This window comes from Bacteroides eggerthii, assembly GCF_025146565.1.
GTDB lineage: Bacteria > Bacteroidota > Bacteroidia > Bacteroidales > Bacteroidaceae > Bacteroides > Bacteroides eggerthii.
The window spans coordinates 980,414-1,038,084 of the sequence record NZ_CP102258.1 but is presented as its reverse complement, the minus strand read 5'-3'; the positions used below and the strand labels follow the sequence as shown (position 1 = coordinate 1,038,084).

Genomic DNA, 57,671 nt, shown 5'->3' with positions numbered 1-57,671 from the left:
TGAAACGAGCACCAATCGTAAAGTTCAAGTTTTCCTTACTGTTGCTAACATTAACAACCGGATTATTATCAAAGTCCTGAGCTTGGATTACCGATCCTGACAGTGACAATGCAGCCAATACCGGCATTAAAATATATTTTTTCATATAATATAATCTGTATTAGTGTTAATAAATTAATTAATAACCAAGTCTTTCAAGTGTCTCAACTGCATCCGGAACCGTTTGAGGAGCAGGCGCTTTGCGCAGACCATTGTCAATTAAATATTTCAGACTCATTTCCGAACGGTTAGTGAACAGACCGTCACCATAGATACCATGCAGAACATCGTCATATTGTACAGTATTTCCCCAGTTGTATTGTCCGAAATACTTACCCATTTGCGCATAAGAGTCGAATGAGTACGGATGATTCAACATGCCGGATTTCTTGATCAGATAGGCCTGCCATGGGGCGTTCATCTCCGGATAGTTATTAGGAGCTCCCGCAATGCAAGGGCCGATAATGTGAGCCTTATATTCCAAACCAAGATTGATGAAAGAGGCATATCCCTGAGGCGTGTCATACTTCAAGTCGGTGGCGCCGTTACCTTCCCACAACAAGAAACACATAGGTATTTTACCCTGGAATTCGTCTGCTGTGCGGCGAAGACTTTCAAGAGAGAATGTCTGAAGAATCACCTTACCATTGGTATTGCCTACATTTACTTTATTGTTCTTATAGAAAGGTTCTCCATCACAAGGTTTCGTAATAATGTTCCAACCAAGTTCGTCCAATTTATTGTAAACACGCTTTTCAAAGTCCGAAGGATTCAGCCAGGACTCCTTAAACTCGATATAAATACCCGGACGGTTACCTGTATCCTGCGGATCATCCACATATTCAAATTTATATGTCAAGCAATCCCGGGGTTTGTCCGGATCCCAAGTGCCGGTGACAGTGTATATGCGTTCACCATCAGAACCGCGTTTCAGCATTTTGCCTTCGGCGTAACGAATCTGGTCTTCAAGGGCGGAAACATATTGATGTTTTTCGGCAAATGACTTGCGGGCTTGCTCAATACTTGTCTCATTGAACCAACTGCCGGCATCCAGAGCCAGTAATTCTTCGTACATATAAGACATCGCATAATAGGGACGGAAACTTGCCTTATCAGCGGCAACCAATTTTTCTGCCTCTTCCTCGCTCATTCCATGACGCATGTAAAAGGCTTTACGCGTTGCCGGAACAAGTTCGCTATACACATTCTCAATGTTAGTGGTACGTTTCAAATTGTCATCATGGTTCGCAAGGATCACACCGTCCTTCGTGCACTGAAGATCGGATTCAAGATAATCCGCACCCATTTCGCGTGCCCAGCGCCATGCTGATTCCGTTTCTTCCGGCGCCCAGAATGTTGAACCGCGATGAGCCATTACAGCGTAATCGGGTACATAGTCGCGTACTTTTGCCATTTCGGCTGAGATTGTGTTTACTTCAACACGTGTTGCATCATTATTCACATCTGTAAAATCTTGGTCTTCACAGGAAGTGAAAGCTACTAAAGCCATACCTAATAAGGTTGCGCTCAATCTGATTGGATTCTTCAACATAGTTTAATTTTTAAGGTAAATACTGGTTTAAAATCATTCTATATTATCTTAAAAAGATTATTTCTTATTTCTTTCCGCAAGTAATGCTTTTTCGTCTTTATAAGTGAAAGACATCAATAGGATGGACAAAGCACAAGCGATGAGCAGCAAGATGAAAGTCCAGTCCCAACCGGCCATTTCAGCTACATAACCGAGGACTACATTGGCCAGAATAGCCGTTCCGAAGAAGTAGCCGAAGAACCCGGTAAGTCCGGCAGCCGTACCGGCAGCATTCTTAGGAGCAAGATCAAGCGCCTGAACTCCAATCAACATTACCGGCCCATAGATAAAGAAACCGATAGCAATCAGAGACAAAGTCACAATCATATAGTTGTCGGAACACTGCCAATAGAGGAAGATAAATACCGCTACAATAGCCATAAAGATGATAGTAGTCATAGCACGCCCACCCTTAAATACCTTATCACTCAGCCAACCGCAAACCAGTGTTCCGGGTATTGCCGCAAACTCATAGGCAAAATATGCCCACCCCGCTTGCTTGATATCATAGCCCTGGGCCTCTTTCAGGAACGTCGGAGCCCAGTCCAAGCAACCGTAACGCACCATATAGACAAAGGCATTGGCGATAGCAATGTACCAAAGCATTTTGTTGTTGAACACATGCTTAAAGAAGATTTCTTTAGCCGTCAGCACTTCTTCCTGTTTTTCGCTATAATTCTTAGGATAATCATTGCGGTATTTCTCAATGGAAGGAAGTCCGCAGGATTGAGGAGTATCACGTATCAGGCAATATGCCACTAACGCCACGAGGATAGCTACCGCTGCCGGGAAAACATACGTACCGATGAGAAAGTAACGGGATGAATCAACCCCATAGAACCAAGAGCCAAACCACAGTGCGCCATAAACAGCCATTGGGCCTACCAACGCACCGCCCACGTTATGGGCGCAGTTCCAAATGGACATCATTGTTCCCCGTTCGGTCACTGAAAACCAGTGTGTCATGACCCGTCCGCAAGGAGGCCATCCCATACCGTTGAACCAACCTACCAAAAAATTCAGGACAGCCATTACAATGATAGCCAATGATTTTTGTTCCGGACCGAAGAATTGTACCGGTACAATCATAAACATCATGGAAACAGCCGCCAAAACCAATCCTAATGGTAGGAATACACGCGCATTGCTACGATCGGACACGCTTCCCATTAAAAACTTGGACAAAGCATAAGCAACCGCATTCATAGAAAGCACGATGCTCAATTCTCCTTTTTCAAAACCAAACTGGCCAAGTTCCGGGATAGCCATTGAAAAGTTCTTACGCACAATATAAAAACCTGCGTAACCAATAAAAATGCCTAAGAAGACCTGCCAGCGATAACTCTTATATACAGAGTCAATCTTCTCTGCCGGTAACTCCTGCTTGTAAGCAGGTGGTGCCAAAAAATTCCACATAGTACAAAGATTTAATGATAATATTATTTATTACAATTCAATTTACTGGTTTCTTCTAAATCCAGAGCTTCCGCAAGTACCGAGATGGGGTGTTTTACTTTTGCCGAAGTAGACATTTCAATCTGCCATTTGCAGGTTTCACAATCGGTAGCCACAAAATCCGCTGCCACTTCTTCTATCTGGTTAAACAATGAAGCGCCTATTCCCTGTGATGTTTCGTAGTTTTCTTTTTTAAATCCATATGTGCCCGCAATTCCGCAACACTGAGAGTTCAGTACGGTAAGATCCACATTGGGAATACTGCGCAATAAAGCAATGGAATAATATGCCCAACCCAATTTTTCCATATGGCAAGGCGTATGATAGGCTATCTTCATCTTCACATCATTCCGGAATTTCAACTTTACGTTTCCTTCCTCAAGCAAACGGAAAATAAAACGGGTGGCCAGCTCTATGCTGTCGCGCACATCTGCATTGTCAATTCCAAGTAAATGAGGATATTCATCGCGCATCGTGAAAATACAGGTTGACGAGGCTCCGATAACAGGACGCTTGTCCTCCAGAACAGACTTACGAACGGAACGGAGATTGGACTCAGCCTGCTTACGCGCTTGATTTATCAAGCCGTTGGAAATCAAAGCCACCCCGCAACATTTCTCCTTTTCAAGCAAATGCACTCCATAGCCTATCGCATTGAACACACTCACCATGTCCTTACCCAGTTGGGGGAAATTATAATTGATGTAACAGCCATGGAAGAAAGTCACATGTTTCTTATAGTTCTCTTGCAAAGCCATTACATTCTTCTTGAACCAACTTTCGAATGTCTGGGAAGAATATTTCGGAAAGACACGACGATGATCTATCTTCAACGCTCCATCCATCACCATTTTCACCGGTTTCAAAGACAATGTGGCATTTACCACAGGAGCGAAAGCAGATGCCATAGTGCCCACGAAATCCGTATTGGCCAACATGATATCACGCAATGCCGGTTTTTTCTTGCTATATTTGATGCGTGCCAGCTGAATGATGTCTCCAATCTTCACATTCGACGGGCAAGCCACTTCACAACGTTTACAATTCAAACAATATTTCAGCGCCTCATCAAAATATTCACCTCTTTTCAAGCGAAGGCGCTCCTCGTCCGGACCGGCTTGCTTCGGACCGGGATACTTGGGGTTCACCGGAATAACCGGACAATACACTGTACAAACAGTACATTTTATGCATTGCTCAAAATTGTTCTCGCTTATATTGTTCTGCTGCATATTCATGATCTCATCCATTTATTAAGTTATCCGCTACATATAATGCCGTAAGCATAGAGACACCTGCACCGCAGCCCTCGTGTATTGTATTGGAGCCGCCTAAAACAGATCCGACCGCAAACAGATTCTGTTGTACATCGCCCTTGATCTTTATCCGCAACTTTTCATCGGTAGCTACGCCGAATGTCATATAATTCTGTTTATTGAAGAACGACTTGTCATACCAACTGTCACGTCCGGGAGTAAAATCGACATCACTGCCGAAGACCGGCTCGATAACTTTATCGGGTTGCGCAATCAATCCGTTGCTGAAATAACTTCCCGAAGCCAGAACAAAGTTTTCCGCCACAAATGAAATATCCCCATGATTGACGGAATATACCGATTGCACCTTGTTGCCCTTAAAATCTGCTTTCACCACTGTATCACCCAGCATATACACTCCCCCCAGTTCTTCAAAAGAACGACGGAGCTGTTGCTGTGCACGAATACCGGGAACAGACGGCGGCATTGTCGGTATCAGCCATACCGGAATATTCAACGCTTCTTTCAGTCTCCTTACCGGCGCCACAGACGAAAGTCCGAATACGGCAGGCAAAGCAACCACATCGAAACCGGAAACCGTTCCTGCCAATTCCATTATCAAGGCCTCAAGCGTTTTTTCATTCTCCAAAACTCTGGCAATATTAGTGGATCGCATTTCTGTCGGACTAATCCGCAGTCTTTCCAGTTCAGGAAGATTTATGGAAGAAATCTGGCACTTTGCCCCATACTTCTCAAAGCTGTCAGCGACAAACTTCGTATTGAAGTCAAGGAATCCGGCCATATTGACAACCCGAATCTTCTTGCCGGCCATGTCACTTACCGATGAGAAAGGCGTAAAATCGGAGAAAGTCAGCCAAGTCGGTTTCAATGTACCCATAGGGGTTATGCGCAAATGGTTCTGTTCAGCATCACCGGCCACCTCAATCCCCAAATCAAGGAACTGCTGCTTTGCCTCATGAACATAATATGCAAACTCGCTACCCAATTTGGCATAAGGATGATTCGCACTGACTTTCCCAACAGCAGCCATGGGATTATCCACCTTCGTACCGTCAGGAAGCTCATTAAGCAAATCAAACGAACCCGAAGAAAAGTGCAACGCACTTTGTCCGGTGGAAACAATAGCACATTTCACACCGTTCTTTTGCAAACGGATTCCACATGTCAAGCCGGCAAGTCCTCCGCCTATTATTAAAACATCAAATTTCATCTTTATTCATTTTATTCCATTCCACAAACTCCGCTATATATCCACTGGGTATATTCGCTTTCGCGCAACGCCTCGCCCCACGCCACAGGATACAATCCTTTCCAACGTTCATTCAGGAACGAAGCCAAATCATCTTTCGCCTTCTGCGAACAATTATGCGCCTCGCCCAACAAACCTGCCGCACGACAAGCACAAAGTTCTCCCTGACATGTCCCCATACCGACACGCGTGCGACGACGCAAGTCTATCAGGTTGTGCACATCAAGCTCGTTCACCGCATAGTTGACCTCGCCCACTGTAACATCTTCACACTCGCAAACCAGACTATTATCATACTTGCTTTCCGACGCAATCTTTGCAGCCATTTCACCATGACGCCCAACCGAAGAACGTTTAGGCTGATCAGCCACTACCTGCCTGCCATTGGACTCTCCTTCTTCCATTCGCGAACCGGGAAGAGGTTCATTCATGGTAGTACAAGGCTTATCAACACCAAGTTTCTTGCAGGCCAGATCCGTAGCCCACTCCGCCATCAAGCGGTAAGTCATCAACTTGCCGCCGGTAATAGTTACAAAACCCGCCACACCGTCACGTGTCTCATGATCCAGCAATACGATGCCGCGGCTGATGTTACGGCCGGAAGGATCATTGTCGGCAGCCACCAGCGGACGAACGCCGGCGTATGCACGCAGAATACGGGTTGTTGCCAATGCAGGAGCCAGCTTTTCACCTTCCGACAACAGCAGGTCAACTTCTTCCGACGTAACCCTCACATCATCCACCTCGTCAAAACCCACACGACTTGAAGTCGTTCCAATCAGGCAGATTGTATCCCCCGGAACGAGAATGTCCGCATTGGCGGGCTTGCGGCAGCGATTCAGCACAACATTATTGATTCGATGCCCAAAAATCAACAATGAGCCTTTCGCAGGGAACATGTCCACCCTTATGCCTGCTTTTGCAGCAATGCCATGTCCCCAGATACCTCCCGCATTGATAGTCAGAGGTGCATAATAATTATGTTCAGTCTTTGTTTTATGATTAAATACGGTGACTCCCACAATGGCCCCCTGTTCCCGAATCAAAGCTGTCACTTCATGGTATACCAATACTTTTGCACCATGAGCTTTAGCGTCGATGACGTTTGCCAAAGTCAGCCTGAAAGGATCTATCGAGCCGTCGGGAACTTTCACCGCACCGATTATTGAAGGATTCACAGAAGGCTCTATCAGTCTCGCCTCGGCCGGGTCAATCGTCTCGGCATTAATACCTGCCGCCCGGCAGGACTCCACAAACAGGTTCTGATAGGAAAGATCATCTTCCGGAAGAGAGATAAACAAACCGCCGTTTTCTTCCACGCAATGACGTGCTATCTTCCGAAGAATCATATTCTCTTTAATACATTCAGCGGCCGATTCTCTATCAGTCACCGCGTAACGGGCGCCACTATGAAGCAATCCATGATTGCGCCCGGTAGCACCGGCGGCAAAATCGAAGCGCTCCACAAGCAAGACACGCATTCCACGCAAGGAACAGTCTCTTGCCGTACCGGCTCCGGTTGCACCTCCACCAATAATAATGATATCAAATTCGTTAGTTCCGCTATTAAGTACCATGCCTCTTATAATATTAGTTAATATTGTTTGGGATTCAAGATCCATGCAACAGTCACTTTTCTTTCTTACCAAAACAACTCAGGTTTCATTTCGCAACAAATATAAATTCTATTTTTATAATAGCGAAACTTTTTCTTTATTTTTTTGCTAAAAACCAGAAAAAAACTCTTCAAACGAGAAGTTTCGTCCCAAAAAGCTCCGATTCAGCTTACATTTCAAAAGAAAGCACTACCAAACGGACGTTTTACCATTTCTTAGCATTGAGAGTTTCTTTATACTATTTTTTTCAAGTATATTAGCGCATAAAATACAATTTCCAGACCGATTATGACAAAAGAAGAAAGGCAGGCTCTCATATTAGAGCTATTAATGCAACACGATTCTATTTTAGTAACAGATTTAGCTACGCATCTCAACGTTTCGTCAGTTACGATACGAAAGGATTTGACCGATCTCGAAAGAGAAAAGAAACTGTATCGGAATCATGGAAAGGCAATCCTGATAGACCCTTATATCGACAATCGGAACGTCAGCGAGAAAGAAAAATTATATGTTGAGGAAAAGCGGCTGATAGGAATGAAAGCCGCCAACCTAATCGCCCCCAAGGATTCCATCCTGATAGCGTCGGGCACAACCATGCACGCGCTTGCACGCAGCATAGCTCCGGCAGACGAGCTGACCGTCATCACCGCTTCCATGGAGGTCTCAAACATCTTGGCAAGCGAGAAAAACATATGCATCATCCAGCTTGGCGGAATTCTACGGCACAGCAGCCTCTCCGTTGTGGGGAAATATGCGGAAAACATACTGGCAGACTTCTCGTGCAGCAAATTATTCATCGGTGTGGACGGCATTGACCTCGACTTCGGCATCACCACCACCAATATGATGGAAGCAAGCCTCAACCGCGTGATGATGCAAACCGCACAAAAAACAATTGTGCTGGCAGACTCCTCCAAGTTCGGACGGCGCGGCTTCAGCAAAATAGCCGATATGGAAGACATCGACCATATCATCACCGACTCCAAAATCCCCCCCTCCACCGCCCTACGCATAGAGGAGATGGGTATTGAGCTGACCATTGCCGATCCCTGCCACCACAACAACCTTTAAAAAAGAAAAGAGGATATGCCAAAACTCCGATGGCCTATCCTCTTATATATAATGTATAGAAATAGAATCACTCCTCCACATGGAGCCCTGTTTCATCCAAAATATAGGTTTTGAGGCGGCCGGAGTAAGTATAAACACTAAAAAAGACATCCACTCCCTGCACACCGTCAATCATATACTGCTTTAAGGGGACAGACAGATAAGCGCGTTTGCTATAATCTTGCGTGGCACTGGTCACATCATGGAACAAAGTCAGCCGCACTTTGGCACGCCCACTCGCTTCATCCACAGAAACCTCATCCTCCACAAAATGAAAAAGATGTTTCCCTTGCTGCTTTACTTTCAAGATTATATTCAGATAATCATGCCCCAACCAAATGCTCTGCACCTCCGAAGGCTCCGTCTTCACGCCCTCTTCAAACTCATCAGCCGCTAAAGGGACAGGAGAAATCGCCTGCAATAAAGCATACAGTTTAACGCCTGCAACTTTATCGTCAGTTGTCAATGTCTCATAATTGGCCACTATACGGATAGCGGCATCCACACCAACACGCATGCCGGACGCATCCTCAACAACCCGAAAGGTCTCGCCTTCATCGGTGAGCACCGTCTCCAGCCTTCCGTCCGCACCGGAAAATGCAGTCAGGAAATCCTGCCGCACAGAAGGATAATAATAGTCATCACCGCATGCCGCCAACAAGCAGGCCAATACGGCAACCAACAATCCACGACAGTATCTTTTCACATTCACTCGTTCCACGCGATTAAGACTCCCTCCTTCACTACTACCATAAAAACCGCCAATGACTTCTTATTTAGTCGCAACCAGATGGTTTGTCAACGGGTTGGCATACATCAGCAGCAACTTCTCACGCAGGAAGTCCACATCCTTATTGGGAATCGTGATACGTTCCAACTGGGTGTCAATATAACTTGTAAAGCGTTTCCTATCCTCCGCCGTATAATGGTCGGCAAATTCCTCCGCATTATACAACAGGTCGTGAGCCACATAATTATTGGCAAAAATACGATAGTTGGCATGAATACGCTTATCAATCAAGGCAGATATAGCCACAAACAGTTCCGGTTTAGGCAATGTCCTGTCCAGTTTGGCCAGATCCTCATTAATACAGGATGCCATGCGGAAACATACACGCCCTTTATATCCCAGAAGCCCGGTCTGCATATTCAGCAGGTCATCATCCGTAGTTTTCTTGAAATCAGGAATGTCGCGCTTCAACTGGAATTCCTGCGCCTTCAGGAAATCACAAGGATCGTATTCATACGAAATGGAAAGCGGAACGATGTTCAGTTCCTGAAGGTTGGTAATGATATCTCCGTCGCCGCCCATTGACAACATTTTCAGCACACTATCCTGTGTGACGTCATTGGAGTCCTTGGCACGCCCCTCACGTTGGGCGATCCAGATGGACTGTTTCTTCTCCGCAATGGTATAGTGCATATAGCGCGACATGCGAATGGACGATTCCAGCATCTGGCGCATGGTAAGCGCACGCTGTACGGTGAAGCATTTATTGATGCGGACCAGTTTCTTGATCCAAGGATAAATCAGCAGATTATCACCGATGGCGATTTCTACGGTATCCAGTCCCTGTTCCACCAGAAGAACAGACAAAAAGCCGGAATCAAGAATGATGTCTCTGTGATTGGAAACATAGGTATAGGCAGACTGTTTGTTCAGCACAGCCATGCTTTCCAATATCAGTCCGTCTGTGGTATCCTTGGCCAACTTATGCAGGATTCCATAGCAGAGGTTCTCCTGAAACTCCTGCTTGGTCTTGCTTGCGCGCATTTTTTGCGCGATAGCTTCAAAAGGGACACCCGGCATAACGGCGCAAGCCACTTGTTGGAACGCCGGGTCAGCAATTAATTCCTCAAAGATCTGAGGCAGTTCTTCGTCATGATAAGGGCGGATTTCTTCAAATTCCATGATATGCAATTTTAAATTTCAAACAATCAACATTCGGTTCCAAGACTAATAAACGGGCATCTAATAGCCGGTTGGCACCAAACTGTCAATATCTAAAATTGGTTTTCTATTATATCTGTCATTACATCTTTTATATCCAAGTTTGCCGCGCGCACCTGCTGCGGGATAAAACTGGTGGCAGTCATGCCCGGAGTGGTGTTCACCTCCAGCAGATTTATCTTCTCTCCTTCGGTGATGATATAATCCACACGGATAATTCCGGCAGCGCCGAGGATATCATAAATGGCGGAAGTGAGCTTCTGCACACGATCGCGCAATTCGTCGGGAATACGCGCCGGAGTTATCTCATCCGACTCACCGTTATATTTGGCTTTATAGTCAAAATACTCATTATGCGACACCACTTCCGTAATGGGAAATACCACAGACTTTTCTTTGGTTTTATAGCAGCCGCAGGTAATTTCCGTACCTTGCATGAAAGCCTCCACCAATACCTCCCTGGCTTCTTTGAAAGCCTTCTCAATGGCAGGCTGTATCTCTTCCCTTGTTTTGACCTTTGTCACGCCGAAACTGGAACCTCCCAGACTGGGTTTGATGAAGCAGGGCAGCCCTATCTTACCAATTACGTCTTCATCGGAAACCGACTGTCCCTGACGGAGCAGCAGAGAGTCGGCGATACGCACACCGAAAGCTTTCAGATATTGATTACAGGCAAACTTATCATAGGTCAGTGCAGCCGCAAGCACTCCACAGCAAGAATAGGGTATATGAAGCATATCTAAATACCCCTGCAAGCGTCCGTCCTCACCCGGAGTGCCATGAATGGTGATATATACAAAGTCGAATACCACCTTCTCCCCCCCCAGCCTGAAACTGAAGTCATTGCGGTCCACAGGAGTCTTTGTCCCGTCGGGAAGCTGCACATGCCAGTCCAGCCCATGCATCTCTACAATATATAATGTATATTTCTCCTTGTCGATGAAGGAGTAAATTCCTTGTGCGCTGCGCAGGGAAACCTCAAATTCGGAAGTATCCCCCCCACATGCAATAGCAATTGTGCGTTTCATTCTAATTCTCTATTACTAATGTAGCCTCTCCACTTATCAATCAGCCGGGTCATGTCATCCGGCAGTTCCGAGGTAAAGTACATTTCTTCTCCGGTAACGGGATGCACAAACCCCAGCGTCATGGCATGCAATGCCTGCCGCGGACAAGTATCGAAGCAATTGTTTACAAACTGTTTGTATTTGGCAAAATGCGTTCCTTTCAGAATCTCATGGCCGCCATAGCGTTCATCATTGAAAAGGACATGCCCGATGTGCTTCATGTGCACACGAATTTGATGGGTGCGCCCTGTTTCGAGGACACACTCCACAAGGGTCACATATCCCAAACGTTCCAACACCCGGTAGTGGGTAACGGCATGCTTACCCTGGTCGTCGGGAAGGACGGTCATCTGCATACGGTCTTTAGGATTACGCCCCACGTTGCCTACAATCGTACCTTCGTCCTGCTCCACATTCCCCCAGACGAGAGCACGATAACGGCGTTTAGTGGTTTTATTGAAAAATTGGAGGCCGAGATTGGTTTTTGCATCCGGTGTTTTGGCAATCACCAGCAAGCCGGATGTATCTTTATCGATACGGTGCACAAGCCCCACGTGCGGGTCATTGGCATCATAATCGGGAATATCTTTCATGTGCCAGGCAATGGCATTGACAAGCGTGCCATGATAGTTGCCATGTCCGGGATGCACCACCAGCCCGGCCGGTTTGTTAACCACCATAAGGAACTTGTCTTCATAGACTATATTAAGGGGAATGTCTTCGGGAATAACCTCGTTTTCATAGCGGGGACGATCCATCATAACCGTTATCACGTCCAGCGGTTTTACCTTGTAACTGCTCTTGACAGGTTTATCATTTGCCATTACAAACCCGGCATCGGCAGCCTTCTGTATACGGTTACGCGAAGCATTAGTCAGGCGGTCGAACAGATACTTGTCCACACGCATCATCTCCTGCCCTTTGTCCACAACAACGCGGAAGTGCTCGTAAAGCTGCGACTCATCACCGACAGGTTCTATATCGTCCAGTACATCGTTCTCTATGTCGTCCGGTAACTCTTCGATCATCATTTGTCCTTTTTAAGAATTAAAGACACCCTCATTCGCGCGCACTTACGTTTAACTTCAGAACCAAGACTCATCGGCTGCAGAACTTTCGGACGTAACAACCTCCCGCGGTTCTGCGCCTTCATCCGCAGACAGGGAATCACCTTCCTGCATTTCCTCTCCGCCATTGCCGACCATCAAAGTCAGCGTTGCGCCCATAGGCACTTTTTCGCCCATGGCAAGAACGCGGTCCTGATACTTCACACCATACACCCAGTCCTTCTCGCCTGCCATGTACTCAATGTCGTTCAACTTAAATCCGGAGGCCAGGATACGCGCTTCCGCCTGACGCAACGAACTGTTGTCCGCTACATCGGGAACCGCTTGCAAGGGTATATTGATGGCATTGATTGTCAGATAAATGATCCGGCCTTCTTTCACCTTTTGTCCGGCAGCCGGATTATAGTCCAAAATGCAGCCTGCGGGTTTGTCTTTCACATAGGTAGAATCGGAAATGACGCAAGCCAGTCCTTTGTTTTCAAACACCTTTCCGGCTTCTCCCACCGTCATGCCTTTTACGTCAGGCACCACCACAGCCTCACCATGATGAGTGTATATATCTATTCCTTTCAATGTCCCGAACAGCAACAATCCCACTACAACAATCATTGCCGCGATGTTTATCCAGAAGTACTTGTTCTGCCGGAAAGAAAAAAAATCCTTTATAGTCATAATCACTACAATTTGGTGCAAAGATAATGCAAACCGAGAGCAGAATAAAATGAACTTGTTCATTTTTTATGCCGGGATGCGGTTTATCTTCGCTTTTGGCACAAAGATAATGCAATTTGGGCGCATTGCAATGATGTTTTCTTGAAAGTTTCACAAAAGAAAAACCGCAAAACACTGTCACCAGTCCTTTGCGGCTTTCTTATTTTCTAATTAATAGGGAATGACTTATGCTTTCACTCCGTTGTATTCGTCAGAAACAGTCAGTTTCTTTCTGCCTTTAGCACGACGTGCGGCCAATACTCTGCGACCATTAGCTGTAGCCATTCTCTCACGGAACCCATGTTTGTTTTTTCTCTTTCTGTTAGAGGGTTGAAATGTTCTTTTCATTACTGTATCTTGTTTTATGTTATTATTCTACGTAATCGGGCTGCAAAAATAGAGACTTTTTCTAAAATAACCAAGAGATAACTCATTTTATCTCAAAACTTTTTGTGTTTTTTACCGATTTCCATTACTTTTGCACTCGCAAATCAAGGGAAACATCTTAATAACATAATAATAATAAAGACTATAAAGTATGATTAATGCCCAAGACATTAAAATCGGAACTTGCATCCGCATGGACGGCAAGCTCTATTTCTGCATTGACTTCCTGCATGTAAAGCCGGGAAAAGGTAATACTTTCATGCGTACCAAGCTGAAAGATGTAGTCAACGGCTACGTTCTGGAACGTCGTTTCAACATCGGTGAAAAGCTGGAAGACGTACGTGTAGAACGCCGTCCGCACCAATACCTCTATCATGACGGTGACAACTACCAGTTCATGAACCAGGAAACTTTCGACCAAATTCCTATCGCCCACGACTTGATCAACGGTGTGGACTTCCTGCTGGAAGGAATGATTGTGGATGTTGTATCCGACGCCTCTACCGAGACAGTTCTGTACGCTGACGTACCTGTGAAGGTTCAGATGAAGATTACTTACACCGAACCGGGCTTGAAAGGCGACACAGCTACCAACACCCTGAAACCTGCAACAGTAGAATCTGGTGCAACCGTACGTGTACCGTTGTTCATCAACGAAGGTGAAACCATCGAAATCGACACTCGCGACGGTTCATACGTAGGCCGCGTAAAAGCATAAGTCTATCCTTTAAATATTTGAAGGGGCTGTCTCAAAACGAGATTCAGCCCCTTTTCCGTTTAGACAAGCCTGCAGGACATTGACAGTTTCAGCGGCAGGAACTCCCAGTTTACCCTAATGAAACTCTTAGTTGCGTACGTTAGAACTCCCAGTTTACCCCGGAGAAACTGCCAGTATCTACCTGAGAAACAAATATTTTCCCTAAGCATGGCGGAATGCTGCATAATGAACCGCCGCTTCTTCCTATGCCGATATGAATACGCATCCAAGCCGTTTTAAGTAATGGACTAAGACAACCAAATACAGGATTAAGAAGTTAAACCGGTCAACCAAATCAGGACGACACACTGCGTGACAGATAACTGTAAACAATCTTATCCGTCACACTCATCCGTCACAACGCAACACACATACAATCAGCGTCATACCCCCGTAATGTGACAGCGTGACAGATAATTCTCATTTTTAAACTTTGCGAAGAAGGACGTGCACAAAAAATAACAATCTGAATGTGCGGCAAAACAACAACCTATCACCAAATAAAAACGTATCTTTGCAGCATCATCTCCCGTAACCCGATAAAAAGAGACAGAGACATGCGATATTCCGTTATCATTCCCGTATACAACCGCCCCGACGAGGTGGACGAGCTTTTGCAAAGCCTGACCCGGCAAAGTTTCAAGGATTTCGAAGTCATCATCGTAGAAGACGGCTCTTCCGTTCCCTGCAAAAATGTCGCAGACCGTTATCAGGACATTCTGAACATCCGCTACTACTCCAAGCCCAATTCCGGCCCGGGGCAAACACGCAATTATGGCGCAGAACGCAGCCGGGGAGAATACCTGATAATACTGGACTCCGACTGCATCCTTCCCGAAGATTACTTTCAGGAAGTGGAAAAAGAATTACAGGAAACTCCTGCCGACGCCTTTGGCGGACCCGACCGCGCACATGCCTCTTTTACCGATGTGCAAAAAGCCATCAACTACTCCATGACTTCATTCTTCACCACCGGCGGTATTCGCGGCGGGAAAAAGAAAATGGACAAGTTCTATCCGAGAAGCTTCAATATGGGAGTACGCCGCGAGGTCTACGAAGCACTCGGCGGCTTCTCCCGGATGCGTTTTGGAGAAGACATAGATTTCAGCATCCGCATCTTCAAAGGCGGATACAGGTGCAGGCTGTTTCCCGGAGCATGGGTATATCACAAACGACGGACGGACCTGAAGAAATTCTTCAAGCAAGTGCACAATTCCGGCATTGCCCGCATCAACCTCTACAAGAAACATCCCGACTCCTTGAAAATCGTGCATCTGCTGCCCGCCACATTCACTCTGGGAGTAGTGGTGCTACTGGCAAGCGCACCTTTTTGCCTATACAGCCTCCTACCGGTTGCGCTATATGCACTGCTCGTCTGCACAGACTCCGCCATTCAAAACAAGAGCCTGCGCATCGGCCTTTATTCCATTGCCGCATCCTTCATCCAGCTCATCGGATATGGAACCGGATTCTGGAGAGCCTGGTGGAACCGCTGCATACTCGGCAAAGATGAGTTCGAAGCATTCAAAAAGAACTTTTACAAGTGATGAACGGCAAGTGCCGGCAGTCGGTAAAGAAAAAAGAAATGAAGAAATTAACAATCAACCAGTGGGCAATAGAAGACCGCCCGCGGGAGAAAATGATGCTAAAAGGCGCAGAAGCCCTTAGCGATGCAGAACTGCTGGCAATACTTATCGGTTCCGGAAACACCGAAGAGAGCGCCGTTACACTGATGCAGCGGACACTTGCCTGCTGCAACAATGACCTGAACCGGTTAGGGAAATGGGAAGTGCACGATTTCTCCCGTTTCAAAGGGCTTGGACCCGCCAAAAGCATAACCATCATGGCAGCCCTTGAACTGGGAAAACGCAGAAAACTGCAAGAACATCCGGAACACACCGTCATACGTTCGTCCAATGATATTTATGAAATTTTCCACCCGTTGCTGTGCGACCTCACCATCGAAGAATTCTGGGTACTTCTGCTCAACCAGGCAACCCATGTCATAGATAAGGTACGCATCAGCCGGGGCGGCATCGACCAAACCAGCGCCGACGTAAGAAGCGTTTTGCGCGAAGCGTTGCTGCAACGCGCCACACAGATTGCACTGGTGCACAACCACCCTTCGGGAAACCCGCACCCCAGCGACGACGACCGCCGGCTAACGCAACTCATACAGAAAGGCGCACAGACCATGAACATCCGTATGATTGACCACGTTATAATTACAGACGGACTATATTACAGTTTCAATGACGAAGGTATGCTGTAATGTAGCATGCACATTCTTTGTAGTTTCAATTAAAATCTTTAGATTTGCTTCGCTAAACCAACAACCGTACGAATATGACCAAATTTGAAATAGAAGAAAAAATCGTAGCCATGCTGAAAACCGTATTCGACCCGGAGATTCCGGTGAACGTATACGACTTAGGGCTAATCTATAAAATAGACGTTTCCGACAGCGGTGAGACAGTCATCGACATGACCCTGACAGCCCCCAACTGCCCTGCGGCAGACTTCATCATGGAAGACGTCCGCCAGAAAGTAGAATCGATAGACGGAGTGGAATCCGCTACCGTCAACCTGGTGTTCGAACCCGAATGGGACAAAGACATGATGAGTGAAGAAGCGAAACTGGAACTGGGCTTTCTCTAACGAATAACGGAATAGTATATAAATGAAGAACGTATATTTCCTATCAGACGCACACCTGGGTTCACGAGCCATCGAACATGGACGTACACAGGAGAGACGGTTAGTCAACTTTCTCGACAGTATCAAGCACAAGGCATCCGCCGTATATCTGCTGGGAGACATGTTCGACTTCTGGTACGAGTTCCGCACCGTCGTGCCCAAAGGCTACACCCGCTTTCTCGGCAAACTGTCCGAACTGACGGACATGGGCGTGGAAGTGCACTTCTTTACCGGCAACCACGACATCTGGTGCGGGGATTACCTGACCAAGGAATGCGGAGTAACCATTCACCGCGAACCCCTTACTACGGAAATCTACGGAAAAGAGTTCTATCTTGCCCATGGCGACGGACTGGGCGATCCGGATAAAAAGTTCAAATTGCTGCGAGCCATGTTCCACAGCCGCAGCCTCCAGACATTATTCTCCGCCCTTCATCCCCGCTGGAGCGTAGAACTTGGACTGACGTGGGCCAAGCATAGCCGCCTGAAAAGAATAGACGGAAAAGAACCCGACTACATGGGCGAAAACGAAGAGCATCTGGTGCTGTACACCAAAGACTACCTGAAAAGCCACCCGAATATCAACTTCTTCATCTATGGACACCGCCACATTGAGCTGGACCTGATGTTGAGCACCACTGCCCGCGTACTGATTCTCGGCGACTGGATAAATTACTTCTCGTATGCCGTATTTGACGGAGAAAACCTCTTCCTGGAAGAGTTTATTGAAGGAGAAACGAAGCTATAAACATCTGCCATAAATTGCAAGAATCGTTTATTCTTATTAAATGATTGCGAAAAGAGACAGGAAACCGGAACTTTTTGCGCGGAATCTTGTACTATCATCATAACCATTAAAAACAACATTGTTATGGATGATATGATTTACAGAAACAACTCCATTGCCGAAGAGAACATAGACCCCAACGGCCACCCGGCAAAGAACGAATTTGAAGAATGGAGCGAAGACGTTGCCGAACGGACAGACCTCGGCTATAAAGACGAAAAGGTGAAATCCGCCCAAAAACGGAAAAAGCTGATCAAAGAAATGGACAAGGTTATCAAAGAGGATCTGAAATAAGAGACCGGAAGAGATTAGGTCAAAATGCAATCGGCTACCACTCTTTATGACAGAATGATAGCCGATTGCATTTTACTTATATCCTGCTGCTTTCGCAATACGTTTCGGAATTTCCGTATTATCCATCTTGCCGGTAAACAAGTCGGCTCCTGCGCCTATCGCAAACACAGGCACATACCCCGCCGTATGACTGGAACTGGTCCACCCCACCATTGCTATCTGGCTCATAACCTTTCTGGCAGCAGCAGCCAAAGGTTCGGTCCTTGCATAAAGACTCTCCTCAAAAACTACTTTGTTTTTCACAAACGACTGTTCATATTCATCACGAAGCATTTTCTCCTGCTCCCAAGTCAAAGGCAGTTCTTTCCAAAAGCCCATTTTCTCTGTAAGCAAATCCTTTATCTCATTCCATGAAGCTTTTCCGGCCTTATCTTTCCGCAAATCGGTAATCGCTTTGGAAAGAAGGTCTTGGGATTGCTTCTGATTCAGCAAAGATTTCAGATGCAGTTCATATTTCCCGATGCCCAATCCCATGCCACCGGTCTCATGGTCGGCAGTTACAACAATCAGGGTTTCCTTCGGATGCTTTTTGTAGAACTCATAAGCAACCCTCACCGCATTGTCCAAATCGATGACCTCTTCAAAAACGGTAACCGGATCGTTGCTATGGCACGCCCAGTCTATCTTGCCGCCTTCCACCATGAGGAAGAAACCTTTTTTGTTTCCTTTAGACAAAAAGGTAACCGCGCTTTCCGTTATCTCAGGCAAAGTCAAATCCCCCTCTTCGTGGTCTATGGCATAAGGCAAGCAGGAGGGTTCGGCGCCCTCTTTCTGGATAAGTATCATTTTCTTTGCATCCGCAGCTTTTTCCTTGTATTCATCCAGTCCCCTCGCAATAGTGTAGCCCGCTTCTTCTATAATAGGAAAAACGTTCGGAGCCTCTTTCTTATCGGCAGTCGTGGTGGGCTTCAGGAAGCCGCTGCCCGCATAGAAGTCGAAACCGGCTTTCGGTAAATCAAGTGCAATCTCATAATACCTGCTACGATTGGGCTGATGGGCATAGAACGCCGCAGGAGTAGCATGGTCCACACTGACACTGGTAGCGATGCCCACTTTCCGGCCGGCTTTCTTCGCTCTTTCGGCAACGGTGCTCAGGACGTTTTTGTCATCATCCATACTGACAGCACCGTTATAGGTTTTCTCTCCGGTGGCAAGTGCCGTACCCGCCGCAGAAGAATCGGTCACCGAATTGGTAGCGGAAAAGGTCGTTGCCATCGTACCCGCCGGAAATGTGGTGAACAAAAGCGGCTTTACTCCAATACGCCCTTCCTGTTCAGCCAGATACATCTCAGCACCATTCACTTGGTTTACCCCCATTCCATCTCCAATGAAATAAAATACATACTTTGCCTGTTGCGCCCAAACTGTACTTACCAGAAATATGACCAGCAGTACAGCTACATGTCTTCTTATAACCTGTTTCATTGCAATAACCCTTTATTTATTAATGCGGAGCAAAGATAGAACATTTTTCGTTCCGTAATAATTGCGTTTGTGTTAAAAACAAATCCCTATAAGCCTCTTTTTGAAGACTTATAGGGATTCCGGTAAAAACAACACACCACAGATTACATTCTATTTTCGTTCTCTTACGTAGTCTTTTTTTTCAGGACCCACTCCTTTTATGACAACCTTCGTCCAATGTTTCGGCAATACCGAAGGCAGTTGCACCACCCCGTTTTCCGTTATCCTTAACCCGGCAAAGCCGTTGATAACAGCTTGCAGCAATCCTCCTGCACCTGTGGCAAAATAAGGATTCTGACTGGTGGGAGTTTCCGCCAACACTCCAAAGGGAGGACGCAAATTAGGGACATAAGAACGGCGGAACATTTCATAGGCTTTATCCGCATCACCCAAACGGGCATACTGCACACAGAAAGCAGAATAGGACATTGCAGGACCATGCTTCGGATCTATCTTCCCGGCATAATACTCCAAATCTTTCTTTAAAGTTTCAGGATCGGTAACCACCTCCAGCGGATAGCCCAACAGATTGACGTCCGCTTGCTTAATCATAGCTCCTTTATACTTTTCATGCTCTTTCGTCACCCCGTTGCCAAACGAGTGAAAGCGCAGATTCTCCGCAATATCGTTCCATACGGCGGGGGCTTCTTCCCCGCAGGCTTCGGCTGCACTTACCGCATACTTCAAGGCGCAAACAGCCGCACCATTGGTAAACGCGTTATCCGTCACACCGCTGGCATATTCATTGGCTCCCACCACATTGGCTATCGCATAACCGCCGTCGGGCATCTTCCTGACACGACTTTCCCAAAATGCAGCAACTTCTTTCAGCAAAGGATAGCCTGTCTCGACCAGCCATTCACGATCTTTCGTCACACAATAATAATGCCAGGCGGCAATTGCCACATCGGCTGTGATGTGATGTTCAAACGGTCCGGTCAAAGCCCATACAGGAGTGGACTCCATACCGGCATCATCCGACTCCCAAGGGAACATGACACCTTTATAGCCATGGGCATAAGCACGACAAGCCGCCCCCTCCATGCGGTCGGTACGATAATCCATCATGGAACGGGCTATCCCTTGATTCAGCAATAGCATCGGCGGATACATCCACAATTCCGTATCCCAAAAGATATGTCCATTATATCCTTGTGCCGAAAGTCCCATCGGCGGAATGCTCAAACGGCTTCCTGCCCGTCCGAAAGAATAAAGATTATAAAGAGCAAAACGTACATTGCGCTGTGCCTCTTCATCTCCTTCTATAATTACATCACCTCCCCAAAGCTCGTCCCAGGTAGCCTGATGCGCTTCCAGCAAACGATCCGTCCCCTCATAATTGGCATAAACAACCTGGCGTATGGATTCACCATAAGGATCGGCAAAATCCCGGGTGGAGCATACCGTACCCAAAAGGGCAAACTTTACGGTTTCTCCTTTCTGCAATGTGCGGGAGATAGATATAGCCCCCGCTTCTTTCAACAATCGGAAATCGAACGCTTTCTTTTCATAAACAAAGCCCGCCGAACCCGTCACCTTGTGCGTACCATACCGAGAAGGCGCACTGACACTCACAACGTACTGCCCGGCTTGTCCGCCTTTCATCTTGGTATAGACCGTATCGGGCACACCGTATTCTTTCGGGACTTCCGTCCGCTGCAACACCTGTACCGCACAGTTCTCAAGAGCCTTTATTTCTACCTGAATCATTCCGGCGTAAGGCATATTCCTCAACGCACGAATACTATACCTCACTTTCACCTTATTCAGCGCATCAAACGATGTGATGTGGGCAGCAGCCTTCATGTCAATCTCCTGCCGCCAACCGGCAATGTTCTTCCCCTCAACGGCCACATCATCCACCTTCAGCGAAAGCAAAAAAGGATTTATACCCCGCAATACCCGACTGACACCATGTTTACCTCCGTTCTCGAATACATGGTTCAGAATGACATGCCGCACCGAAAAAGGTTCTTTCCAAGGTAATATTCCGATACCGCCATTGGCTACCGGAGCACCGACATAGGCTGCGTCGGCGTCGGTAGCAGTCAATTTCCAGCCATTGTCTTGTGCAGCCAATGACACGCAAGTGAATAGCAGAATTGCCAGAACAATATTTCTCATCCGCATTATTCGTTAATCTTGAAAATCACAGCAGATACGGGTGCCATCTTTATGCAGTCCTCTGTTGTACCGCCTTTATACTTCGCCTGCTTTTTATCGCCCAACACCATTTCCCACTTTCCGGAGTTGAATGTCGGAAACTTCGCCGTCACTTTCTTCGCGCTTGGGTTTACAGCCACACAATAACGTTCTCCATCCGCTTCACGCAAATAGATCAAAGGATAAGGCTGCTCCACGTTACTGATCATTCTCCAGTCTCCTGTATTCCCTAAAGCCTTGGAAGAATCACGCAATTTCAATACGTCACGTACATAGTTCAACAAAGAGTTCTCATCTGCTTGCTGTTGTTCCACAGTGGGGGCATCCTCTGCCGGGTCAACCGGGATATACAACTTTTCTGCGGGAGCAGTAGAAAAGCCCAAGTTGACAGAACCGTCCCACTGCATAGGCGTACGGCTTCCGGCACGATTCCGCGAAGCAAGCACGCTACCCTCCACGTCGGGAAGTCCTTCAATATACTTCATTCCTATTTCATCACCATAATAGATGCAAGGAACTCCCGGCATAGTCAGCAAGAAAGTCATTGCTACTTTCAACTGTTTCAAGTCCGTACGTTTTCCGCAAGCCAGACGCCATATATCATGGTTGGAAGTCGGCAAGGAGATATAGCCTTTTCCTTTCGTTTCTCCATATTCTTTCTGGTACATCTCTACAAACTGCTTAACCTGTCCTGCTCCTTCCAACCCGAAATAGCAATTGATATCTTCCGTTTTTTTCTTGTTGAAGAAGAGAGAAGTATACCCTTTCCGTCCGATATGGAACAGAAAATCGATATGAAATCCGCCGCCAATAGAATTGGTCGGTTCTCCCCATTCGGCAATAAAAGCTCCCTCCGGATATTTTTCTTTGAACCAAGTGCTAACGCCTTTCCATAAACGGCTTGTCTCGATGTGCTTCGGATCATTCTTTATCAGGCTGTATGCCATATCCACCCGAAAGCCGTCCATACCTTTATCCATCCAAAAAGAAATAATATTCTTCAATTCACGCCGAACCGCTTGCGGGCCGGGAGCGTCCACCGACTGTTCCCAAGGATGCTCCGGATTGGGATTGGCATACCCATAGTTCAGTGCTGGCTGGCAATCAAAAAAATTCTCCATGTAATTGCCGTCACGTTCACAGTCTGTGGCAACAAACTGTTTCGGTTTTTCCGCTTTGGTAGGTGTCCAGATGAAATAATCGCTATATTGCAAGTTCTTATCAGCCTGCTTTGATTGCAAAAACCAGGGATGCTTGTCCGAGGTATGTCCTGCCACAAGATCCATAAAAATTTTCATTCCTTTTTCATGTACTTTCTGAACAAGACTCACCAACTGGGAATTTGTTCCATAACGCTTGTCCACAGAATAGAAATCTGTCACATCATACCCACCATCAAAGAACTCGGAGGAAAACACCGGACTAATCCAAATCGTGTTCACTCCAATGGACTTGATATAGTCCAATTGCGATTCAATTCCTTTCAAATCACCGATACCGTCACCATCACTATCTTTGAAAGAGGCCGGATAGATTTGATAAACCACCGCCTTTTCCAACCATTGCGGAAGATGTTGAGCTTTCACCATTCCGCCAACGAGGAACAGGCTAACAAGTATAATCCATTTCATAATTTCCACTATTTTCATTTTTTTATTTTATGCCCGATTGCTGTCGCTTTAAGAAAGACATTACATCCGACAGTCAAATATAGACTGATAGAGGCCGAAAGATGTACTCTTAGATACATCAACATCATTTATATCACATCACTAAATTATATACTTAGTTCTCTTCCCAACCCGGATTCTGCTCCAAAGCCGGATTTATAACCCTGACATTTCTCGGTATAGGGCGAAGATATTTCTTATCATCCCATTCCCGTTGGAAAGCTTCTCCCCAAACCAAATAGCCACTTTTTTCGCCCGAAAGGGTGAGGTTACCGCCAAGCTGCACGAACTTGACTCCTGAAATACCGGGCTTAGTGCCTTTATAAAAACATACGTCATTCTTTCCGTCACCGTCCAAATCGTAGCCTTCATTCACTTTCGGAATGTAAATACCTTCCCACTTCGTTCTGTTTGCAGCAAACAGGTCTGCCGCTTTCCAGCGCATCAGGTCATCATAACGACGGTCCTCTGCTATCAGCTCAATGGCGCGTTCGCGTCTGATTTCCAACAAATATTTGTCCGCTATATCCGGATAGTAGGTTTCCTGCATATAAGAATCCGCAGTTTCAGGTTCCTTACCGTTGACACCGGCCCGTTCACGCAGCAGTTTGATCGTTTTGTTCCATGTATCCGAAGTGAACTCGCCGAGTTCGGCTTTAGCTTCTGCATAAATCAGCAAGATTTCGGCATACCGGAATATAGGCATTGCGTTTGTGGCTTCCGCCTGACCATCATAGAATGTATCGTCCAAAGACCATTTCATCATGTGATAGCCGCTCAATGTAATAGTGAAATCCGGCAAAACCGTTATTTCCTTATCTTTACTTATACGCTTGTAACCCGGAGTACGGATCGTCTGCTTCAAACGGCAATCACGATCTTTCACTTCCTGTGGGAAAGTCATCGTCTCATAACCGGCTTTGTCCGTAAAACGGCTACCGTCCCTCATCAAATAAGTGTTAACGAATGAACGGGTCAACGACCAGCGGGAACCTGCCGTAGCGGAATTGTACTTCCATGTCACATCATGCCAACGACGAAATTCGGCATCATACACCTGTGCCCAAATAGTCTCATCCAAAATGGAGCGTACACCTGTTCTGTTCTCCGCCGTAAACAATTTGCGGTAATCCTTTTCAGCCTCACCGGTATTCAACAGTTTGTATTGCTTGGAATTTATCAACTCCTCTGCAGCCGAAGCCGCCTCCCTGATCCATTTGTCCGCATCCGGCAAATTCATTTCCGTATGATATTTACGGAATGTACCTTCATGTAAGCATACGCGCGCCTTCATTGCCAATGCTACGTATCGGGTGACTGTTGTACAAGTCTCATCTTTTTTGTCAGTGAGGTATTTTACAGCTTCATTCAGGTCATTCAAGACCTTGTCCATTACGAACTCTCTTGAGTCACGAGGTTTATACAGTGCCTCATCGTCAGGTTCCAGGCAATAGTCGTAATAAGGAACTCCACCGAAAGTTTTCACTTTCTCGAAATAGAATTTGGCACGCCAGAACTTAGCCAATCCCATATATTTGTTCTTGATATCGTCACTTACCGGCGATTGCTTCAGGCGGTCAATGAAATAGTTGATATTCCGTAAGTCACTCCAGCTCCATCCGCCTTGATTGTCAGGTCCATAACCCGAGCTCAGATACGAACTGACCGAAACCACCTCCATAATATCGGACACACCGTCTCCGGTAGCCACGCCGACTCCCGGCATATCTTTTTCATAAAAAGAATTTGCATAAAGACTTATCTCGCGCTCTGTCTTAAAGAAATCATCAGGCGTTATCTTATTTTTGGGATATTCGGTCAAGAAATCCTCGCATGACGCGAACATCAGTCCCAATGCCATTGCATATAAATATATTTTTTTCATAATCTTCCCTCTTTTTTTAGAATGAAACATTCAATCCTACCGTATACGTTTTCAGCATCGGATAACTATATCCCTGTTCCTCACCTTTACGGTCTTTCAAATCGACATCACCGCCCTTGATCACTTCAGGGTCGAAATTCTCACATACATTGGAGAATGTGAAGAGATTTTCGCCGGTGAAATAAATCTTCAATCCGGTCAGTCCTAACTTAGACACCCATGCCTGCGGCAATGAATAATCAACGGTCAGCGCTTTCAGACGCAAGTAAGAAGCATCCTGCATATAGCGGTTATTCGGCGTTCCCATCGGGCGTCCGCCATTTTCAGAAGAATATCCCACCAAACGGGGCCAATAAGCGTTGGGGTTAGGATTCTCCTCCGTCCAACGGTTCTCATGCATCTTCAGTGAGTAGCCGTAAGGGCGGTTGTACTTGCCCCAGAAGAATCCTGTTTCCTGTCCCGGATACCAATCTCTTTTTCCTACGCCTTGGAAGAAAGCGGAAATGCCGATACCCTTCCAACCTACATTCAAATTGAAACCGTAATGATAACGTTCTTCCTCATTGCCGACAATAACCAAGTCACCATGATCGCTCAACGTTTGCGCACCCTTGTCAATTTTACCGTCTCCATTCAAATCGGCAAACTTCAAGTCACCGGGTTGCCATATCTTAGAGTCGGAAATCTTCATATAATCCTGGTCGGCATGGTTGGCTATTTCATCATAACTGGTGAACAAACCTTCGATGTTGTATCCCCAAATGTCACCAATGCGGTAACCTTCATAGTAATCACTCAACTTGCCGGTAGCATTGTTATATTTGGTAATCCAGCTTTGGCTATCCCATAGCATGAACTTCACTCCATAATGGAAATCACTGCCTGCCAGTTTGAAATTATCTCTCCATGAAAGGGTCAATTCCCAGCCTTTTGTTTTCAGATCGGCATAGTTGCCTTTGGGTTGAGTAGTACCCAACACTTCCGGAAGCGTAGGTCCTACCGTATACATATCAGTCGTATTACGGCGGTACCAATCGAATCCTATCGTCAGGCGGTTTTTAAACATATCCACGTCTACACCCACATCGTATGTGGTAACCTTTTCCCAAGTCAGATTATTGGGAATCAATCCCGGATAACTTGTATAATTCACTTGCCCGTCGCCTACAATCACGCCGGTTTTATCAATACTCATGGTGGGTAGGAATTTATAGGGATCTACATTACCATTACCCAATGTACCGACTGAGAATCTCAACTTCAGATTATCGAGCCAGGAACGAGTACCCTCCATGAACTTTTCTTCCGAGATACGCCATGCCGCCGAAGCAGAAGGGAAGAAGCCCCACATCTCATTAACAGGGAATTTGGACGAACCGTCATAACGTCCGCTTGTTTCAATAAGATAACGTCCTTTGTATCCATAGTTCAAACGATAGAACACACCTACATAAGACCAGTTCTTGTCACCTTGTTCCAGTTTATAGTTCAAACCGTCCATCAAATCATAATTCGGTCTGTCGGGGAAAAGGAAACCGTCTCTTTCCGAATAAAAGGTATCTTTATTCGACGTCTCCAGGTTCCAGCCTCCCATTACGGATAAAGCATGATTTTTTCCCAGTTTCGGAGTCCAAGTACCATTAAGGTTGGCTGCCATGTAACGGGTTTCATCTTTATTATCCATCATAATGCTCTTGCCCTTTTCCGCAAACTGTTCGGGACCGGTGCTGTAAGGAACATAATTCAAAACACGATTACGCTTATAAGCCGTATTGACATAAGTAAAATCTCCGCGGAACTTCAGCACATCTTTAATAGGAGTAATGTTTACTCCAAAAGTATTCTTATATTGCAGTGTTGTCTGGTCCTGATAAGAGCTTTCGTTATAGAAATCTCCCACAGCACAATAAACAGCACTGTACGTCAGGCTTCCGTCGGGATTATACATTACAGCCATCGGAAAGCCCTGCTGTTCCATATTACGCTGGATATTCAAAGTCTGATCATACGAAATCAAAGGATAATGATACGTCTTGTGCATCATATCAAAGTTATTATCGATGCTCAGCCAAGGCTTGATTTTTATAGAGCCTTTCGCACGAAAGTTTCCACGCTGGTAATCATCTGTATTGGCACGGTAGATACCATCCTGTGAGAAAAAACGGCCCGACACATAGAAGTTGGCTATATCATTTCCACCTGTGATACTCATTGAGTGGTCTGTCCCGGCTGTCACGTCTTTATAGAGAAGTTTGTCCCAATCCGTATTTCCAAAGTACTCATACTGTCCGGTATTCTCGTTTATCTGCACTTTGGGCAGGTCAGGATTCGCATCGTGGCGACGCAATTCTTCGTGCCACTCCGGTGTATAAGGAAATATATTATTGATAGAAGTAGGCATAGTTCCTTTATTGTTTACAAAGGCTTCTACAAAGTCGTCTGTCCACTGCAATCCGTTTGTCACCAAATCAGGCTCCACTGTACGCTGGCTGAAAGAGAAACTACCATTATAATTCACTTTCACGCCACCTTTCTGCGCATTCTTGGTGGTGATCAATACCACACCAAAAGTACCGCGAGCACCATATACTGCAGCCGAAGAGGCATCTTTCAGAACAGAAACGCTCTCTATATCTTGCGGATTTACTGAATTCGGGTCACCTTCCACACCGTCTATTAAAATCAGGGCTTCTCCACCTGCACCAATAGAGGTTGTACCGCGAATATTATAAGACGCTCCGCGGTCGGGCTTACCGTCACGCATGGATATGTTCAGGTTCGGAATCTGCCCTTGCAAGCTACGTGTCAATGATGGAGTTGAACGTCCTTCCAATGCTTCAGAATTAATATGGTCTACCGCACCTACCAAGTCTCGTTTCTTCATAGTGCCATATCCCACAACCACCACTTCATCCAAAGCCTTGACATCCTCTTTAAGAGTAACATCCAAAGACTTCCGGCTGCCCGGTGTAAGTACCACTGTATTATAACCTATAAAAGAGAATTCCAGTTTGGTCTGTTTGCTTGGCAAAGCCAGACTATAATTTCCGTCAATATCGGTAATGGTACCTTGTGAAGTCCCCTGTACCCTTACAGTTACGCCAATCAACGGTTCCCCATTCTGATCGCGCACACACCCCTTTACCAATTCTTTTTGCATCACAGCTTGTGATTCATAACGGACATCCAATTCATCCCGATTCAAATCATCGGCCCATGAAGGTGCAGCCAGGCAGCACGCCAATGAGAATACCGCTATACGGCAAGTTTTATTCACATTTATTGTTTTCATATTATCAGATTTATTTATCAACAAATACAGTTACTCCTTCAGCAGCTTCAATATCACTTACACTAACACTTTCAGGACCACCTTTCACGTTCAGTTTGTACAATTTGCCAACACGAGGTTTCAACCATTCGGTTGTCGTAACTTCTCCGCCCATCATGATGTAACATCCGTCATCATTATGTCCTTGCTTGGCAAACCAAGTGTTTGTTCCATCGCCAAAATAAGGTTGCGGCTCACCTTTGGAGTTTACAGTACGATACAGATCATTGTCAGTAATCAGATAACGGTCTTCTTTTCTGATGGGAGACTCGCCACCATAGAATACAACATCTTGAGGCACTGTGTTCTTATCAATATCCACTCCCTTAAACACTGCTATTCCGTCGGGCACATTCGTCTTTTTATCGGAATTCAAATTATTGAATATACCTGAACCACCTTTTGCCGCTCCATTATCGTTGCTACCTCTCTTTTTATAGAAATCGTATGCCCACCATCTATCTTTCTCTATCATAGGACTTCCCCAATCATCATAATAACTTGCAATCATATAACTTGCTCCACCTACATAGAAGAATTGTCCTTTCTTTACACTACCGGAATTTATGTCTATCTGATAAGTAGTTTTTGTATTTTGTCCTTTCGACTCTACCCAGCCATCCAAGGCGGCAGGATAAGTTTTATCAGCCGGATTCGTAGCATTCATACCCGTAATGACACAGTACGGAGTCTCATCAAAATTAATATCTTTCAATGCCAGCAGTTGAACATACTCATAACCGCCTTTATGAAGAAAACCACCGCCTGACGTAGTCCCCGGGTTCGGAGAATCCGATCCTTTCGGATCCACAAGGAATCCCGTAATAACAATATCCGAATGATGTATCAGCTTCACGATCTCCACATTGGATGTATTCTTGGCAACGTCTTCAACAACAGAGACAGCCTCTGTCTGTACTGCCACCTCATTCATTTCGTCATATACTTTAATCAAATAATCATCCAAAGGTATTTTAGTAAAAAGCGTCTCGCCTTTCTCATCCGTCAGTCCCGACTTATAGACAACCTGCTCCTCTTTGGTCAGCAAATCTACCTTACGTCCGGAGATAGCAGCACCTCTATCCGACTTCACAATGACCGTATAGTCGGCCACCGTCATTTCATAATTGCCAGCTTTCATCGTAGCGACATTTAGAGCGTTGTCGTCGCCCACTACCACATCAGTCTTCAATATTTCCGTCTCACCCATCATCGCCGTAAAAATATAGCTCCCCGGCTTGAGGTTCAAGAAGTGTATCTTACCAAAAATATCCGTATTTTTACTCATAACCAGTACATCCGGTTTATGGCTCATAAAAACATTTACCACTGCTTTGGATATGGGGACATCCGCCTTATCCAACACCGTAAGCTCAAACTCCTTAATCACAGGAATCGGAGGAGTCACATCATCATTACATCCTACAAAGACGGCTCCCAACAGAAGCAACATAAAAAAGAATTGTTTCATAGTATTTATCTTTTGAAAATTATCTTCACTTTTAAAACCAGAATCATTTATTGCGATAAATCAAAATATTCGCCAGGCGCTTATCATCCTTTCCTTCCATTTTTCTCGATGCAAAACCCAAGTACAGCGTGCCATTCTTCACTTTGATACCTTCCGCTTCCATATACCCACGATCGGTCATTCCGAATTCATTCAGTTTCTCGGCATCTGCAACAGCAGCCACTTCCTTTCGTGCAGAAAGAAGGCCGTTTTTGTCCAATATACTTACATAAGCCTTTGAAGGATCGGCTTCAAGATATCCCATACCCTCATAATAGTAGACGAATTGCTCATCAATATCATAACCCTGAAAAGCCAACTCGCCTACACTTCCTCCATGTCCGTCGGAAACCGCAAATTGATAAAGAGGCTGAAGCTGAGAAAGCTCTCTCGCCTTGACAGTCAACGTCACTGTTTTCTCAGGAGTAGCCTCATCTTCACCGCCATACTTCAGAGGTTCCAGCACGACATCCACCGGAGCCAGCTTCATAGCTTCACTCAAACGATAAGCTACAAAAACACGCGTATTAACCCCCGACACCTTCTTGGAATATTGTACTCCCAGCAAATCTTTCTCCACATTAATTGCAGGATGTATATTACGGGTACCTTTCAGATGGAATACATCCCCTCCGGCAAGCTGTACACTTGTTCCCGGTTCATACTTCACGCGGCATATCGTCTGCGAACCGCCATAACTTTTGTCACTCCCCTTATTGCCATGACTCCCTAACCAAATATAAGTTCCGTCGGCAGCTTCTTCAACAGCCATGTTCGTTCCATGTCCAAAGAATTCAAATACCATACATTCCGAAGGATTGGTAGCATTAGGCGCTCCATGCAACACATTCAACTGATGCTGGCTGCTTCCCGCTATCTGCACATAATAAATATCACCGTTCTTGGCAATATCCATGCTTTGAATTACAGCGTTTCTTTTCAAAGATACACCTTTACTGTAAATCAAATCTTCGGAAAGAGGTTTCGAAAGTTTCTCAAAATACGGCTCATTAAAAACCAAAGGCTTTTTTTCAGTAGGTTCAACCGTCTCACCATCTTCACAAGCAAATAACACAGAAGAGAAGCAAGCACAAAGTAGCACTGTCTTAAGTGCCATACTGCATAATGTTTTCATAGTCTTATATATTATAATAATTAATATCAGATATTTATAAACGAAATTTAATCTGTCGTCATATTCATTTAGATAACTTTCCGCGACAAATATAAATATAAAAAATAATACAGCAAATAAAAAACGAAAATAATAGCAAGAAAACGAAAGAAAAATGCAAAATAAGAATAAATATTAAAGAAAAAGAAACACAAATGAAACACAAACGCAATACAAAATCATTAAAAGCAAAGCTAAACGCAACAAGAGAGACGTCCAATAAAAGTTAAAAGTCACAATTTCAAAGAGTATTTATCTGCCCTATCTTCCACAAATTATTATATTTGCGGTATATAAATCATCAACAATCGAAATGATATGAAAACAAAAGAAACATTATTTTTACTATTATGCTTCATTTTATCTACTGAAGCTTTCTCGCAGAAAGGTCCCGAATGGCTAAAAGACGCAGTCATATACCATATATATCCCAGCAGCTTTCAAGACAGTGACGGAAATGGCATCGGAGATCTGAAAGGAATTCACTCCAGACTGGATTATATCCGTTCAATCGGAGTAAACACCATTTGGCTCAGCCCTATTTTCTCTTCCGAATTCAAGGACGGCGGATACGACATCACTGACTTTTACCGTATTGATCCCCGGTTTGGTCAAAACGAAACATTGACAGCACTTATTCAGACAGCACACTCCAAAGGTATCCGAGTTTGTCTGGACCTTGTGGCTGGACATACCTCGGATAAGCATCCATGGTTTTTACAGTCCAAGCAGACTGATACCAACCTGCAACATAGTGATTACTACATTTGGACAACCGACAAAAAACAAAAACCCCAAAAGTACGTAGACGCACCAGACGCAGCACGCAACGGATACTATATGAAAAACTTCTTTGACTGCCAACCTGCACTGAATTACGGATTTGCCCAACCCGATCCCAACCATCCCTGGGAACAGTCCGTCAATGCTCCCGGACCACAAGCTGTCCGCCGCGAACTGAAAAATATCATTGCTTTCTGGATGGACAAAGGAGTAGACGGATTCCGCGTAGACATGGCACAAAGCCTCATCAAACGCGATGACCGCAACCACACAGCCACCATGCAATTGTGGGACGAGATCCTAAGCTGGTTCAACAAGAAATATCCGGAAGGAATCATGATGTCGGAATGGAGTATGCCGCATGAAGCTATCAAAGCTGGATTCAACATCGATCTTATTATTCACAACGGAGTGAAAATATACCGAAACCTTGTCTGCAACACAGACGACAAAGGAAAACCAAACAACTGCTACTTCGACAAATCCGGCAATGGACAAATCAAAGAGTTTGTAACTAATTATGGCAAAGAATATCAAGCAACCAGAAACCTGGGATATGCCACCATGCCTACGTGCAGCCATGACATATGGCGACTAAACCGCCTGCAACGCAACACACCGGAAGAACTCAAAGTAGCATTAACCCTCTTTCTCACTATGCCTTGGCCACCTATCATATACTATGGTGAGGAAATAGGTATGAGAAACCTGGAAGAAGCCCCTTACAAAGAAGGGAGTAAGAGCGCACGCAACAGAAGCAGTTGTCGCACTCCTATGCAATGGGAAACAGGATTGAACGCCGGATTTTCATCCGCACCATCCGACCAAATCTATTTGCCGATAGACCCTGCCGACAATTACCCCAATGTAGCCTCGCAAGAAAACGACCGTACTTCCATCTTGAATTATGTACGCACTCTACTGGAAATCAGAAAGAACATACCAGCGATTGGCACAAGAGGCGACTGGAAAGCTATTAGCGACATAGAACAGCCATACCCTTTTGCATACATGAGATGGATAGGCGATGAACAGTATTTCATCGTGTTAAACCCCAGCGGGCAAAAAGCGGAGACAGCCGTCAACCTGCCGGACAATTCAAAGATTGAATGGTTAGCAGGAACGACTTCCAGCTATCGGATTAAAACAAAAAAAGGAGAAACACGCCTTCAAATGCCCGCTACTTCAGCTATCTTATGTAAAATAAGGACCAAATAACATTAATGGGGAAAAAGATCTTACACAGGATTATATCAAAATAGAATTCGGCTATCATTCTGTTGTTTAGAATGATAGCCGAGTTCTATTTTAACACACCTCCATGTTTTTTCAATTCATATTGCAAGGATTTTCCGAATGTAGTCCAGAAACGCGAAAAGAGAGCATCACAGCTTTATGATCTGTGGGCCACCCTCTCTTAGGGCGAATAAAACAATCCGAACTCCTCTCCTTTTTCATTTTTCCTTTCACAACAGAATGTACAGGCCCTACAATCCAAGCTTCTTCCGGAACCAAAAACGGGGAAGGGTAATAATAAATAAAATCAATTCGTTCTCGTTCATCAGCCTCAGGCGCCCACGTCAATTTAGCCACAGGTGCACATTTGTTTCCGGCAGGATACGTAAAGCCCGGATGAGTAACGGGATTAGGATAAACCGAACGATAAGCATCCCTGAAACCTGCCTCATAGAGCATACGGGAACAGTCCCAATTCACTATTACCCCATTATGTCCCCACAACTTTTTCGTATCTTCTTTCCAATCCAAATGAGACGGTTCATTGAAGTCACCTGCTAGTAGAATGGTGTGTTTCTGTTCAATGTCCAACCGTACTCGCTGCAAAAAAACTTCAACCGCTTTCTTCCGGTCACTCTTTCCATTCATTGCAAGGATATCCTCCTCATTCAACACAGGCTTAGCTATCTTTTTCCAATCACTCCCGCTATATCCCCTGGGTAGATAACAGGCATAATGCCGATAATCTAGATGAGCGGCATATACCGCTACTTTTCTACCGGCAACAGTAAGCAATACACGCAAAATTGCACCTTTTTCTCCTTTTACACGCGGATAGACTGTTTCCTGCTCATCAATCGGAAAGCGCGACAGCACTCCTACTGACAAAGAACTGTTCTTCCCATAAAAAGTATAACCACGCCGGTTCAGTTCCTTTACCATATAAGAAATAAAATTCTCTCCCCGATAATCCCGCAGTTCATTAAGAAAGATGATGTCCGCATCCGAATGAATGATTTCATCGACAATCATACCAACCGCCCCATCCACCTTAGAGCCACCCATCCAGATATTCATCTGCAAGGCCTTAAATAAAAAAGTTACAGGCGGTTGAGCCGCCTGTAACAAACCGTATTTACCTGTTATCGAGAAAAATAATACGTAAAAAAAAACTTTTACCTTCATATATTAAAACGTACTATGTGCTAATAAAATCATTTCCTGAAATTCCGCCAAATCGCGCATAATCAAATCCGGGTTAGGCTGAAGAGCCACAGCTTCCTTATGCGTTGTCTCTCCTGAAAGAACCAACACCGACAGAGCGTTTGCCCGCTGTGCCATAAGAATATCCGTATAAATCCGATCACCAACCATAGCTATTTGTTCAGCTTGCAGATTATGACGTTCCATGATACCGTTCAACATTCGAGGATCAGGCTTGCCGATAACCATATCCGGCTTTCGCCCGGTGGCATGCTCCAAACTTGAACAAATAGACCCACAATCAACCAGCACCAAGGATTTATCAGTCGGGCATATCCGGTCTGGGTTAGTCGCAAGATAAAGCTTCTTCTGATTAATCCACCACGCAGCACGACACAAGCGCGAATATACCAAGGACATATCAAATCCTACAACAACAGCATCCGGCTCATCATTTGCATCGTCCATTGTAGACTCAAACCCGGCCTCCTCAAACTCTTTTATCATGCTTGGAGTCCCCAAAATGAAAAGCCGCTTACAATCAGGACGATACAACCGGAGATAATCGATTGTAGCCTGAGCTGACGTATAGAACTCATCTTTTGAAGCCTTAATTCCCATATCATTCAAATGCTTCAAATAATCGTTAGTACTTCTCGAAGGATTATTAGTCAAAAACGAATAGCCAATACCCAGCTCTTTCATTTTATCCAAAAAACCAATCGTAAAAGGGAAAAGCGTCCCTCCATTATAAATAGTCCCATCCATATCTAAAGCTACATGCTTCACTCGGCGAACCTTTTCCAATATTATTTCATTTATATCCATTTTTCAATTCCTTCAATTACCTTCATCATATCCATTCGCTTTAGCCGTCCATGCAGCCATAAAAATAAGAGTACCAACAACTGCTATTAAGATCAACGCGCCGACCGCTACATCCCAACCATAATGTTGAGCCAGAAGTCCTAATCCCCAACCTGAAACCAACGTACTGGCATAACCAAACAACCCTGTAAAGCCAACGGCCGTAGCCGCCGCCTTTTTGGTAGCTATATTGGCTGCAGCAATACCGACGAGTGCCTGAGGGCCATAAATGCAGAATCCGGCAGCTCCGAGCAAACATGTAGCCAACCACATCGAAGGTTCTTGTAATCCCCAAAATAAAGCTATAAACACCGTAGCCAAAGCCATACAAAGCACGCAAACTCGTGGTCCGCGCCCGCCAAAGAAGCGGTCTGTCGCCCAACCTGCCGTCAACATCCCCAAAATACCAGAGATTTCAAAGGCAGCGACCATCCAGCCGGCATGTTGAATGGAGATGCCTTTCCATTCTCCTAAAAGGGTAGGTCCCCAATCAAGCACAGCGTAACGGACAATATACACAAAGAAATTAGCAAAGGCTAATACCCAAATAGTGGGGTTTCCAAAAACATGTTTCCGTACAAAAGCCTTAAACTCCTTGGAAGATTCTTCCTTAGCTTCGCCGGCTCCCTTTTGATTAAGTTCCGGCAAGCCCACAGAACGAGGGGTGTCGCGCAGAGCAAACCAAAGTCCCACCGCACCTACCAAAGCAATAATGGAAGGAAACCAAAAGCACCAACGCCACCCAAGGCTAACAATATATCCGCATACTATCACCACCAAGCCGGCACCAATAGAATGTGAAGTATTCCATATGGACATTTTGGTTGCAAGTTGCGTAGGAGGAATCCAGTGAGTCAGCAAACGAGCACAAGGCGGAAAACCCATCCCTTGAAACCAGCCGTTCAGCATCCAAACGATGCCAAATACAAGCACCGCAGAACTAAATCCAAACAAAATATTACAAACGGCGGAAAGTACCAATCCTGTCACCATAAAATAGCGTGCATTCACACGATCGCCAATAAAACCGTTAGCGAACTTTGAAACCCCATACAGCAACCCATGTAGTGTCAGGAACAATCCCAAATCTCCTTTTGTGATGCCTAAATCTTCCTGCATGGCAGGCATCGCTATACTTAGGTTCTTACGAACAAAATAAAACAAAGCATAGCCTATCATGCTTGCTATAATAGTTCGTGTTTGCCAGTACTTAAACTTCTTTGCCACCTCAGGCGTCATTCCCTCCTGTTTCATGTTCTTTCGTATTTTATTCCGTTATCTCCCAAATCTTTCCTTTGCCGAACAAACCGTCCAACCATTGCTTCATATAACCGCTACGCACAGCAAGATCAAGCACAGTAAAACGGCGACGGATAAATTGCGCACGAATAAACGTATCACGTAAACGCTTCCTCGTAATACCGATTTGTTCCGGTTCCGTAGGAGCCCCAACCAACTCCAAGCGCCGTTTTACTTCTTTATAAGGAAGCAACTGTGCAAGTAGGCGTTCCCGAATTTTCGGCCAATATTCTTTCAACTGCTGCAACTGAACGGCCAATTCTTCACGTGTCACGTACTTAGCTTTCGTTTCCTGTACTCCGATATTCGGAAAATCAGTTCCTACAAACATTTCGAGCGCAGCTTTCTTCAATTCCTCCGGAGTCGGCCATGCTGCACAACAGGCTTCGACATCCAAGTTTTCCAAAGGGGTCCTCAGAACCTGTTCATAGAATGCCGTAACAGCCAACATTCCTATACTGACTTGAAATCCATGAGATATATGTTCGCCATTATTCAAATGGTGTTCCATATTCCAAAGATGGCTAAACTGGTGCTCTGCACCGGAAGCAGGCCGACTTGATTTAGACCACTGCATAGCAAAACCTCCCAGCATAAGCCCCTCAATCAGTTGCGATATAGCCTCATCATCACCTGCAGCAGCGCCCTCCGGATTTGCCAAAGCATCATGCAGACCATCCTGAACAATACTCCAAGCAGTCTCATCTATTTTCTCAACACCCATCCAATCAGCCAGTATCCAGTCAGCTCCTGCTGTAACTTTTGCAAATAAATCCGCATACCCGGAAGCAGTCATAACGCCGGGAGCTTTTCTAATGATGTTCGTATCGGCCAAAACAGCCAAAGGAGCCGGACAACTAAACGTTTGTTTGGCACCCTCCGCCGTAATCGACGCTCCAAATGCCGTATAACCATCCATAGAAGCCGCAGTGGCTACACACATATATCTCCTGCCTGTCAGATGAGAGGAAAGTTTTGTCAAATCATTGATTGTTCCAGAACCTACCGCTACCGGTATTGCGTCATGCTCTTTCAACGATTCGACCAAAAGATCGATATAAGAATATTCAGCATACAGGTCCGGCTGTGTAAAGATGAATGCCGGTTGCAACCTCACCCCTGCCTTTTTCAATTCTTCTTCCACTTTTTTACCAGCAACATCCCAAGTTGTTTCATCAGCAACGACTACCGCCCTTTTCCCGGGAAACTGCTCTTTAAACATAACAGCGACCTCATTTAACACTTCACTACCTATACGAAGAGCACAAGTCTCATTCGCAGCCTTCAAGGCATCTTCAATTCTTGACATATTTATAATTTCCTTATTATTAAATTATCCATTAGGTTATTTTTATCACAAACTCCGGGATATTCATTTCCGGAAGACAAATCAATTACCGAGAGTGCAAGACCTTCCACACTTCCGTCGGTATATCCGATTCTATAATATCCGGCCTCTTGTCAATCTCCTCCTTATATTTTGCCGCACGTTCTTCAATAGTAGGCAGTTTGTCATGTGTCGGTGCTACACTAATCATACAACGCACTCCATACGCATGAAGCATTTCGCATATTTTACTATTCTCCGGAGTTAAAGTGCGGCCAACATAAGCAATCATGTTTTCCCAAGGTACACCCGAAATTGATATATCTTCAAACTCTTTCATGTTGCGAGCAAAGACAGACATCATAATATCAGGAAAACGGTCGTAATAGTACCTCGCCTGTGCACCTGTATGCACTGTCAGCATTACATGTTTTTCTGCTCTATGCTTTTTTATCAAAGCTGCGATCATAGACATCGGAACATCCTTTTTATCTAAATTGATAATTGTTTTGCCTTTACTCCAAACAATAACTTCTTCTAAAGTCGGAATACGGCAATCTGTCACTTTACCGGAATGATCTTTCAAACGAAGCGACTGAAGCTCCTCCCATGTATAGTCTTTTACCTTACCTTTCCCTGTGGTAGTACGATCCAAAGTTGCATCGTGCATTAGTACAATCACACTGTCTTTAGTCAGGCGAGGATCTATTTCAAAGAAAGCGGGCATTTGGGTAAGAACATTCTCCAGCCCTTCTATACAGTTCTCCGCATAACCCACCTCGTATCCTCCACGATGACCGCTAACCAGTATCGTTCCGTCTCCTTTATAGCTAAAAAAGTCTCTCAGCTGAGATGTTTTATCAAATTTCAGTGTGTTCAGTTTATTCTGTGCAGACAAATCCGGTGCCACCAACAGGCCTCCCAGCATAAGGAGAGCCATTGACGTTTTAAATAGCTTTGCATAGTTTTTCATGGTACTATTTTTTTTAAAATTCCACATTAAACAAATCACTCATTATTCAAATCTTACTCACCACACAGGTAACGTAATAAAATGCTTAATGATAAATATCACATCCAGCTTTCCTATTTCTCTGTTTTAGCATACTTTCATGGGCAAGCAGATTATTTCGTTTTCTTTTGTTTAATATTCGTTTTTCGAAAACACGAAACGAATAGAAAGAAATAACACTGCAAAAATACATAAAAAGAAATACACCACAACAAAAAAAGCAAATATTTTTTCGTTTTTAGAAATAAAAAAAAGAAATAAGTAGAAACTTACATTATATAATGAAACTTTTACAACTTTCATTTGTTATTTATTAAGATTTAGTTTACCTTTGTAAAAAATAGAATTTCAAATGACAAGTATAGCAGAAAGACATAAGTATATCCTTGAATGTTTAAACAGGAATGGCTTTATCAAAGTAAATGATATCGCTAAAGACCTGGAGGTCACTCCCGTTACCATTCGAAAAGATCTAAAATATTTAGAAGAGAAGAAACTGCTTTACCGCACTCATGGAAGTGCAAGCCCCATTAATCCCGTGACTCCGGAGATCAATGTTCAGGAGAAAGAAAAGCTGCAAACAAACGAAAAGAAAAGAATCGCAATAGCCGCGGCTAAACTAATAGAGAAAAACGACTCTATTATTATAGCTTCAGGATCAACCGTCCACATGCTTGCAGAGCAACTGACTCCGATAGAACATTTAATCGTAGTGACTGCCTCTTTAAAAACAGCCATATTGCTGAATGCAGTCAATAACATAGAAGTTATCCAATTAGGAGGTACAGTCAGAAAAAATTCTTGTTCTGTAATTGGCGATTATACTTCACAACTTTTTGAACAAATCACCTGCTCCAAACTTTTTTTGGGAGTAGACGGAATTGACTTGGAACATGGAATCACCAACTCAAATATCGCAGAAGCCAATCTAAACAAGAAAATGATAGAAGCTTCCCTGCGTACAATCATATTGGCTGATTCCTCAAAATTCGGACGGAGAGGCTTCGGCAAGATTTGTGACCTCAACCGGGTAGACGTCATCATCACAGATTCTGGAATATCCAAAGCAATGGCACAGTCTATCGAAGAAATCGGGATAGAGCTTATCATTGTTTAATATAGCATATATTACATCTAATATCATGATCCATTCAATAAATCAACAGGGTAAGGCCTTATGCTTTACCCTGCTTTATATCTGGCTATCACTTAATCTATCGGCACAAGAGATAACTGAAGCTTGGATAACCGAGAACTACCATAAAAAAGAAGTTATGATTCCCATGCGAGACGGCATATGCTTATACACCGCAATATACGAACCACTCCAGCAAACCCAAAAAGCACCTATATTAATGACCCGGACGCCCTACAAGGCATCACCCTACGGAAAGAAGTTTAACAACAAGCTATGGGGCATATGGAAAAAGTATGCCCACGAAAAATATATTTTTGTAATACAGGACGTGCGAGGACGTTGGAAGAGCGAAGGTGAGTTCATCAATGTACGCCCGTTCATCCGCAATAAAACAAAACAGGATGACACAGATGAAGCCAGTGATGTATATGATACAGCCGAATGGTTGTTATCCCATACACACAACAACGGAAATATCGGTATTATCGGATCCTCGTATTCAGGATTTTATGCACTCATGGGGGCACTAAGTAAGCACCCGGCAATCAAAGCCGTAGTTCCCCAAGCCCCTGTCACCGACTGGTTCATGGGGGATGACTATCACCACAACGGCGCATTTATGCTTTGCGACGGTTTCAGATTTGCCACTTCAGTCAATCGCCCGCGCCCCACCCCGACCGACAACCTGCCACCAGCCAAGCCCTATTACCTAACAGATGAATACTCCTTTTTTCTGAATGTTGGCAGCCTGAAAGACTTAACTCGCATTGCAGGTGACAGCATCACCTATTGGAAAGAATTGATGGAACATCCAAATTATGACCAATGGTGGCAAGAACGGGACAGCCGTCGTTCCTGTTACGATATTGATCCCGCTGTATTAATAGTGGGAGGTCTATTCGACGCAGAAGATTGCTATGGAGCCTGGGAGTTATACAAGGCTATTCGCAAGCAAAGCCCTCAAACCGATTTGGAAATTATTATGGGACCATGGCATCATGGCGCTTGGAATGGTAAAGGCCAGAGCAACCTCGGCAATATAGATTTCGGTTCTCAAACAGTTCTATATTACCGTAATAATATAGAATATCCTTTCCTACAATACCACTTGAACAATACAGGAAACTCCACTCCCACATCACAAAAGGCAACCGTTTTCTTCTCCGGAAAAAACGAGTGGAAGCAATTCCATGCATGGCCACCAACAGGCACACACCCCCTTTCATTCTATTTGGGCGAAAACGGAACATTAAACATGTGTCCTCCAGAAAAAAAGGAATCTTATTCAGAGTATATATCAGACCCTGATAAGCCCGTACCATATACAGACAAGACTACATATACCCGCCCTAAAGAATATATGACAGACGACCAGCGTTTTTCCGAACGCCGCCCAGATGTATTATCTTTTAAGACCGAACCGCTAAAAGAAAACATTACCCTAGGCGGCGCCATTAAAGCCGAGCTAGAAGTTGCCATAACTACAACAGATGCAGATTTCGTGGTTAAGATTATAGATGAATATCCTGATGATTATCAAAATCCGTCTCAAAAGCACACCTATCTAATGAACGGATATCAAATGCTAATACGGGGAGAAGTAATGAGAGGAAGATACAGGAATAGCTTCGAACATCCTGAAGCCTTTACTCCCAATCACCCCACTCGTATCTGCTTTTCCATGAACGACATAGCACATACATTTAAGAAGGGACACAAAATTGTTGTTCAGATACAAAGCAGTTGGTTTCCCTTAGTAGACCGGAATCCGCAGCAATTTGTTGACATATATCAATGCAGCAATAACGATTTTATCAAATCAACAATCAAAGTGCTTCATCAAAAAGAGCATCCATCAAGGATTACGTTCAATAGGCTGAACTGAAACATCAGATAGACAAAGAATATAAAAGCAGCCATCACCTTTGCTATAATCTTCAAGCAAGGTGATGGCTGCTCTTTATTCAGAAAGGGCCCGGCCCTTTTTGTTATTTATTCAAGATAGCCATTGTATCCGAAGCAATCATCAGTTCTTCATCGGTCGGAATAACCACTACTTTAACCTTAGAGTCATCAGCAGAGATTACGGCTTCTTCACCACGTACTTCGTTCTTTTTCAGGTCTACTTTGATGCCCATGAATTCCAACCCTTCGCATACTTCGCTACGGCAGTTGCATTGGTTCTCGCCGACACCACCTGTAAATACGATAATATCCACACCGCCCAAAGCAGCAGCATAAGCACCCACGTATTTCTTTATACGATAGAAATACATCTTTTCCGCCAAAATAGCTTTCGGATTACCGGCAGCAACAGCCGCTTCCAATTCGCGCATATCGCTGGATACACCCGAAACGCCCAATACACCACTCTTTTTATTCAGAAGGTTGGACACTCCGTTTGCATCCAAATGTTCTTTCTCCATGATGAAAGTGACAGCGCCGGCGTCGATGTCACCGCTACGAGTACCCATCATCAATCCTTCCAACGGTGTCAGCCCCATGCTGGTGTCCACACACTTGCCATCTTTGATAGCAGAGATAGAGCCACCATTACCAATGTGACAAGTAATAATTTTCTTTCCTTCCGGTTGCACGCCCAAAAACTCACAAACACGTTTTGACACATAACGGTGAGAAGTTCCATGGAAACCATAACGACGGACGCCATATTTTTCATACAATTCGTAAGGAACGGCATACAAGTATGCATAATCAGGCATTGTCTGGTGGAAAGCAGTATCAAATACACCTATTTGCGGAACATCAGGCAGAATAGCCGAAACCGCGTTTACACCTTTCAAATTGGCAGGATTATGAAGCGGAGCCAAATCATTGCAAGCAGTAAATGCATCCAGCACTTCCTGCGTCAGCAATACCGATTCACTGAACTTCTCACCACCATGTACCATGCGGTGACCAACTGCATTGATTTCATCCAAAGATTTGATTGCACCATATTCAGGACTAATCAATGTATTCAGGATGAACTCTACACCTACAGTATGCTCCGATATATCTTTTTCCAGAATCTTTTTTTCACCATTAGGCAAAGTCAGCTTCAGGAAAGAGCCTTTCAAACCTATTTTTTCAATACCACCTTGAGCGATAACCTCTTTATGGTCCATATCAAACAATTTATATTTGATAGACGAGCTACCGCAGTTCAATACTAAAACTTTCATGATATTAATTTTGAATTATTTATTATGTTTAGCTGCAATAGCTTGGTTTGCAGTAATTGCAATCATACGATAAACATCTTCGATGGAGCAACCGCGTGACAAATCGTTTACCGGGCGAGCAATACCTTGCAAGATCGGACCAACCGCATCGGCATGTCCCAAACGCTGTACCAACTTGTAAGAGATATTACCTACCTCAAGACTCGGAACAACCAACACATTTGCATTGCCTGCAATGGCAGAACCCGGAGCTTTGCTGGCGCCTACCTCAGGAACCAGCGCTGCATCAGCCTGCAATTCACCGTCAATAGCAATGTCAGGAGCCAGTTCTTTAGCAATTTTCAAGGCTTCCACCACTTTGTCCACCACTTCGTGTTTTGCAGAGCCCTTCGTAGAAAAACTCAACAATGCCACCTTGGGATCAAGTCCTGCAACAGCCTTAGCCGTACGTGCTGTACAAACAGCGATCTGTGCCAGCTGAGAAGCATCAGGAACCGGAGTTACAGCAACATCTCCCATCACCAGAACACCGTTCTTTCCATACTCAGGAGCATGTGTCAACAGCAACATCGCACCAGAGACACAAGTAATGCCCGGAGCTGTCTTGATTATCTGCAAAGCCGGACGAAGCACATCACCGGTAGTATTGCGGGCGCCTGCCAACTGACCGTCCGCATCGCCGTTCTTGATAATCAAACAACCCAAGTAAAGCGGATTGGTAACCAATTTGCGGGCTTCTTCAATAGTCATGCCTTTTTTCTTACGCAGTTCGAACAGCAGCTGTGCATATTCTTCCTGCTTCGGATTGTTCTCCGGATCAATAATAGTAGCCTTGGAAATATTACCAAGTCCCCACTCTGTTGCGCAAGCGTTGATTTCAGCAGGATTGCCCAAAAGAATGAGGTCTGCAATACCGTCTGTCAAAATTTGATTGGCAGCTTTCAATGTGCGTTCTTCCGTACCTTCAGGAAGAACAATGCGTTGGCGATCGGCTTTCGCACGCTCTAAAATTTCATTAATTAATCTTTGCATGATATTTTAATTGTGTATAAGAATCGGTAGTTCGTGTTATTCACTGCGCAAAAGTACACAATTTTGCAATATCCACATTGCAATTCTAAGCCTTTTTCCATACCAAACGAGAATTATTATAATATTTAACACTAACAGATGATTTACGGTATAGTTCCTCATTTCAAATAGCTAACTTTGCAGCGTTTTCCTAGTTTTCAATTAGGTAGGTATTATTTAATAATCAGGTATTATGATCCGTCAATGCGCTATTCTTTTCGGATGTCTGGCCTTAGGTGAATTGATTGTATTCTTAACGGATATCAAACTCCCCTCCAGCATCATCGGCATGCTGCTGCTCACCCTTTTCTTAAAATTAGGTTGGATAAAACTGCACTGGGTGCAGGGGATGTCCGATTTTTTAGTAGCCAACCTGGGCTTTTTCTTCATTCCGCCCGGTGTGGCCCTTATGCTTTATTTTGATATTATTGCCGCCGAATTCTGGCCCATTGTCACCGCATCGTTAATCAGCACTCTATTGGTGCTTGTTGTTACCGGGTGGGTTCACCAACTAACGCGTAAAATCAAATGAACTTTCTGGAAAACGAATTCTTCCTGCTGGCTATTACTTTCGGGATATTCTTCTTAGCCAAGCTGCTTCAAAAGAAGACAGGAATCATGTTGCTGAATCCCATTCTGCTGACCATCGCCATACTCATTATTTTCCTGAAGATGGCGAATATCAGTTACGACACATATAATAAAGGAGGGTATCTGATTGAATTCTGGCTCAAACCGGCGGTAGTCGCATTAGGTGTACCTTTGTATCTGCAACTGGAAACTATCAGGAAACAGTTGTTGCCTATTCTGCTTTCACAACTGGCGGGATGCATTGTAGGAGTTATTTCCGTAGTTCTGATAGCCAAGTTGATGGGAGCGTCCGACGAGATTATTTATTCATTAGCCCCCAAATCCGTAACCACCCCGATAGCCATGGAAGTTACGAAGTCGATAGGAGGCATCCCTGCACTGACTGCCGCCGTAGTGGTTTGCGTTGGTCTGCTGGGTGGAATATTAGGGTTTAAAACCATGAAAATCACCCACATCGGAAGTCCCATGGCACAGGGTCTCTCCTTGGGAGCTGCCGCACATGCGGTCGGTACATCGGCAGCAATGGACATCAGTAGTAAATACGGTGCATTTGCCAGCCTCGGACTTACACTTAACGGGATTCTCACAGCTTTATTAACGCCAACAATTTTGCGATTGTTAGGGCTGCTCTAACAAAATCATCCTATTTTTGTTATTATATTCTTAAACCAATAGAGATAACGTATGATTCAATTTAAAGATATTGAACTAGAAGACAAAGAACTTATAACTTCCTTTACCCTGAATAGCCCACGACAGAACTGTGATCTGTCATTTTCCAACTTATGCAGTTGGCGTTTTTTATATAATACGAAATTCGCTGTTATGGACGGTTTCCTGTTATTGAAATTTTGGGCCGAAGGAGAGCTTGTATATATGATGCCTATCGGCAACGGCGATTTAAACAAGGTACTGAACGCACTGATAGAAGATGCCAACCGGGAAGGCGAACCCTTTTGCCTGTTGGGTATCTGCGCCGGAATGTGCGCCGAATTAGAAACTTTTATGCCCGGCAAATTCCAGTTCACAGCAGACAGAGATTACGCCGACTATATATACCTGCGCTCTGACCTTGCCACCCTATCCGGCAAGAAATTCCAGGCAAAGCGGAATCATGTCAACAAATTCAGGAAAACATATAATTATAAATACACCCCGATAACTGCCGACCGTATTCAAGAGTGCCTTGATTTGGAAGCAGAATGGTGTAAAGCAAATAACTGTGACCAGCATGAGGGAACCGGCAACGAGCGTCGTGCACTGATATACGCTCTTCATAATTTTGATGCATTGGGACTGACCGGCGGCATCCTTCATGTAGAAGACAAAATCGCAGCCTTTACCTTCGGCATGCCTATCAACCAAAACACATTTGGAGTGCATGTAGAGAAAGCTGATACCAATATAGACGGTGCTTATGCCATGATTAATTATGAGTTTGCCAACCATATTCCGGAACAATATATCTACATCAACCGGGAAGAGGATTTGGGGATTGAAGGATTACGAAAAGCAAAACTATCTTACCAACCCGCCATAATCCTTGAAAAGTATATGGCTTGCTTAAAGGAACGGCCGGTAGGGGCTTTCAAGTGGTAATACGATAGGATAAGCGCTAAGTTATAGTGAAGTATACAATGTGATGACAGAGGAATGAAAAGATGCGGGAACAGGTAAAGAAGTTATGGAAACTTTGTTTTAACGACAGCAACGAATTTACAGAGATGTACTTCCGCCTGCGCTACAACAATGAAGTTAACATCGCCATTCAAAGTGGTGAGGAGGTGATTGCCGCCCTGCAAATACTGCCCTATCCCATGACTTTCGGAGGGAAAGAGATCAGTACAGGCTATGTGTCGGGAGCTTGTACACATCCCGACTACCGGAATCGTGGAGCTATGCGCGAACTTCTATCACAGGCATTTGCCCGCATGCAACAGAACGGAGTCGCCGTTTCCACTCTGATTCCGGCAGAGCCCTGGCTATTCGACTATTATGCCGGTACCGGCTATGCACCTGTATTTAAATATGCCTCCACCACCTTTACCGCTTCGGACAAGACCAACTCCAACGAAACGGTTGTTTTGGAAAAAGCCAACGACTATCAGGAAGACATATACAGTTACTTAAACCGGAAAATGAGAGAACGGCCTTATTGCATCCAACATACCGAAACAGACTTTCGAGTTATTCTTTCTGATTTGCAACTAAGCAAAGGGCATGTTTACACACTAAATCAAAGTGGCAGAATCTTGGCATTAGCCATTGCATATCCGGCAGGAAGCGTTTGGCACGTAGGGGAAATCGTTGCGGAGACACCCGATATACGTACATTATTACTACAACGTATTTGCAAACTGTTGCACATCCCGTCCATTCAAGTATCCGCCCCGCCGGCAGAAGAACAAGAAGGCCTGCAACCACTGGGCATGGCACGCATCATCAATGCCAAAGAAATACTGCAACAATATGCCGCCGGACATCCGGAACTGGAAATGAGCATTGCCCTTACCGACCAGCAACTCAGTACCAACAGCGGCTACTATTACCTGAACAACGGTAAATGTATGAGTAGTGCCAAACGTCTGCCGGGCAGGCATTTGGCACTCACTATCGGCGAGCTTGCCGAGAAAATATTATCGCCATTACACCCCTATATGAGTCTAATGCTAAATTAGCAGGTTACAATCCGCTGAAGTCTACTCCTTCGAACACCAAGGAAGGAATACGCCAGGATGAAGACATACGAGCGTCATTGCCCACAGCCGCCAAGGAAGCCCAAAGCGTTATCATATTACCCGTTACATTCATCTCACTGATTGGCTGGGTCAGCTTGCCGTTTTCAATCAAGAATCCCTCAATGCCATACGAGAAATCTCCCGAACTGCTGTTGCAGTTACCTCCGTTAAAGCCTGTGACCAAAATACCTTTCTGTACATCGGCAACCAAACCGTTCAGGTCTTTGCTCCCCGGCTTAAGCACCAACAGAGAAGGAGAATTAACGGTAGGCTCCACTCCCATTTTCTTGGAATTATAGGTATCGATAAAGTAAGTCTTCAGCACCCCGTTTTCAAACACAGAACGCGGTTCTGTTGCCACTCCCTCACTGTCGAAATAGCGTGCTCCCCTTGCACCGATCAAGTGAGGTTCATCCATAAGGTTCAACAACTCCGCACCTATTTTCGTATTCAGTTTATCCAATAGGAAAGAGTTCTTTTGCTGCAACGCAGAACCATACAATGCGCTCAATACCGGGCTAAGCAGATTACTGGAATTCATGGGGTCCACAACCATCGTATATTTACCGGAAGCCACTTTCCTTTGTCCGAGTTTTTGCAAGACGCGTTCCAAAGCTCTCACACCGACACCCGATTTCACCAGTTTGTCATAAAACAGGGCCGACTCATACCAATAAGATGACGGACGCATCTCTCCTTCTCCCCTCATCGCCACATCTACAGACACAGAAAACCAGGTAGAACCGGACTCTCCTTCAAAACCGTTACTTGTCAAACGATAAGAGGCATTTTCACCATCGCTATACGAAGTGCCTACGGATATGATACGATTGTCCTTACCTAAAACCTCTTCGGCAGCGGCTCGTGCAACCGCAACCTTATCATCCGGATTGATGATGTTGAACTGTTTGTCGAACAACTGCAAATCAGGCTTACCTCCTTTATAATAGCGGGAAGCGTCAGGCAACACACGTGCCTCGTCCACAGCCAGATAACGTGTAGACTCAATACCATTCTTAATGAACGTTTCCAGCTCCTTCTTATCCAAACGGTTGGTTGAATAAGAACCGTATTTACCATCAACATACAAACTGATGCTAAGCCCGCTTTCCGAGGCTTGCTGCAGTTTATCCATTTTGGCGTCACGCAATTCAAATGAGGCGTTGGAGTTGGAGTACAGCACCAACTTGGCTGCCCGGCATCCGTTTTTCAGGGCATAATCCATTGCCCACTGTGCCAGTTTCTTATTATTGTCTGTAATCATGATTTCTATGTTTAACGTTAACTTTCTCCACCTACCGTCAGTTTGCTGACCAATGCCGACGGCATGCCGCAGGTCACCGGGCAGGACTGCCCGTCCTTGCCGCAAGTCCACGTTCCGTTGTCAATCTTGTCATTATCGGCCACCATTGTTATGTCTGCCAGTGCTTTCGGACCATTACCTATGATATTGATATCCTTGATGGGTTGTGTCAGTTTACCATCCTCAATCAAATAACCGGACTTCACGAAGAAAGTAAAGTCACCGGCGCCAATCTGCACCTGACCATTCGTAAACGTATCTACGAAAATACCGTTCTTTACAGTCGAAATAATATCCGCTTCCTTCATATTTCCGGCTTCCATATACGTGGCGCGCATGCGGGGGATAGGCAGATTGCGGAATGTATCGCGACGGCCGTTTCCCGTAGGATTCACACCATAATGCTTGGCGCTGATACGATCGTGCAGATAGCTGGTAAGTACACCTTCCCGGACAATATAAGTTTTCTGTCCCTCCACACCTTCATCGTCAAAGTTCACAGAACCGCGATTGAAAGGAATCGTACCGTCATCTACTACATTGATATGTTCGTTGCATACTTTCTTGTTCAGCTGGCTGGAGAATATGGATATGTCCTTACGGTTGAAGTCAGCTTCAAAAGCATGTCCGATAGCCTCGTGCAACAAAATGCCCGAACCGCCCGATCCCATTACAACAGGCATTTCGCCACCTTTAGGCTTGATAGCCTTGAATAAGATAGCCGTCCGGTCCACCACCTCGCGGGCAATTACGTCCACAACATCGTCTGTCATAAATTCAAAGCCCTTGCGATAGGATCTTCCGGCATAGCCGTTTTCCATTTTACCGTTCTCTTCCATGATACAAACAGCCATAAAAGATACCATCGGACGATAATCATAATAGCTGACGCCTTCCGAATTACAGAACAACACATGCGAAGTGCTATCTTGCAAATATGCCTGCACTTTCCGGACACGATTATCCAAAGAAAAGATTTTCTCATTCAGCTTTTCCAGATAAGGGATCTTATCTTTCACGCTCACATCTTCCCAGGGAGCCGTAACGGCATAGCGATTCCGGGCTATTGTCTTCGCTGTCAGGCCTACGGGCTTGCCGGCCTTACCCGAAGATGCAATACGGGCGGCAGTACGGGCGGCACGCAACATTTCCTCTAACGTAACGCCTTCTACATAGGCGTAGCCGCTTTGGTCTCCCGCAAGGACACGCACTCCCATACCAAAATCAATATTGGAACCGCAATTGTTTACCTTGCCATCCATTAAGCTCACATCATTATTAAAAGTATGCTCGAAATAAAGGTCAGCATAATCGCCTCCCTTTTCCAGGGCAACAGCCATTACCTTTTTCAAATCGGCTTCCGTCACACCAAAATGATTGATAGCAGCAGCAACAGCCGACTTGTGGTCTGTCCCTCCCAATGCTCCGCGTACAGACTCCGGCATAGCCAACGACGGCATGGCCAATGAGCCTAAAACAGCCATTCCGCCGGTTCGTAAAAAGTTTCGTCTATCCATTCTATTCAATTTATAGATTATAAATCATTTTTCTTTACTGTTAGAAAGAAATTGGAAATCTGCCCTATATCGAACCCTATTCAGTCGTATACTTAAATAGGTTCAGTCGTATACTGAATGCCATTCAGTATACGACTGAATACACCCATATTTATTGCATCTGATAATCAAGCGATTACAAAGCGCTCCAATTTCTTTATTTCATTTAAATTTCTTTTGTCAAAAGACGCTCCAGCTCCTCGGCGCTCAAACGCAAATAGAACTGTCCTTTATAGGCTACGGAAATGGATCCCGTCTCCTCCGACACAATGACAGCGTGAGCATCCGAGACCTGAGATATACCCATAGCCGCGCGATGACGCAGACCCAGCTCCTTCGGAATATCCAAATTATGCGACACAGGCAAGATACATCCTGCTGCCTTGATACGTTTCTTGCTGATGACCATTGCCCCGTCATGCAGCGGACTGTTCTTGAAGAAAATATTCTCTATCAGACGCTGGTTTATATCGGCATTGATCACCTCTCCCGTACGCACAACATCGTCCAACGGCATATTATGTTCAATGACAATCAGCGCACCGACTTTCTGTTTGCCCATACTGATGCATGCCATGACAACCGGCATAATTTCATCATGCTCCATACTCTCTTTCTTATTCCCCGTAAAGAAACGCACCAGAGCGCTGGCATGCTGATGCGAACCGAGTGTAAGCAGGAAGCGGCGTATCTCGTCTTGAAACAGAATAATAAGTGCCAGCACCCCCACGCTGACCAGTTTGTCGAAGATAGACCCCAGAAGCTTCATCTCCAGCACTTGAGAAACCACCAGCCAAATCAAAATGAACACCAAGATGCCCGTAAACACGTTGATAGAACCGGACGCTTTCATCAGTTTGTACGTATAATAAAGCAGGAAAGCTACCAGCAGAATGTCTATAAAATCTTTTATGCCAAATTCAAAAAACACAGTCGTCAGTGATTAATGGTTAATGATTAGTGATTAACGCAGAGCACCCGGCTTTCATTGCTTCCACAATTTTCACCGTTTCCACTGCTTCGCGCACATCGTGTACGCGAAGTATATCAGCCCCCTTCAACAGGCAGATGGTATCCAGTACGGTTGTACCGTTCAACGCCTCTTGAGCGGTGGTACCCAATAAGCGGTAAATCATTGATTTACGGGAAACGCCTACTAGCAAAGGAAGTTCAAAAATACGGAACTCCTCCAAATGAGCCAGCAACTCATAGTTATGCTCCACCGTCTTGCCAAAGCCAAAACCCGGATCCAGAATAATATCTTTCACGCCTAAATCGCGCAACTGCTGCACTTTATGGGAAAAATACATGAACACCTCTTTCAGCAGATTATCATAATGAGGGTGTTGCTGCATATCCTGCGGTGTACCCTGCATATGCATCATTATATAAGGAACATTCAACGCAGCAACCGTACGGAACATATTCTCATCCATTTCTCCCGCGGCAATATCGTTGATAATTGCCACACCATACTCCTCGACACACATTTTCGCCACATCCGCCCTGAAAGTATCTACTGAAACAACCGCATCAGGCTGCACTTTCCTCAGGATGCCCAACCCCATGCGTAAACGTTCCATTTCCTCCCCGGGAGATACATTCTCAGCGTTTGGGCGCGAAGAGTAGGCACCGACATCAATAATACGCGCTCCTTCGGCAACAATCTGTTCCACACGATGCGCTATGTCGACTTCCGTCTGCATACGGCTACCGGCATAAAAAGAATCGGGAGTAACATTGAGAATCCCCATGACGCAGGGGGAAGAAAGGTCTAACAAGGAACCGTTGACATTTATATATTCAGACTGCAAAGTTTTCATAGACAGTTCTTTTTTACTATATAGCTGCAAATGTAAACAAAAAAGCCTTTGTTGGTGCATCAAGTCTCAAAAATAAAGTATCTTTGCTTATAAAAAGAAAAAGGAATTATGGATATTACTGCTCTTTATCAGATATTTCTCGGTTGCACCGGTGTCACTACCGATAGCCGTAACTGCCCCAAAGGCTCATTATTCATTGCTTTAAAAGGCGACAACTTCAATGGTAACGCCTTTGCAGCCAAAGCGCTGGAAGCCGGAAGCGCCTACGCAATTGTAGATGAAGCCGACTATGTTCCTGCCGGAGATACACATTATATATTAGTGGATAATAGCCTGCGCACCCTGCAACAGTTGGCCAATTATCACCGCCGCCGGCTGGGTACGCGTATCATTGGCATTACAGGAACCAACGGCAAGACAACTACCAAAGAGCTTATATCCGCCGTATTGTCCCGGAAATATAACATACTGTACACGCAAGGAAATCTGAATAATCCGATAGGTGTGCCACTCACCCTCCTCCGCCTGCAAGCAGAACATGACCTCGGAATTGTAGAAATGGGAGCCAGCCACCCCGGAGACATCAAGGAACTGGTAGAAATAGCCGAACCCGACTATGGGATTATCACCAACGTAGGAAAAGGACATTTAGAGGGGTTCGGTTCTTTTGAAGGTGTCATCCGTACTAAAGGCGAGTTATACGATTACCTGCGTCAAAAAGGTGACTCCACAATCTTTATTCATCAGGACAATCCTTACCTCACAAAATTAGCTTGGGGACTGAATCCGATAAGCTACGGAGAGCAAGATGGCTTGTACGTCAACGGACACGTCACCGGTAATTCTCCCTACCTTATTTTTGAGTGGAAATCCGGAAAAGAAGGCAGCCTCCATGAAGTGCACACCCGGCTGATTGGCGAATATAACTTATCCAATGCACTTGCCGCCGTTACTATCGGATGTTTCTTTGGAGTGGAACCGGAAAAAATAGACCAAGCTCTCAATGAGTATGAACCCCGGAACAACCGTTCGCAACTAAAAAAGACCGCAGACAACACCCTGATTATCGATGCCTATAATGCTAACCCTACAAGCATGCTGGCATCCATCAGTAATTTTCACAATATGCAGGCCGGACAAAAGATGCTGATATTGGGAGATATGCGCGAATTAGGCAAAGACAGTCCCGAAGAACATCAAAAGATAGTGGACTATCTGGAAAAGTGCGACTTTAAAGATGTGGCGTTGGTAGGCGAATTATTTGCGGCAACCCGCCACAACTATCCCACCTATCCCGATGCCCCGGCTTTGATAACCGAGCTCCAAAAGAATAAGCCTTGTGGAAAAACAATTCTGATTAAAGGTTCAAACGGAATAAAGCTGAATACCGTAGTCGATTATCTTTAGCCCGCAGGTCATCGTTTCATTCGCGGCTTCAAAACCAGACAAGCTGCCAATGATGCCAGAACAGCTCCGGTGGTATTGGCTGCAAAGTCCAGCCAATCACCGCCACGATAAGTAGTGCAATACTCCTGCAACAATTCCACTATTCCGCTAAACAGCACCGGACAGATAAATGCGCCCACCCAAGCATGCCATATAGGAGTATGATCCTTTCGGTGTGCCCGCAGGAACTCCAACCACAACATCCCGGACATACCGAAATACATGCAAATATGCACCACCTTGTCAAGATTCGGAATAGTGCCCAGCTCAGTCGTAGGCGGTTTGAAAAATGACAGATAAATGACAGTAAGTATTACTGCGAGCGATACCGGATATTTCTTAATATAATATAGCATATCTCAAATTATGAACAATCTGTGTACAAAAGTATGGAACATTTTCTATATTTGCATATTTTAATCGGTATTAATAACGAATTGTAAGAAAAATCCACGTTTTATGACAAGAAATGAAAGAGCTAACTTTGGGAGTAAACTAGGTGTCATACTTGCCTCAGCCGGTTCTGCAGTTGGTTTGGGAAATATCTGGAGATTCCCCTTCGAGACAGGTAATCATGGTGGCGCAGCTTTCATACTGATATATCTGGTTTGCGTACTTATCTTGGGCATACCTATCATGATAGCTGAATTTCTTATCGGACGCCATTCGCGTGCCAACACAGCCGGAGCCTACCACAAACTGGCGCCGGGCACCCAATGGCGTTGGGTAGGACGAATGGGCGTATTAGCAGGTTTTCTCATTTTAGGCTATTATTCGGTAGTGGCCGGCTGGACTTTAGAATTCATAGGAGAAGCCGCAACCAATAGTTTTGCCGGTAAATCCGCCGCGGAGTTTATTTCTTCTTTCAACGGGTTTGTCAGCAATCCATGGCGCCCTATTATCTGGCTGATAATGTTCTTGTTAGCAACACACTTCATCATCGTGAAAGGAGTGGAAAAAGGCATTGAAAAGTCAGCCAAGATAATGATGCCCATGCTATTTATCCTACTAATAGTACTCGCCATCTGTTCCATATCATTACCCGGCGCAGGAGCAGGCATCGAATTTCTACTGAAACCGGACTTCAGTAAAGTGGACGGCAACGTGTTTTTAGGGGCAATGGGACAAGCATTCTTTTCACTCAGCCTTGGTATGGGATGTCTCTGTACATATGCTTCTTATTTCAGAAACGACACCAACCTACCTAAAACGGCATTCAATGTGGCAGGTATCGATACGCTGGTTGCCATACTTGCAGGATTTATCATCTTCCCTGCTGCATTCTCCGTCGGTATTCAGCCGGATGCAGGACCGAGCTTGCTATTCATCACCCTGCCCAATGTCTTTCAGCAGGCATTCGGTGATATACCCTGGCTGGCTATTGCCTTGTCGCTCATGTTCTATATTCTGCTGGCACTCGCAGCATTAACCTCCACAATCTCTTTACATGAGGTGGTAACGGCCTATCTGCACGAAGAATTCAAGTTTACACGAAAGAAAGCAGCCCGGTTAGTTACAGCCGGCTGTATCATACTGGGAGTATTATGTTCACTGTCGCTAGGCGTAGGAAAGAATTACACAATTTTCGGTCTTAACTTATTCGATTTGTTCGACTTCCTCACTGCTAAAATCATGTTACCTTTGGGTGGGCTCTTCATCTCAATCTTTACCGGTTGGTATTTGGACAAAAAGATTGTTTGGGAAGAAGTCAGCAACAACGGCACTCTGAATATACATATCTACAAATTGCTAATCTTTATTCTTAAATTTATTGCTCCAATAGGTATCGCACTCATTTTCATCAACGAATTGGGCTTCCTTAAATAGACCGGTATGAAGAACCCATTCAAAGACTTTTTATACTTTTCCCGGGGAGAAAGACGGGGCATCCTTGTTCTTATCATAGGAATCATCGTCATCTTTCTCTCCGGGTATATTTATTCTTTCCAACAAAACAACCGGGCACTTTCCGATAAAGAGATCCAATTGCAAGTCGCCGCTTTGAGAGAATACGACCACTTTATCAACAGCATGCGCGAACAAGACAAAAACGTTCACAGCCATTTCGACAAATTCCCCAAACATAAAAAAAAGACAATTATATTGGCCCCTTTTGATCCTAACCATGCAGACTCCACTGCTTTCTGCCGGTTGGGTCTCCCCTCATGGATGGCAAAAAACATACTGCTCTACCGGAGCAAAGGAGGGAAGTTTCGCAAAACGGAGGACTTCAAAAAGATATACGGACTAACAGAAGAACAATATCGTGCATTAGCCCCTTACATCTATTTTACAGCAGAAGATACCATAAGGGAAACAGCCTCCCTATATCATCCTGCACCACCCCAAAAAGACAGCATCTATAAATATCCGGCAGGCACAGTGCTCGATCTAAACAATGCCGATACTACTGAACTGAAGAAGATTCCCGGCATAGGAAGTGGCATAGCCCGATTGATAGTTGGCTACCGGAAACGCTTAGGCGGTTTTTACAAGATAGAGCAATTAGAAGAGGTTCATCTGGATTATCACCAATTACAAGCATGGTTCACTGTTGCTCCCTCGGAAATCCGACGCATCAATCTAAACCACGCCGGCATAGAGCGCCTTTGCTACCACCCCTATATAAACTTCTACCAAGCAAAAGCATTTGTGGAATACCGCAGAAAAAGAGGTGAACTTCATAATCTTAAGCCATTCGCCCTCTACGAAGAATTCACAAAGAGCGATTTAGAACGGCTCTCCCACTATGTTTGTTTTGAATAAGAATCAGTAGTTGCAAACCTCGCCATCCTTCAAATGAATGGTGCGGTCGGTAATTTGCGCCAACCCTTCATCATGCGTTACAATAACGAATGTCTGTCCCAAACGGTTGCGCAAATCAAAAAACAGTTGATGCAACTCCTCCTTATTATGCGTATCCAAACTTCCGGACGGTTCATCTGCCAGCACTACCGCCGGATGATTAATCAGTGCACGGGCAACTGCCACACGTTGTTTCTCACCACCAGACAGTTCATTGGGTTTATGCGAGGCGCGTTCCGCCAATCCCATGAACTCCAATATTTCGTTAGCGGCCGCCTTTGCTTCCTGCTGCCCCATACCGGCAATAAAAGCAGGTATCATCACATTCTCCAAAGCAGTGAACTCCGGCAATAGCTGATGAAATTGAAAGACAAAGCCTATATGTTTGTTACGGAATGCAGAGAGCTCTTTTTCCTTCAGATGATTCACTAATGTACCGTCAATCATTACCGAACCTTTATCAGGCATATCCAGCGTACCCATAATCTGCAATAAGGTAGTCTTTCCGGCGCCGCTGGGCCCGACAATGCTGACAACCTCCCCTTTTTCTATCTCCAGGTCGATACCTCGCAATACCTGCAAACCACCGAAACTTTTGGTTATTCCTTCTAAGCGTATCATTGATATTATTTACTATTTGATGGTCTGGTTACAATCTCTTAATAACATATTCCGCAAGGTAACATCCGAATACAGCCGGCATATAGCTCACAGTTCCGCAAGTGGACTTCTTATTCTGTTCATCTTCCGTCAGCAACACAGCCTTCGGATCCGCCTGCTCGGTACTGAACACAACCGGAAACTTGCGCTTGATCCCCAACTTCTGTAAGCGTTTTCTCACCGCTTTGCTCAATCCGCAATGATACGTATCCCATATGTCGGCAAAGCGCACCTGCGTAATATCACTTTTTGCCCCCGCTCCCATGCTCGACACAATCTTAATATGACGTTTCAGTGCTTCCGCTATCAGGTG

At 44.9% G+C, this 57,671-nt stretch carries 50 protein-coding genes (2 of these 50 running past the window's edge); 17 read left to right on the top strand and 33 right to left on the bottom strand.

Annotation, left to right across the window (positions count from 1 at the left end):
• The 6 genes in view from NQ546_RS04240 to glpA are tightly spaced (at most 57 nt apart) and all read right to left on the bottom strand, a layout consistent with a single transcriptional unit that may run on beyond the window.
• On the bottom strand, nucleotides 1-145 hold the beginning of the coding sequence (locus NQ546_RS04240) for a porin (RefSeq protein ID WP_004292212.1). 1,199 nt of this gene lie to the left of the window's left edge; 145 of the gene's 1,344 nt are visible here — the first part of the coding sequence; its start codon is at nucleotides 143-145; the stop codon falls past the left edge of the window.
• A gap of 33 nt (nucleotides 146-178) precedes the next feature.
• A complete protein-coding gene (locus tag NQ546_RS04235) occupies nucleotides 179-1,591 on the bottom strand; it encodes a glycerophosphodiester phosphodiesterase family protein (RefSeq protein ID WP_004292211.1) in 1,413 nt (470 codons plus the stop codon).
• Nucleotides 1,592-1,648: 57 nt separating this feature from the next.
• Complete coding sequence (gene pgtP, locus NQ546_RS04230; protein ID WP_004292210.1) at nucleotides 1,649-3,046, bottom strand: phosphoglycerate transporter protein PgtP; 1,398 nt, start codon at nucleotides 3,044-3,046, stop codon at nucleotides 1,649-1,651.
• 23 nt (nucleotides 3,047-3,069) lie between these two features.
• Entirely contained in the window at nucleotides 3,070-4,323 is a 1,254-nt protein-coding gene (gene glpC / locus NQ546_RS04225; RefSeq protein ID WP_039953559.1) for an anaerobic glycerol-3-phosphate dehydrogenase subunit GlpC, read from the bottom strand.
• Nucleotides 4,324-4,327: 4 nt separating this feature from the next.
• Nucleotides 4,328-5,572, bottom strand: a complete 1,245-nt coding sequence (gene glpB, locus NQ546_RS04220; RefSeq protein ID WP_004292208.1) for a glycerol-3-phosphate dehydrogenase subunit GlpB — start codon at nucleotides 5,570-5,572, stop codon at nucleotides 4,328-4,330.
• Nucleotides 5,573-5,583: 11 nt separating this feature from the next.
• Complete coding sequence (gene glpA, locus NQ546_RS04215; protein WP_017141042.1) at nucleotides 5,584-7,188, bottom strand: anaerobic glycerol-3-phosphate dehydrogenase subunit A; 1,605 nt, start codon at nucleotides 7,186-7,188, stop codon at nucleotides 5,584-5,586.
• 327 nt (nucleotides 7,189-7,515) lie between these two features.
• Here glpA and NQ546_RS04210 point away from each other — a divergent pair, with 327 nt between their 5' ends.
• Nucleotides 7,516-8,301: a DeoR/GlpR family DNA-binding transcription regulator gene (locus NQ546_RS04210; RefSeq protein WP_004292206.1), complete on the top strand. Its 786-nt coding sequence runs from the start codon at nucleotides 7,516-7,518 to the stop codon at nucleotides 8,299-8,301.
• Nucleotides 8,302-8,368: 67 nt separating this feature from the next.
• Here NQ546_RS04210 and NQ546_RS04205 read toward each other — a convergent pair whose 3' ends face one another.
• From NQ546_RS04205 to rpmH, 6 genes are all read right to left on the bottom strand, one after another.
• Complete coding sequence (locus NQ546_RS04205) at nucleotides 8,369-9,046, bottom strand: NigD1/NigD2 family lipoprotein (RefSeq protein WP_039953557.1); 678 nt, start codon at nucleotides 9,044-9,046, stop codon at nucleotides 8,369-8,371.
• A gap of 66 nt (nucleotides 9,047-9,112) precedes the next feature.
• Nucleotides 9,113-10,252, bottom strand: a complete 1,140-nt coding sequence (locus NQ546_RS04200) for a 1-acyl-sn-glycerol-3-phosphate acyltransferase (protein ID WP_004292204.1) — start codon at nucleotides 10,250-10,252, stop codon at nucleotides 9,113-9,115.
• 92 nt (nucleotides 10,253-10,344) lie between these two features.
• A complete protein-coding gene (locus NQ546_RS04195) occupies nucleotides 10,345-11,319 on the bottom strand; it encodes a D-alanine--D-alanine ligase (RefSeq protein ID WP_004292203.1) in 975 nt (324 codons plus the stop codon).
• Complete coding sequence (locus tag NQ546_RS04190; RefSeq protein ID WP_039953500.1) at nucleotides 11,316-12,386, bottom strand: RluA family pseudouridine synthase; 1,071 nt, start codon at nucleotides 12,384-12,386, stop codon at nucleotides 11,316-11,318. The genes NQ546_RS04195 and NQ546_RS04190 overlap by 4 nt, the downstream gene beginning before the upstream one ends.
• A gap of 57 nt (nucleotides 12,387-12,443) precedes the next feature.
• The gene (locus NQ546_RS04185; protein WP_004293135.1) at nucleotides 12,444-13,097 is read right to left on the bottom strand and encodes a PASTA domain-containing protein; all 654 of its coding nucleotides are present in this window, start codon (nucleotides 13,095-13,097) and stop codon (nucleotides 12,444-12,446) included.
• A gap of 225 nt (nucleotides 13,098-13,322) precedes the next feature.
• A complete protein-coding gene (gene rpmH, locus NQ546_RS04180; RefSeq protein WP_004292199.1) occupies nucleotides 13,323-13,484 on the bottom strand; it encodes a 50S ribosomal protein L34 in 162 nt (53 codons plus the stop codon).
• Between the two features lie 190 nt (nucleotides 13,485-13,674).
• Here rpmH and efp point away from each other — a divergent pair, with 190 nt between their 5' ends.
• The 6 genes from efp to NQ546_RS04150 all read left to right on the top strand — a co-directional run bounded on the left by efp (nucleotide 13,675) and on the right by NQ546_RS04150 (nucleotide 18,058).
• Nucleotides 13,675-14,241: an elongation factor P gene (gene efp, locus NQ546_RS04175; protein WP_004292178.1), complete on the top strand. Its 567-nt coding sequence runs from the start codon at nucleotides 13,675-13,677 to the stop codon at nucleotides 14,239-14,241.
• 596 nt (nucleotides 14,242-14,837) lie between these two features.
• A complete protein-coding gene (locus NQ546_RS04170; RefSeq protein WP_004292176.1) occupies nucleotides 14,838-15,827 on the top strand; it encodes a glycosyltransferase family 2 protein in 990 nt (329 codons plus the stop codon).
• Nucleotides 15,828-15,865: 38 nt separating this feature from the next.
• Nucleotides 15,866-16,552: a RadC family protein gene (gene radC / locus NQ546_RS04165; RefSeq protein ID WP_029429343.1), complete on the top strand. Its 687-nt coding sequence runs from the start codon at nucleotides 15,866-15,868 to the stop codon at nucleotides 16,550-16,552.
• Nucleotides 16,553-16,626: 74 nt separating this feature from the next.
• Nucleotides 16,627-16,938 (top strand): iron-sulfur cluster assembly protein, encoded by a 312-nt coding sequence (locus tag NQ546_RS04160; RefSeq protein WP_004292174.1) that lies wholly within the window; start codon nucleotides 16,627-16,629, stop codon nucleotides 16,936-16,938.
• 22 nt (nucleotides 16,939-16,960) lie between these two features.
• Nucleotides 16,961-17,725 carry a UDP-2,3-diacylglucosamine diphosphatase gene (locus tag NQ546_RS04155; protein ID WP_004292173.1) on the top strand — a complete coding sequence of 255 codons (765 nt, stop codon included), beginning with the start codon at nucleotides 16,961-16,963 and terminating at the stop codon, nucleotides 17,723-17,725.
• Nucleotides 17,726-17,848: 123 nt separating this feature from the next.
• A complete protein-coding gene (locus tag NQ546_RS04150; RefSeq protein WP_004292172.1) occupies nucleotides 17,849-18,058 on the top strand; it encodes a hypothetical protein in 210 nt (69 codons plus the stop codon).
• A gap of 72 nt (nucleotides 18,059-18,130) precedes the next feature.
• Here NQ546_RS04150 and NQ546_RS04145 read toward each other — a convergent pair whose 3' ends face one another.
• From NQ546_RS04145 to NQ546_RS04115, 7 genes are all read right to left on the bottom strand, one after another.
• On the bottom strand, nucleotides 18,131-19,543 hold the full coding sequence (locus tag NQ546_RS04145) for an alkaline phosphatase (protein WP_004292171.1): 1,413 nt from the start codon (nucleotides 19,541-19,543) through the stop codon (nucleotides 18,131-18,133).
• 150 nt (nucleotides 19,544-19,693) lie between these two features.
• Entirely contained in the window at nucleotides 19,694-21,712 is a 2,019-nt protein-coding gene (locus tag NQ546_RS04140) for a glycoside hydrolase family 65 protein (protein ID WP_004292170.1), read from the bottom strand.
• Nucleotides 21,712-23,394, bottom strand: a complete 1,683-nt coding sequence (locus tag NQ546_RS04135; protein ID WP_004292169.1) for an alpha-amylase family glycosyl hydrolase — start codon at nucleotides 23,392-23,394, stop codon at nucleotides 21,712-21,714. Before NQ546_RS04135 ends, NQ546_RS04140 begins: the two co-directional genes overlap by 1 nt.
• Nucleotides 23,395-23,530: 136 nt before the next feature.
• On the bottom strand, nucleotides 23,531-25,300 hold the full coding sequence (locus NQ546_RS04130) for a RagB/SusD family nutrient uptake outer membrane protein (protein ID WP_039953555.1): 1,770 nt from the start codon (nucleotides 25,298-25,300) through the stop codon (nucleotides 23,531-23,533).
• Nucleotides 25,301-25,316: 16 nt separating this feature from the next.
• Complete coding sequence (locus NQ546_RS04125; protein ID WP_004292167.1) at nucleotides 25,317-28,592, bottom strand: SusC/RagA family TonB-linked outer membrane protein; 3,276 nt, start codon at nucleotides 28,590-28,592, stop codon at nucleotides 25,317-25,319.
• 10 nt (nucleotides 28,593-28,602) lie between these two features.
• Nucleotides 28,603-30,102 carry a hypothetical protein gene (locus NQ546_RS04120; protein ID WP_004292166.1) on the bottom strand — a complete coding sequence of 500 codons (1,500 nt, stop codon included), beginning with the start codon at nucleotides 30,100-30,102 and terminating at the stop codon, nucleotides 28,603-28,605.
• A 43-nt stretch (nucleotides 30,103-30,145) separates the two neighbouring features.
• Nucleotides 30,146-31,258, bottom strand: a complete 1,113-nt coding sequence (locus tag NQ546_RS04115; protein ID WP_004292165.1) for a hypothetical protein — start codon at nucleotides 31,256-31,258, stop codon at nucleotides 30,146-30,148.
• A 375-nt stretch (nucleotides 31,259-31,633) separates the two neighbouring features.
• On the opposite strand from NQ546_RS04115, the gene NQ546_RS04110 reads away from it, so the two are divergent.
• Nucleotides 31,634-33,316: an alpha-amylase family glycosyl hydrolase gene (locus NQ546_RS04110; protein ID WP_004292163.1), complete on the top strand. Its 1,683-nt coding sequence runs from the start codon at nucleotides 31,634-31,636 to the stop codon at nucleotides 33,314-33,316.
• Nucleotides 33,317-33,427: 111 nt separating this feature from the next.
• Here the strand turns inward: NQ546_RS04110 and NQ546_RS04105 are convergent, their stop codons facing one another.
• The 5 genes from NQ546_RS04105 to NQ546_RS04085 form a co-directional block, all read right to left on the bottom strand.
• The gene (locus NQ546_RS04105) at nucleotides 33,428-34,519 is read right to left on the bottom strand and encodes an endonuclease/exonuclease/phosphatase family protein (protein WP_004292162.1); all 1,092 of its coding nucleotides are present in this window, start codon (nucleotides 34,517-34,519) and stop codon (nucleotides 33,428-33,430) included.
• Nucleotides 34,520-34,522: 3 nt separating this feature from the next.
• Nucleotides 34,523-35,365: an HAD-IIA family hydrolase gene (locus NQ546_RS04100; protein ID WP_004292161.1), complete on the bottom strand. Its 843-nt coding sequence runs from the start codon at nucleotides 35,363-35,365 to the stop codon at nucleotides 34,523-34,525.
• Nucleotides 35,366-35,377: 12 nt separating this feature from the next.
• Nucleotides 35,378-36,658 carry an MFS transporter gene (locus NQ546_RS04095; protein WP_004292160.1) on the bottom strand — a complete coding sequence of 427 codons (1,281 nt, stop codon included), beginning with the start codon at nucleotides 36,656-36,658 and terminating at the stop codon, nucleotides 35,378-35,380.
• A 13-nt stretch (nucleotides 36,659-36,671) separates the two neighbouring features.
• The gene (locus NQ546_RS04090) at nucleotides 36,672-38,012 is read right to left on the bottom strand and encodes a sn-glycerol-1-phosphate dehydrogenase (protein WP_004292159.1); all 1,341 of its coding nucleotides are present in this window, start codon (nucleotides 38,010-38,012) and stop codon (nucleotides 36,672-36,674) included.
• Between the two features lie 85 nt (nucleotides 38,013-38,097).
• Complete coding sequence (locus NQ546_RS04085) at nucleotides 38,098-39,030, bottom strand: glycerophosphodiester phosphodiesterase family protein (protein WP_004292158.1); 933 nt, start codon at nucleotides 39,028-39,030, stop codon at nucleotides 38,098-38,100.
• A gap of 364 nt (nucleotides 39,031-39,394) precedes the next feature.
• Here NQ546_RS04085 and NQ546_RS04080 point away from each other — a divergent pair, with 364 nt between their 5' ends.
• Both NQ546_RS04080 and NQ546_RS04075 read left to right on the top strand, forming a co-directional pair.
• Nucleotides 39,395-40,159 carry a DeoR/GlpR family DNA-binding transcription regulator gene (locus NQ546_RS04080; RefSeq protein WP_004292156.1) on the top strand — a complete coding sequence of 255 codons (765 nt, stop codon included), beginning with the start codon at nucleotides 39,395-39,397 and terminating at the stop codon, nucleotides 40,157-40,159.
• Between the two features lie 25 nt (nucleotides 40,160-40,184).
• Nucleotides 40,185-42,065, top strand: coding sequence for a CocE/NonD family hydrolase (locus tag NQ546_RS04075; protein ID WP_004292155.1), 1,881 nt, complete (start codon nucleotides 40,185-40,187; stop codon nucleotides 42,063-42,065).
• A gap of 103 nt (nucleotides 42,066-42,168) precedes the next feature.
• Here the strand turns inward: NQ546_RS04075 and NQ546_RS04070 are convergent, their stop codons facing one another.
• Both NQ546_RS04070 and pta read right to left on the bottom strand, forming a co-directional pair.
• Nucleotides 42,169-43,365, bottom strand: a complete 1,197-nt coding sequence (locus NQ546_RS04070; RefSeq protein ID WP_004292154.1) for an acetate kinase — start codon at nucleotides 43,363-43,365, stop codon at nucleotides 42,169-42,171.
• Nucleotides 43,366-43,380: 15 nt separating this feature from the next.
• The gene (gene pta / locus NQ546_RS04065) at nucleotides 43,381-44,397 is read right to left on the bottom strand and encodes a phosphate acetyltransferase (protein WP_004292153.1); all 1,017 of its coding nucleotides are present in this window, start codon (nucleotides 44,395-44,397) and stop codon (nucleotides 43,381-43,383) included.
• A 232-nt stretch (nucleotides 44,398-44,629) separates the two neighbouring features.
• Here pta and NQ546_RS04060 point away from each other — a divergent pair, with 232 nt between their 5' ends.
• The 4 genes from NQ546_RS04060 to NQ546_RS04045 all read left to right on the top strand — a co-directional run bounded on the left by NQ546_RS04060 (nucleotide 44,630) and on the right by NQ546_RS04045 (nucleotide 47,705).
• On the top strand, nucleotides 44,630-44,968 hold the full coding sequence (locus NQ546_RS04060; protein ID WP_004292152.1) for a CidA/LrgA family protein: 339 nt from the start codon (nucleotides 44,630-44,632) through the stop codon (nucleotides 44,966-44,968).
• On the top strand, nucleotides 44,965-45,660 hold the full coding sequence (locus tag NQ546_RS04055; RefSeq protein WP_004292151.1) for an LrgB family protein: 696 nt from the start codon (nucleotides 44,965-44,967) through the stop codon (nucleotides 45,658-45,660). The genes NQ546_RS04060 and NQ546_RS04055 overlap by 4 nt, the downstream gene beginning before the upstream one ends.
• A 51-nt stretch (nucleotides 45,661-45,711) precedes the next feature.
• Nucleotides 45,712-46,626 carry a DUF2156 domain-containing protein gene (locus NQ546_RS04050; protein ID WP_004292150.1) on the top strand — a complete coding sequence of 305 codons (915 nt, stop codon included), beginning with the start codon at nucleotides 45,712-45,714 and terminating at the stop codon, nucleotides 46,624-46,626.
• Between the two features lie 62 nt (nucleotides 46,627-46,688).
• A complete protein-coding gene (locus tag NQ546_RS04045) occupies nucleotides 46,689-47,705 on the top strand; it encodes a GNAT family N-acetyltransferase (protein WP_004292149.1) in 1,017 nt (338 codons plus the stop codon).
• Between the two features lie 4 nt (nucleotides 47,706-47,709).
• On the opposite strand, the gene NQ546_RS04040 is transcribed toward NQ546_RS04045, so the two are convergent.
• From NQ546_RS04040 to folP, 4 genes are all read right to left on the bottom strand, one after another.
• Nucleotides 47,710-49,029 (bottom strand): TldD/PmbA family protein, encoded by a 1,320-nt coding sequence (locus NQ546_RS04040; RefSeq protein ID WP_004292148.1) that lies wholly within the window; start codon nucleotides 49,027-49,029, stop codon nucleotides 47,710-47,712.
• Between the two features lie 17 nt (nucleotides 49,030-49,046).
• Nucleotides 49,047-50,585: a TldD/PmbA family protein gene (locus NQ546_RS04035; protein ID WP_004292147.1), complete on the bottom strand. Its 1,539-nt coding sequence runs from the start codon at nucleotides 50,583-50,585 to the stop codon at nucleotides 49,047-49,049.
• Nucleotides 50,586-50,790: 205 nt separating this feature from the next.
• Nucleotides 50,791-51,555, bottom strand: a complete 765-nt coding sequence (gene cdaA / locus NQ546_RS04030; RefSeq protein ID WP_004292146.1) for a diadenylate cyclase CdaA — start codon at nucleotides 51,553-51,555, stop codon at nucleotides 50,791-50,793.
• Nucleotides 51,556-51,574: 19 nt separating this feature from the next.
• The gene (folP, locus tag NQ546_RS04025; protein ID WP_039953497.1) at nucleotides 51,575-52,447 is read right to left on the bottom strand and encodes a dihydropteroate synthase; all 873 of its coding nucleotides are present in this window, start codon (nucleotides 52,445-52,447) and stop codon (nucleotides 51,575-51,577) included.
• A 108-nt stretch (nucleotides 52,448-52,555) separates the two neighbouring features.
• Between folP and NQ546_RS04020 the strand changes: the two genes are divergently transcribed.
• Nucleotides 52,556-53,854: a UDP-N-acetylmuramoyl-tripeptide--D-alanyl-D-alanine ligase gene (locus NQ546_RS04020; RefSeq protein WP_004292144.1), complete on the top strand. Its 1,299-nt coding sequence runs from the start codon at nucleotides 52,556-52,558 to the stop codon at nucleotides 53,852-53,854.
• Between the two features lie 8 nt (nucleotides 53,855-53,862).
• Here NQ546_RS04020 and NQ546_RS04015 read toward each other — a convergent pair whose 3' ends face one another.
• Nucleotides 53,863-54,249: a VanZ family protein gene (locus tag NQ546_RS04015; RefSeq protein WP_004292143.1), complete on the bottom strand. Its 387-nt coding sequence runs from the start codon at nucleotides 54,247-54,249 to the stop codon at nucleotides 53,863-53,865.
• 103 nt (nucleotides 54,250-54,352) lie between these two features.
• Here NQ546_RS04015 and NQ546_RS04010 point away from each other — a divergent pair, with 103 nt between their 5' ends.
• Nucleotides 54,353-55,720 (top strand): sodium-dependent transporter, encoded by a 1,368-nt coding sequence (locus NQ546_RS04010; protein WP_004292142.1) that lies wholly within the window; start codon nucleotides 54,353-54,355, stop codon nucleotides 55,718-55,720.
• A gap of 6 nt (nucleotides 55,721-55,726) precedes the next feature.
• Entirely contained in the window at nucleotides 55,727-56,659 is a 933-nt protein-coding gene (locus NQ546_RS04005; RefSeq protein WP_004292141.1) for a helix-hairpin-helix domain-containing protein, read from the top strand.
• Between the two features lie 3 nt (nucleotides 56,660-56,662).
• On the opposite strand, the gene NQ546_RS04000 is transcribed toward NQ546_RS04005, so the two are convergent.
• Both NQ546_RS04000 and NQ546_RS03995 read right to left on the bottom strand, forming a co-directional pair.
• Entirely contained in the window at nucleotides 56,663-57,319 is a 657-nt protein-coding gene (locus tag NQ546_RS04000; protein ID WP_004292140.1) for an ABC transporter ATP-binding protein, read from the bottom strand.
• A gap of 28 nt (nucleotides 57,320-57,347) precedes the next feature.
• Nucleotides 57,348-57,671, bottom strand: partial view of a tRNA threonylcarbamoyladenosine dehydratase gene (locus tag NQ546_RS03995; protein ID WP_004292139.1) — the end only. Its footprint extends 387 nt past the window's final position; only the last 324 of its 711 coding nucleotides appear in the window; its start codon lies off the right edge, out of view; it ends in the stop codon at nucleotides 57,348-57,350.

What these genes read in the sequence shown, in the direction of transcription:
- NQ546_RS04040 (WP_004292148.1), bottom strand. Translation starts at nt 49,029, where the DNA reads ATGATTACAGACAATAATAAGAAACTGGCACAGTGGGCAATGGATTAT.
- NQ546_RS04045 (WP_004292149.1), top strand. Translation starts at nt 46,689, where the DNA reads ATGCGGGAACAGGTAAAGAAGTTATGGAAACTTTGTTTTAACGACAGC.
- pta (WP_004292153.1), bottom strand. Translation starts at nt 44,397, where the DNA reads ATGCAAAGATTAATTAATGAAATTTTAGAGCGTGCGAAAGCCGATCGC.
- NQ546_RS04095 (WP_004292160.1), bottom strand. Translation starts at nt 36,658, where the DNA reads ATGAAACAGGAGGGAATGACGCCTGAGGTGGCAAAGAAGTTTAAGTAC.
- NQ546_RS04090 (WP_004292159.1), bottom strand. Translation starts at nt 38,012, where the DNA reads ATGTCAAGAATTGAAGATGCCTTGAAGGCTGCGAATGAGACTTGTGCT.
- NQ546_RS04140 (WP_004292170.1), bottom strand. Translation starts at nt 21,712, where the DNA reads ATGCGGATGAGAAATATTGTTCTGGCAATTCTGCTATTCACTTGCGTG.
- NQ546_RS04000 (WP_004292140.1), bottom strand. Translation starts at nt 57,319, where the DNA reads ATGATACGCTTAGAAGGAATAACCAAAAGTTTCGGTGGTTTGCAGGTA.
- NQ546_RS04190 (WP_039953500.1), bottom strand. Translation starts at nt 12,386, where the DNA reads ATGATCGAAGAGTTACCGGACGACATAGAGAACGATGTACTGGACGAT.
- NQ546_RS04005 (WP_004292141.1), top strand. Translation starts at nt 55,727, where the DNA reads ATGAAGAACCCATTCAAAGACTTTTTATACTTTTCCCGGGGAGAAAGA.
- glpC (WP_039953559.1), bottom strand. Translation starts at nt 4,323, where the DNA reads ATGAATATGCAGCAGAACAATATAAGCGAGAACAATTTTGAGCAATGC.
- NQ546_RS04185 (WP_004293135.1), bottom strand. Translation starts at nt 13,097, where the DNA reads ATGACTATAAAGGATTTTTTTTCTTTCCGGCAGAACAAGTACTTCTGG.
- NQ546_RS04155 (WP_004292173.1), top strand. Translation starts at nt 16,961, where the DNA reads ATGAAGAACGTATATTTCCTATCAGACGCACACCTGGGTTCACGAGCC.
- NQ546_RS04055 (WP_004292151.1), top strand. Translation starts at nt 44,965, where the DNA reads ATGAACTTTCTGGAAAACGAATTCTTCCTGCTGGCTATTACTTTCGGG.
- NQ546_RS04115 (WP_004292165.1), bottom strand. Translation starts at nt 31,258, where the DNA reads ATGGCACTTAAGACAGTGCTACTTTGTGCTTGCTTCTCTTCTGTGTTA.
- NQ546_RS04125 (WP_004292167.1), bottom strand. Translation starts at nt 28,592, where the DNA reads ATGAAAACAATAAATGTGAATAAAACTTGCCGTATAGCGGTATTCTCA.
- NQ546_RS04145 (WP_004292171.1), bottom strand. Translation starts at nt 19,543, where the DNA reads ATGAAACAGGTTATAAGAAGACATGTAGCTGTACTGCTGGTCATATTT.
- efp (WP_004292178.1), top strand. Translation starts at nt 13,675, where the DNA reads ATGATTAATGCCCAAGACATTAAAATCGGAACTTGCATCCGCATGGAC.
- rpmH (WP_004292199.1), bottom strand. Translation starts at nt 13,484, where the DNA reads ATGAAAAGAACATTTCAACCCTCTAACAGAAAGAGAAAAAACAAACAT.
- radC (WP_029429343.1), top strand. Translation starts at nt 15,866, where the DNA reads ATGAAGAAATTAACAATCAACCAGTGGGCAATAGAAGACCGCCCGCGG.
- NQ546_RS04100 (WP_004292161.1), bottom strand. Translation starts at nt 35,365, where the DNA reads ATGGATATAAATGAAATAATATTGGAAAAGGTTCGCCGAGTGAAGCAT.
- folP (WP_039953497.1), bottom strand. Translation starts at nt 52,447, where the DNA reads ATGAAAACTTTGCAGTCTGAATATATAAATGTCAACGGTTCCTTGTTA.
- NQ546_RS04235 (WP_004292211.1), bottom strand. Translation starts at nt 1,591, where the DNA reads ATGTTGAAGAATCCAATCAGATTGAGCGCAACCTTATTAGGTATGGCT.
- NQ546_RS04050 (WP_004292150.1), top strand. Translation starts at nt 45,712, where the DNA reads ATGATTCAATTTAAAGATATTGAACTAGAAGACAAAGAACTTATAACT.
- NQ546_RS04150 (WP_004292172.1), top strand. Translation starts at nt 17,849, where the DNA reads ATGGATGATATGATTTACAGAAACAACTCCATTGCCGAAGAGAACATA.
- NQ546_RS04135 (WP_004292169.1), bottom strand. Translation starts at nt 23,394, where the DNA reads ATGAAAATAGTGGAAATTATGAAATGGATTATACTTGTTAGCCTGTTC.
- NQ546_RS04160 (WP_004292174.1), top strand. Translation starts at nt 16,627, where the DNA reads ATGACCAAATTTGAAATAGAAGAAAAAATCGTAGCCATGCTGAAAACC.
- NQ546_RS04130 (WP_039953555.1), bottom strand. Translation starts at nt 25,300, where the DNA reads ATGAAAAAAATATATTTATATGCAATGGCATTGGGACTGATGTTCGCG.
- NQ546_RS04120 (WP_004292166.1), bottom strand. Translation starts at nt 30,102, where the DNA reads ATGAAACAATTCTTTTTTATGTTGCTTCTGTTGGGAGCCGTCTTTGTA.
- NQ546_RS04035 (WP_004292147.1), bottom strand. Translation starts at nt 50,585, where the DNA reads ATGGATAGACGAAACTTTTTACGAACCGGCGGAATGGCTGTTTTAGGC.
- NQ546_RS04210 (WP_004292206.1), top strand. Translation starts at nt 7,516, where the DNA reads ATGACAAAAGAAGAAAGGCAGGCTCTCATATTAGAGCTATTAATGCAA.
- NQ546_RS04105 (WP_004292162.1), bottom strand. Translation starts at nt 34,519, where the DNA reads ATGAAGGTAAAAGTTTTTTTTTACGTATTATTTTTCTCGATAACAGGT.
- NQ546_RS04070 (WP_004292154.1), bottom strand. Translation starts at nt 43,365, where the DNA reads ATGAAAGTTTTAGTATTGAACTGCGGTAGCTCGTCTATCAAATATAAA.
- NQ546_RS04170 (WP_004292176.1), top strand. Translation starts at nt 14,838, where the DNA reads ATGCGATATTCCGTTATCATTCCCGTATACAACCGCCCCGACGAGGTG.
- NQ546_RS04080 (WP_004292156.1), top strand. Translation starts at nt 39,395, where the DNA reads ATGACAAGTATAGCAGAAAGACATAAGTATATCCTTGAATGTTTAAAC.
- NQ546_RS04060 (WP_004292152.1), top strand. Translation starts at nt 44,630, where the DNA reads ATGATCCGTCAATGCGCTATTCTTTTCGGATGTCTGGCCTTAGGTGAA.
- NQ546_RS04020 (WP_004292144.1), top strand. Translation starts at nt 52,556, where the DNA reads ATGGATATTACTGCTCTTTATCAGATATTTCTCGGTTGCACCGGTGTC.
- NQ546_RS04015 (WP_004292143.1), bottom strand. Translation starts at nt 54,249, where the DNA reads ATGCTATATTATATTAAGAAATATCCGGTATCGCTCGCAGTAATACTT.
- pgtP (WP_004292210.1), bottom strand. Translation starts at nt 3,046, where the DNA reads ATGTGGAATTTTTTGGCACCACCTGCTTACAAGCAGGAGTTACCGGCA.
- NQ546_RS04085 (WP_004292158.1), bottom strand. Translation starts at nt 39,030, where the DNA reads ATGTGGAATTTTAAAAAAAATAGTACCATGAAAAACTATGCAAAGCTA.
- NQ546_RS04110 (WP_004292163.1), top strand. Translation starts at nt 31,634, where the DNA reads ATGAAAACAAAAGAAACATTATTTTTACTATTATGCTTCATTTTATCT.
- NQ546_RS04010 (WP_004292142.1), top strand. Translation starts at nt 54,353, where the DNA reads ATGACAAGAAATGAAAGAGCTAACTTTGGGAGTAAACTAGGTGTCATA.
- glpB (WP_004292208.1), bottom strand. Translation starts at nt 5,572, where the DNA reads ATGAAATTTGATGTTTTAATAATAGGCGGAGGACTTGCCGGCTTGACA.
- NQ546_RS04075 (WP_004292155.1), top strand. Translation starts at nt 40,185, where the DNA reads ATGATCCATTCAATAAATCAACAGGGTAAGGCCTTATGCTTTACCCTG.
- NQ546_RS04200 (WP_004292204.1), bottom strand. Translation starts at nt 10,252, where the DNA reads ATGGAATTTGAAGAAATCCGCCCTTATCATGACGAAGAACTGCCTCAG.
- NQ546_RS04195 (WP_004292203.1), bottom strand. Translation starts at nt 11,319, where the DNA reads ATGAAACGCACAATTGCTATTGCATGTGGGGGGGATACTTCCGAATTT.
- glpA (WP_017141042.1), bottom strand. Translation starts at nt 7,188, where the DNA reads ATGGTACTTAATAGCGGAACTAACGAATTTGATATCATTATTATTGGT.